Below are 57,671 nucleotides of genomic sequence, written 5' to 3' on the forward strand. Positions count from 1 at the left end.
ACCCGCACCACCGGGTACGTGAAGATCGTCTTCTTGTCCGGCACGTCGTCGAGGACAGCGGCTTGGTGAGTTTGTGCTTCCCCGCGCCGCTGTCCCCCGCCAGGCTGCACGCGACGCTGTCGATGCCCAGCCGGTAGCCCGAGGCGTCCGGATACTGGACCAGCGTGCCCCGCACGGTGCCGGACGGCTGGCTGCGCGCCTTGCGCTGGAGCGGCTGCTCGCACAGGGCGGCCGCCGCCTTCTTCAGGGCAGCGTCGGTCGTGTAGGAGCCGTTCAGTTCGGAGAGCTTGACGACCTCGGCGTCGTGCGGCGCGTTGCACGACTTCTTCGCCGCCTGCCCCGGCTTGCCGCTGCTGGTGTTGAAGCAGTCGCCGACCTTCAGGAGGTAGTACGGGACCTCGTCCCCGGCAGGCGAGGGCCAGGAGTCGAGGTCGCTCGGGAAACCGGTGGGCAGGGAGGGGATGTCGCTGGGTACTTCCGTGGGCAGTTCGGACGGGATCTGCGACGGGATGCTCAGTGAGGGCGTCGGTGCGGAGGTCTTGCTCCGGCTCGACTCGGTGGGGGTCTTCTTGTCCGAGCTGTCGTCTCCGGTGACCACCAGGACCACCGCCGCGATGGCGCCCACGGCCACGATGACGGCCAGCAGGACGAACAGCCCCTTCCGCCGCCCTGGAGGCCCTCCCTGCGGCGGGGGCGGCCAGCCCCCGCCGCCAGGAGGCGGCCCGAACCCGCCCTCCGAGGGCGGTCCGAAGCCGCCACCACCCGTCGGCGGTGGGCCGCTTGGAGGCGGAGGGGGCTGCGGCGGTACCGGTGGCATGGCCATACCGTCAAGAGTCGCCTCGAACCGGTCATCTAGCGAGCCCTATACCGAAGTTGGTGCCGGATCAGAGTCCGCAATGGCGCCTCGGAGCAGTACGGCATGCACTTCAGAGGGCGGGCTCCGGTCAGCCCCGAGCGCCCAGAAGATGATCCATGGCCAGCTGGTCGAGGCGCTCGAAGGCCATCCCGCGCGCGGCAGTGGTCTCCACGTCGAATGCCTCGTAGGCACCACGGTCGGCAAGCAGCCCGGTAAGACCGTCGTCGGCCGTGGGCACCGCCAGTTCGTCCAGACGCGAGGCCCTCAGCGCCTCGCGCACTTCGGGATCCGCCCGGAAGGCGGCCGAACGTTCGCGCAGGATCAGGTAGTTCCGCATGCAGCCTGCGGCCGATTCCCACACGCCGTCGTAGTCCTCCGTGCGCGGCGGCTTGAAGTCGAAGTGCCGCGGCCCCTCGTAACCGCCCCTCTCCAGGAGGTCCACCAGCCAGAACGCACTGCGCAGATCACCGGCGCCGAACCGCAGGTCCTGGTCGTACTTGATGCCGGTCTGGCCGTTGAGGTCGATGTGGAAGAGCTTGCCCGCCCACAGAGCCTGGGCGATGGAGTGCGGGAAGTTCAGGCCCGCCATCTGCTCATGGCCCACTTCGGGGTTGACGCCGTATATGTCGGGCCGCTCCAGGCACTCGATGAACGCAAGGGCGTGTCCGACGGTGGGCAGCAGGATGTCGCCGCGCGGCTCGTTGGGCTTCGGCTCGATCGCGAACCGCAGATCGTAGCCCTGTTCGTGCACATACTCCCCGAGCAGGTCGAAGGCCTCCTTCATGCGGTCGAGCGCGCACCGCACGTCCTTCGCGGCACCGGATTCCGCCCCCTCCCTGCCACCCCACGCGACATAGGTGTGCGCGCCCAACTCCACCGCGAGGTCGATGTTCCGGATCGTCTTGCGCAGCGCATAGCGGCGTACGTCGCGGTCGTTGGCGGTGAACGCGCCGTCCTTGAAGACGGGGTGGGTGAAGAGGTTCGTGGTGGCCATCGGCACGACGAGGCCCGTCGTCTCCAGTGCCTGCCGGAAGCGGTTGATGTGCGCCTCGCGCTCCATGTCTGACGACCCGAACGGGATCAGGTCGTCGTCATGGAACGTCACTCCGTAGGCACCCAGTTCGGCGAGGTGCCGTACCGAGTCGGCCGGGTCGAGCGGGGCCCTGGTGGCGTCACCGAATGGGTCCCTGCCCTGCCAGCCGACGGTCCACAGGCCGAAGCTGAACTTGTCCTCAGGAGTGGGCTGGTAGTTCATGTGCGACTCCCTCGACTATTTCGTCATGGCGATTTACAAATTAGTATCCGAGGGCTCCGCTGGGAAGGTCGGGGAGGGAAGTCCGGGGCCTCGTCCCCGGGAGAGCCGCAGGAACGGAGACCTCAATGTCATCAGCGCCAGCAGCCCAGGGGCCCCTCGTCGTCGGCGTGGACAGCTCTACGCAGTCCACGAAGGCGCTGGTCGTCGACGCCGCCACGGGGCGCATCGTCGCGAGCGGCCAGGCCCCGCACCGGGTCAGTGCGGGTGAGGCCCGCGAGAGCGACCCCCAGGAGTGGTGGGACGCCCTGTGTGCGGCCCTGCGTCAGTGCGGGCCTGCCGCGCGGGAGGCTTCGGCGGTGTCGGTCGGCGGACAACAGCACGGCCTCGTCACGCTCGACGCCGACGGCACCCCGGTGCGGCCCGCCCTCCTGTGGAACGACGTCCGTTCGGCCGCGCAGGCCCGCAAACTCGTCGAACGCCTCGGTGGCCCCAAGGTGTGGGCCGACCGTGTCGGCAGCGTCCCAGGGCCCTCCTTCACCGTGACGAAGTGGGCCTGGCTCGCCGAGCACGAGCCCGCCGCCGCCCGCGCCACGGCGGCGGTGCGACTGCCCCACGACTACCTCACGGAACGCCTCACAGGATCCGCCACGACCGACCGCGGCGATGCCTCGGGCACGGGGTGGTGGGCCTCGGCCACGGAGACCTACGACGAGGAAATCCTCGGCGCGGTGGGGCTAGACCCCGCATTGCTGCCCCGGGTGGCACGCCCCGGAGAGGTCGTCGGCACCGTACGCGGCAGCGCTGAACTGCCCTTCTCCAAGGGCACACTGGTCGCACCCGGCACTGGTGACAACGCGGCGGCCGCCCTCGGGCTCGGCCTGCTCCCCGGCACTCCCGTGTTGAGCCTCGGCACGTCGGGCACGGTCTACGCGGTGTCCGAGCAGCGCCCCACGGATGCCACGGGCACCGTCGCGGGTTTCGCCGACGCGCGCGGCGCATGGCTGCCACTGGCCTGCACCCTCAACTGCACGCTCGCCGTCGACCGCGTGGCCGCGCTCCTGAGCTTGGACCGTGAAGCGGTGGAGCCGGGAGGCACCGCCACGCTCCTGCCGTACTTGGACGGCGAGCGGACACCGGATCTCCCCCACGCCTCCGGGCTATTGCACGGCCTGCGGCACGACACGACGCCCGGGCAGCTGTTGCAGGCGGCGTACGACGGAGCCGTCCACTCGCTTCTCGGCGCCCTCGACCGGGTCCTCGACGCGGACGCCGACCGGTCGTCCCCGCTGCTGCTCATCGGCGGCGGAGCGCGCGGTGCGGCGTGGCAGCACACCGTCCGCCGCCTCTCCGGCCGCCCCGTACAGGTGCCCGAGGCCAAGGAGTTGGTCGCCCTCGGCGCCGCCGCACAGGCCGCCGGCCTGCTGACCGGGGAAGATCCGGCCGCGATCGCGCGGCGCTGGGGCACGGCCGACGGGCCCGTGCTCGACCCCGTGGAGCGGGACGAGGCAACGTTCGCAAGGATCTCCGAGGTACTCTCCGACGCGGCGCCCCTGCTGGACAGGGCGCCTCATGGGGAGTGAGGACTGACCGGGCATGACCGCACCGTTGCACGAGGATCGTCGGGGCACGTCCGGCGCGCGGCTGCCCGACACTCAGCAGGGAATGCGCCGCCGCAACCTCTCCCGGGTGATGCACGCCGTGGCCGCGCACGGCCCGCTGTCCCGTGCCGCCGTCGCCTCCCGGATCGGCCTGACACGGGCCGCCGTCTCCACGCTGGTGGACGAGTTGATCCGTTCCGGGCTCCTCGACGAGTTGGGGCCCGAGCGCCCCGGCCGGGTGGGCCGCCCCGGATCGGCCCTCGCGGTCAGCGGACGGGGGCCCGTCGGCATCGGTGCCGAGGTCGGCGTCGACCATCTCGCGGTCTGCGTGGTCGACCTGCGCGGAGAGGTCCGGGCGCGCGCGGTGCGCCAGGTCGGCAATCATCGCCGCGCGCCCGAAGCCGTACTCGAAGACCTCTCGGCCATGGTGGGACGGGTGAGTGCCGAGGCCCGGCCGGACGGTCTCTCCCTCGCGGGCCTCGCTGTCGCCGTGCCCGGCCTCGTCACACGGGACACGCGGACGGTGGTCCGCGCCCCCAACCTCGGCTGGCGCGACATCGACCTGGGCCCGCTCCTGCCCTCCGAGCTGCCCGTCACAGTGGACAACGAGGCCAACTTCGGCGCCCTCGCGGAGCTGTGGCTCGGCTCGGGGACGCCGGAGGACTTCCTCCATGTCTCGGCGGAGATAGGGATCGGCGCCGCTCTGGTGGTCGATGGGCGGCTGCTGCGCGGAACGCACGGTTTCGCGGGCGAGCTGGGACATGTGCCAGTGCGGCCCGAGGGCCCGGCCTGTCCCTGCGGCGGGCGCGGCTGTCTCGAGCAATACGCGGGTGAGGAGGCTGTGCTGCGCGCGGCCGGACTCGAACCGGGCGAGGACCGGGTCGGGCTGCTCACCGAACGCGCCGCGGCGGGAGAAGCTGACGTACGGCGCGCGCTGCGCGGAGCCGGTACGGCGCTGGGCATCGCGCTCACAGGCGCCGTGAACCTTCTGGATCCCCGAGCCGTGGTGCTCGGCGGCGCCTTGTCGCGCCTCGCGCCGTGGCTGCTGCCGCCGCTGGAGAAGGAGTTGAGTGGGCGTACCGCGGGTCGGGCCTGCGGCGTCACCGTGTCCGAGCTCGGGCCGGACGGTCCTCTGCTGGGTGCGGCGCACTCGGTGGTGCGAGGCGTGCTGGACGATCCGGGGGCGGTCGCGGGGGTGGGGTAGGCGGGGTGCGGGGTGCTAGGCGCGAGGCGCGAGGCGCGAGGCGCGCGTGGAACGGCCCATTCGAGTGGCCGAGTTTTCCACAACCTCTCTGCTGTACACAGATGCGAGTCATGCCCTTCCGCCCCAACCGGCCAGCGCCGTACCGTAATTCGTGCGAGACGCCGCAGCCCTGGCAAGAACGGCGTCCACACGGATCGGGGGATTCACGTGTCGGGGGAAACCAGTCCAGTTCCAGCACCACCTGCAGCTCCAGCACCACCTGCAGCTCCAGCTCCAGTTGGGATTCATCACCGCGGCCATCGCAAGGTTTTACGGAGCGCGCCCGCGCCGGTACCAGCCAAGCCGGTTCCAACCAACCAGTGTGACGAGTGCGGCCCATCGGGCCAGAGTGGAGCGACGCAGCGATGAGCGACGCCCAATTCCTGGCCGTGCGGACCGAACCGGGCGAGTACGCCTGGACGTTCGGCGGTGCCCCGCCCATCGCCCGCATCGTGCCCGGTACGGTCCTCGACCTCTTCACGGAGGACTGCTTCGCGGGGAACGTGCGCACGGAGAAGGACCTGGTCTCCGAGGTCTGTCAGTTCCCGTACCTCAATCCGCAGACGGGCCCCTTCCACGTGGAGGGGGCGGAGCCTGGTGACACCGTCGCCGTGCATTTCGTGTCGATCGAGCCGGCCCGCGACTGGGCGGCCTCGACGACGGTGCCCCTGTTCGGCGCCCTCACATCCACGCACACCACCGCCTCGCTGCAGCCGCCACTGCCCGAGGCCGTCTGGATCTGGCAGCTCGACCGGGACCGCCGCACGGCGCGATTCACCGCACGGGACAGCGACTTCGAGGCCGAACTGCCGATGGATCCCATGCACGGCACGGTAGGTGTCGCGCCCGCCAATCTGGAGGTTCGCTCGGCGCTCGTGCCCGACGCCCACGGCGGCAACATGGACACGCCCGAGATGCGGGCGGGAGTCACCTGCTATCTGGGGGTGAACGTCGAGGGAGCCCTGCTGAGCCTCGGCGACGGGCACGCGCGGCAGGGCGAGGGCGAGACGTGCGGGGTGGCCGTCGAGTGCGCCATGAACACCGTGGTGATCGTCGAGCTGTTGAAGGGGATCTCCACTCCGTGGCCTCGCCTGGAGTCCGACACGCACATCGTCTCGACCGGGTCCGCCCGGCCGCTGGAGGATGCGTTCCGCATATCCCAGCTGGACCTGGTGCAGTGGCTGGTGCGGGACTACGGGTTCAGCGAGCTTGATGCGTACCAGTTCGCGACGCAGACCGTCGAGTCGCCGCTCGCCAATGTCTGCGACACCAACTACACGTGCGTGGCCAAGCTCCGGAAGGACTGGCTGCCCGCACGTGAGACGCATCGCGGGCTGCACGCGCGGTTGCGCGAGATATCCGCGGCACTGCCGCACGGGGCTTTCCCTCCTTCCTAGAGGCCTGGAGGCTAGAAGCACCTCCGCCTCAGGTCGGCGGCCGGCGAGCGCACAAGCCCTCGACACCCTCATCCCCGAGCACGGTTCTCCTCTCAAGTGCAGCGCCAGCCCAACCCGTTCCCCACCGAGAGGCAGGTCAGCCATGGACAGAGCAAGACGCTTCCCGAGCAGGCGCCGACTGTTGCAGGGCGCGGTCGCTGCCGCCGTCCCCGCGACGCTCCTGTCCGCTACCCGGGCAAGCGCCCAGGACCGTGCCGTCGACTACCCTCCGGCCGAGTGGATACCGGCCAGCAGTTCCAACTACACGGCATCCAACCGCCCGAGCACGTACTCCATCGACTACGTGATCATCCACGTCACCCAGGAGACCTACGCAGACACTCTCGCCATCTTCCAGAACTCGGCGAAGCAAGTTTCGGCCCACTACGTGGTGCGATCCAAGGACGGACACATCGCCCAGTGCGTCCGCGATCGCAATGTCGCGTGGCACGCGGGCAACTGGAGCTACAACACCCACAGCATCGGCATCGAGCACGAGGGCTGGGTCGACAAGCCCGAGTACTTCACCGACGCGATGTACCAGCAGTCCGCCGCGCTGACCTCCGCCATCTGCACGAAGTACGGCATTCCCAAGGACCGTGAGCACATCATCGGGCACGTCGAGGTCCCCGGTACCGACCACACGGACCCGGGCCCGTACTGGGACTGGTCCCGCTACATACGCATGGTCAACTTCGCCTGAGGCGCGTGGGCTCACCGCCCCTCAAGGCCACCGAACCCGGTGGCTCTTGTCGGCTTCCGCTCCCGGGGCGACGATGGCATCACCCGCATCGCCGTCCCAGGAGGCCGAGTTGACCGATCCGTGGGTGGCCCTGAAACCGGGCACCGATCCCGCCGAACAAGCGCGGGAGTTACGCCGGGCGCACGAGGACTTCACCGCTGCAGGGACGGTCACCCGTCCCGTGCGCCCGGTCGTGGCCGACTCGTGGCGGCGGTCGGCCAGGGCACGGGTCAGTCCAGAGGGCACAGGAGCGGCGGTGGAGCTGACCGACGGGGACCTCGGCGTCTATCGCGCGGAGCATCCGTTGGCCCGGGTGATGCCACTGTTCCGTGAGTTGGTGGGCAGCTTCGCGGCGGATGGCGAGCATCTGCTGGCGGTGTGCGACGCGCAGGGCAGGCTGTTGTGGGTCGAGGGTCACGCGGTGACACGGCGGCGTGCGGGGCGGATGAACTTCGTTCCGGGGGCGCGGTGGGCGGAGTCCGCCATGGGCACGAACGCACCGGGGACGGCGGTCGCCGTGGACCGGCCGGTGCAGGTGTTCGCCGCCGAGCACTTCATGCGGCGGGTCCAGCCGTGGACGTGCGCCGCGGCTCCGGTGCACGATCCGCGCACCGGGCGGCTGATCGGCGCGGTCGACATCACTGGCGGGGACGGCCTCGCGCACCCGCACAGCCTCGCCTTCGTGCAGGCCGTGGCACGGGCCGCGGAATCCCAACTCGCCTTGCTGACCCCGCCGGTGTGCACTGGGGACACGGTGGAGCTGGCCGCCTTGGGGCGTGACGAGGCGCTGCTTCTGACGGGCGGCAGGAAGGTGCGGCTCAGCCGGAGGCACAGCGAGATCGTGGTGCTGCTCGCTCGCCATCCGGAGGGGCTGACCGGTGACGAGTTGCTGTATGCGCTGTACGAGGACGAGTCGGTGCCGCAGGTGACGTTGCGGGCGGAGATGGCGCGGCTGCGGCGGGTCCTGGGGGCGGAGCTCTTGCGGTCTCGACCGTATCGGCTTGCCGCGCCCGTCGAGTGTGACGTCGATACGGTCGAGCGTCGGCTGGGCGCCGGTGCGGTGACGGCGGCGGCCGCCGCGTATGCCGGTCCGTTGCTGCCGCAGTCGCAGGCACCGGCGTTGGTCCGGCTCCGGCGCAGGCTCGCCGATCAGTTGCGCACGGCGTTGGTCGACCGCAACGACCCCGATCTGCTGGCCGATTGGGCGCATGCGCCATGGGGTGAGGACGACCTGGTGGTGTGGCGGGCACTGGCCTCGCTGCGCCCGACGGCACCTGTTCTGGCCCGGCTGCGCGAACTCGACGCGGAGCTGGCGGCGGCCGAGCCAGTCGGACGGGCGGGACAAGGCCGCCTGTAGCCCGCGACAGGCGCACGGGCGAACGCACGGGCACACCCGGATATGCCTGGACCGGCCCGGGGTGAGCCGCACGGCCTGGACGAGCCACACGGCCCGGGCAAGTCACACGGCCCAGGTGAGCCACCTGGCTCGGATGGGCCGCATGACTCCCATGAGGCGCATGGCACGCATAAGGCGCATGACTCGCATGAGGCGCATGGCACAGATGAGCCCGCCCCAGTCACGGCCCCGACCCAACCCAGCTGCGAGGTGAGCGCCGCAACGTACATGCAACGTCCGCGCTTCTAGCCTCCGGGCGAGAGCTGCCCAACGGCGGGCAGCCTTCCCCGGGAGGCCAGCCAAGATGACCCGTTACGCAGCGCCCGGCACCGAGGGCGCGATCGTCTCCTACCAGTCGCGCTACGACCACTTCATCGGCGGCGAATACGCGGCGCCCGCCCGTGGCCAGTACTTCGAGAATCCGAGCCCGGTCAATGGGCAGGCGTTCACCGAGATCGCCCGGGGCACCGCCGAGGACGTCGAGCGGGCGCTCGACGCGGCGCACGCGGCCGCGCCCGCGTGGGGACGTACGTCCGTCACCGAGCGCGCGGACGTCCTGCGTAAGATCGCCGACCGGATGGAGGCCAATCTCGAACAGCTCGCGGTCGCCGAGAGCTGGGAGAACGGCAAGCCGGTGCGTGAGACGCTGGCGGCCGACATTCCTCTCGCCATCGATCACTTCCGCTACTTCGCGGGTGTGATCCGCGCGCAGGAGGGGTCGCTGAGCGAGGTCGACGAGGACACCATCGCGTACCACTTCCATGAGCCGCTGGGTGTCGTCGCGCAGATCATTCCGTGGAACTTCCCGATCCTCATGGCGACTTGGAAGCTGGCACCGGCGCTCGCGGCCGGGAACGCCGTGGTCCTCAAGCCCGCCGAGCAGACGCCTGCCTCGATCCACTACTGGTTGAGTCTGGTGGCCGATCTGCTGCCGCCTGGCGTGGTCAACATCGTCAACGGTTTCGGCGTCGAGGCGGGCAAGCCCCTGGCGTCGAGCCCGCGCGTCGCCAAGGTCGCCTTCACCGGGGAGACCACGACGGGGCGGTTGATCATGCAGTACGCCTCCGAGAACATCAAGCCGGTCACGTTGGAGCTGGGGGGCAAGTCGCCGAACATCTTCTTCGACGATGTGTGGGCCGCGAACGACGACTTCCGGGACAAGGCGCTCGAGGGCTTCACGATGTTCGCCCTCAACCAGGGCGAGGTCTGCACCTGCCCGTCGAGGGCGCTCGTGCAGCGCGGGCACTACAGCGAGTTCCTCGAGGCGGCGGTCGCCCGCACGGAGCAGATCAAGGCCGGGCACCCGCTCGACACCGACACCATGATCGGCGCGCAGGCCTCCAACGACCAGCTGGAGAAGATCCTCTCCTACCTCGACATCGGCCAGCAGGAGGGGGCGAAGGTTCTGACGGGCGGTCAGCGCATCGAGTACGACGGCGAGTTGGCCGGGGGTTACTACGTCCAGCCGACCATCTTCGAGGGCGACAACCGGATGCGGATCTTCCAGGAGGAGATCTTCGGTCCGGTCGTCTCGGTCTCGTCCTTCAATGACTTCGACGACGCCATCAAGATCTCCAATGACACGCTCTACGGTCTGGGCGCGGGCGTGTGGACGCGGGACATCAACACCGCGTACCGGGCCGGGCGGGCGATCCAGGCGGGCCGCGTCTGGACCAACTGCTACCACGCGTATCCGGCGCACGCGGCGTTCGGCGGGTACAAGCAGTCGGGCATCGGCCGTGAGACCCACAAGATGATGCTGGAGCACTACCAGCAGACGAAGAACCTATTGGTCTCGTACTCACCGAAGAAGCTCGGCTTCTTCTAGAGGCACGAAAAAAGGCGCCTGACCTGGGCTTTTACCCGTCAGGCGCCTTCCATTCGGCCCGCTCAGCGCAGGGCCCGGTTTACGTTGTAACTCCCAGATTCTCCCGCCGCTATCCCTCTTCTGACCAGCTGTTCCGGACCAGTGGCGGACCAAACCCCGACTCACCGCTCAGGCTCCGCGCCCCGGCTGACGCGGTCCCACTCCTTCATCGACTGCTCGATGAGACGGTTGGCCTGCTCCCGGACGCCGTCCAGGAACTTGGCGTAGTGGCGGAAGAGGACCTCGATGCTCTGGCCCGCGCGGCGAGCATATTCGGCCGGGTCCACACCGGAGTACAGCCAGAACGAGATCCCGGCATGCCGGAGATCGTACGGCCGCTTGGCCAGCCCGGAGGCAAGTTCCGTGCGCGTCAGGACGTACTTCCGCGCCCGCGCCCAGGTTGTGCCGTACGCGGCTGCGTCCACGTAGTTGCCGGCCTGGTTCCGGAACAGCCGCCCGTCCGGCGCCACGTCGAATCGTTCGATGTGCGCACGGAGGATACGCACGAACTGCGGCGGGATCGGCACAGGTCGGGTCGCGGTAGCCGCACGGCGCTTGAGCGAGTGCACCTCGTGCACCGCGCCGTCGTCCGTCCAGTCCTTTCCTGCAGTGACGACGCCGCCCGAAAGGTTGAGCATCCCCCATCCGGTCTTGGGGAGGTGACACTGTTCGAGCCGGAGGTGGATGACCTCTGCGGGCCGCATGGCCGCGTGGTACATGCAACCGAAAAACGCCTCAAGGTGAGGACCGCGTCCGCGCTGCTGGGCAACCGCTGCGAAGAGCCGGGAGACCTGGGCACTGTGCCGACGGCGAACGTTGGCACTCCATACGGTCTAGCCTCCGCGCCCGCCACCCCAGTGACCTGCGAATTCATCTTGCACACAGCCCAGTCGGGGCCACTGGCCTACGCACCAGCCGCTGGAGAATGTATGAGGGTCCGCCGACTCCGTCGGCGGACCCTCATACTCGATCGAGGTTAGCGATCTCCGAACAGCTTCTGCTGGCGCCTTCTTTCCAGGAGGCAGGTGCCACCCAAGACCGCGCCTAGGAGGAGCCCTCCTAGGAGAGAGACCGGAACGCTGTAGGCGGCTCCATTCCCCGCGCCCAGGGACACAGCAAGCAAGATCGCAAACATGACCACGCCTACGAGTGTCCCGATGAGCACGGGGTGCTTTGCGGAGAATTTCTGGCTTCTGGTGGGCGGACGGCCGCCAAAGCGTTTCTCAAAGCGCCAGTAGGTGTCAGTCATGCGAGCCATCAGACCCCTTGGGTTCGAAGATCCCATCAGATCGTTCCCTCCTCAGTTGGGGAGGTTCCGGTCCGCCCTCCACCGGTTGACCGCAGGGCCGAGCTTTCCCGCGAAGCTACCAGCAATCCCCCACGCCATGGGCTGCCAGGTCGCTGACCAGTATCCGCCGAGGGTCTGATTCTCCCCCGAGGCAGCGTGGGCGCCCGCGCCGGCCACACCCGCTCCAACGATGACGCAGGCGGCAGTCGCGGTCCCGCCGGAGACGAAGCTGCACCCGGCGGCGACCCCGATTCCGAGGATGGCGCCGCTGTGCTTCTTCCAGACCTTCTTCACCTTCCCCCACCCGGGTATGCCCCAGAGTCCGTTGGGGTCGATGATGTTGGTGGGGTCGCCGGAGGCGTAGAGGTAGGGGTTGGCTTCCAGGCCCGAGGGGTCGGGCTGGGTGAAGCGGCCGGTGCGCGGGTCCATGTACCGGGCCTCGTTGTGGTAGAGGCCGGTCGGGTCCTGATAGCCGCCCGCGAAGCGGTACGGCTGAGGAACCTTCTCACTGATGTTGCGGGTGACGCCGCGGGGGCTGTAGTCGTACGTGTTGACCTTCGCGCCCTGGTCGTCGACGACGGCCCGGGTGGAGCCGAGGGCGTCGGTGAGGTAGTAGTACGTGCTCTGCGTCCTCAACGGGGCTTCGGTACGGAAGGAGTTGAGGTTGCCGCTCGGCTCACGGATGAAGTTCATGTCCACCCCGGCCGTGGTCTTGGAGGACAGGCCGACCGGGCCGTGGTGGAAGGTGGTGTCGCCGAACTGGGTGCGTTCGGACTGGTCGGTGGAGGCGTACCGCCCCTTGGACTCCTTGCCGCCCTGGGTGAGGGAGGTGAGCTGGGAGAAGTCGTTCCACTGGCCGCCGGTGCGGGCGCTCTCCGGGGTCGGGGCCGCCGCGGTCTCGTTGCCCGCCTTGTCGTACGACCAGCCGGTGGTGTCACCGTTCTTGCCGGTGATCTGGGAGGCGTCGTTGTAGCTGTAGGTGGTGCCGCCGGGGCAGCCCGCCTTGATGCCCTGGGAGGTGAGGTTGCCCGCCTTGTCGTAGCAGTACAGCCAACTGTCGTTGACCGTCGCCCCCTTGGTCTCGTTGGTGAAGGTGAGACGGCCTGCCGAGTCGTAGGTGTAGGCGCGCTTGAGCCCGGCGACGGCGTCCGTCTCGGTGCGGATCTGTGTGCCGTCCACCTTGGTGCCGCCGCTGGTGTACGAGTAGTCGTAGGCGAGATCGACCAGCGTGCCCGCCGGGGAGGTCGCCTTGATGCGCTCCGCACGGTTGGCCTTGTCCGGAGTGATGGTCTCGACGGTGCCGCCGGGGAAGCTGGTCTTGGTGCGGAAGTCGTTCGCGTTGTACTCGTAGCCGGTCTTCTTGCCCTGCGCGTCGGTGAGGGATTCGAGCTTGTTGACCTTGTTGTAGGTGTACTTCACCGTGCCGGAGGGATCGGTGTAGGATTCGACGTTGCCCTCGGCGTAGTAGGTCAGCACGGTCTGTGAGCCGTCCTGCAGCGTACGGATCGTCTCGCGGCTCAGCGGGTCGAAGTCGTACTTGGTGATCCCGGTGGCGTCCGAGCGCTGCTTGAGGTTGCCGTCACCGTCGTATGCGTAGGTGACGGTCATGTTCGTGCTGGAGACCTTCGTGATCCGGTCCCGGTTGTCGTACACGTAGACGGTCTTGATGCCGCGCCCGTCGGTGCTGGTCTCCGCACGGCCCAGGCTGTCGTGGGTGTAGGTGGTCGCGCCCAGCGGGTTCGGCGGGGTGACCTTGGAGAGGTTGCCCTTGGCGTCGTAAGTGACCTTGGTGGTCTTGCCGTTGGCGTCACTCACCTCGCACCGCTGGCCCTTGAAGCCGCCGCAGGTGGGGGTGGCCGGGTTGTAGGTGAAGGTGCGGGTGCCGCCCTCGGCTCCGGCGATGGTCTCCTTGGTGGTGTTGCCCGCGTCGTCGTAGTCGTAGGTGACGGCCACGCCGTCGGCGGACGTGATCTTCCCGGGGACGTCCGCGCCCGCGATGGTCTTGTACCCGGTCAGCGTGGAGGTGGCGCCGGTGGGCAGCTTGGCGGAGGTGGGGTTGGAGCGGGTGTCCCAGCCGTAGGCGGTGACGTTGCCCGGGGTGCCGCCCACGCCCATCGCGTCCACGGCCGTCTCGAGGTTGAGGTTGGCGTCGTAGGTGCGCTCGCGGTTGCGGCCCAGCGCGTCGGTGACCTTGGTGATCTCGCCGTCGGCGGCGTGCGCGTAGGTGGTGGTGTTCCCGGCCGGGTCGGTGACCTTGGTCGTCCCGGCTCTCCCCTCCCCGGCGGTGTAGGTGTAGAGGTACGTCGGTCCGGTCTCGCCCGTGCCGTCGAAGTGGGTGGCGCGCTTCATCGAGGTGACGCGGTTGTCGGCGTCGTAGGTGAAGACCGTCACCCGGCCCTCGGGGGTGGTGATCTTCGTCAGGCGGCGGCTGGTGTCGTAGCCGAACAGAGTGGCCTTGCCCTCGGTGTCGGTGACCTTGGCCAGGTCACCGGCCGGGTTGAGGTCGTAGACGACGGTGCGGCCCGCGGTGTCCTTGGCCTGCCACTGCGAGGCGTTGGTCTTGACCAGGTCGACGAAGCGGCCCGAGCGGGACTCGGTGAGCTTGAAGCCCTTGTGCTCGGTGCCCGCATCGTGCTGCTCGACCAGGATGTGCCCGCCGTTGCGGTCGGAGACCTTCACCAGGGTGCCCGCAGCGCTGTAGGTGTCCTTGCTGCCGGAGCCGCGCTCGGTGACCGTGAACTCGCCGTTCGAGGACTTCTTCAGGTCCAGGCGGTAGCCCTTGGGCGTGGTGTAGGTGCCGTCCGTCTTCTTGGTGAAGGTGACGGCCGCGCCGGTGGCGTCGTACAGGACCACCTGGGCGTCCTCGATCTGCAGGTAGCGCTCGTAGTTCTGCCACCAGCGCTGCGACACCTTCCCCCACGGCGCGTCCAGGGAGTTGTACGTGCGGGTCAGCTGCAGGGACGTGCCGACCCCGGCGACCTGGAAGTCGGTGGCGGCGAGCATCAGGTTGCCGGTGGAGTAATTGACGCGCGCCACCAGCGAGTCGGTGACCCGGACGTCGGAGATCTGATGCCAGGGCACATCCCCCTGCCCCTTGGGCACCACCGCCGCCACCGCCTTGGCGGCGCGCTCCCGCTTCCCGGTCGCGGTACCGGCCCGCTCCTTCTGCGCCGCCCGCCACGCCGCCACCTCCGGCGACGGCTCACGCTCACGGACCGAACCCGGGGCCTTGGTCTCGCCGACCTTCACCGGGGGCATCCCGGCCTTGGCGCCGCCCTTGCCCCAGGCCGAGGACGGGCCGTCCGGTTCGGCCTGGGCGAAGGCCGCCGGGACGACCCCGGCCAGCAGCGTCACGGCGGCCGAGGCCGCCACGAGGGCGCGTCTCGCGCGAACTCTCCTGCGTCTGTGCGGTGTTCCTGTGGTGCGTGAAGACATGCTTCTCCCTCAGGAAGGCACCCCGGTGACCCCCACGGCCACTGGGTGCTCGCACGCTATGCAGCACCCAGAGGAATCGCACAAGCTTTCGCATTGGTTGCGTGGCATTTCGGCCCCGATCTTTACCGCGAAAGCGACAAGTGGCCTGCCGCCAAACGCGCGTAGATGCATGGTCGCTCTCCGACCAGCAGTGGTTGCCCGCAGGGAACTTCGGCTCGAAGGGCACCCTGTTCGACCCGTCATCTCAAGCTAAGGCGACGGAACGGACGTTGGCGCGTCAAGTCATCTGACGTCGCCTCGACCGCATTGTGATGGACGCCTGCCGCCCCACCACTCCGCTGTGGCGGCGCCATCGGCTCACCGGCCTGGTCGGCCCCACAGCCCTCGTCAGCTCTCACCGCGCAGCGCAGCTTCAACGCCGCCGCCTGCATACCCCACAGCCTCCGCAACCAGCCCTTCGAGCTGGCACTCCGACTCCCGTCCGACCTGGACACCCCGAGGGCGCCACGTCTCGCCCCCCTTGATCCGCCGTCGCAGTAGCCCCGGGTGCGCAGGCTGAAGCACGGGCGGGTCCGCACGATCCGGTAGAGGGCGGCATTGAACTGACGGTCCCCCTGCGGTGCAGCCGACGGCACTCCCTGACAGATCGTCAGCCTGTCGGTGTGTCAGAGCGTGTCATGCCCGGCCGCGCGGACGACCTGATCACCTTGGGTGCCGCGGATGTTCTGTGGGGCGATTCCGGCACCCGCTTTGATCGGCTAAGGACGCACAGTCCCCCTGATATCGTTCTCACGCACGCATGGCCGGTGGAAACCCCAGGTCAGACGGGCATCGGGACGTGGCGCAGCTTGGTAGCGCACTTGACTGGGGGTCAAGGGGTCGCAGGTTCAAATCCTGTCGTCCCGACCAGCACTTCACGCTGGTCGAAGGCCGTTTCTGCAGAAGCGAGAACACGGCCCTCGGCGTTTCCAGGTCGGAGGCACGACTCAATCACCCTCCGTCCGCCAAAGGCACCCATGCGGACGTCGTTCCGCGCCACCATCGCGAAGACCCGGGCATCGCAGCAACCCTCCAGGCGTGAAGCAGAGCCACAGCAAGTGCCGCAGATATCTACGGCACTTGCAGCGGGTCAGGCTCTGTGCCGATGCGCAGGCCGAGACTCTGGGACTCTCCCCACGCGCGCGGGAATGGACCCGGGCGCGTGTGAACGCGTCGATGTACTTTGAGTCCCTGAAATGCCGCGGCATTGTCAGTGCCACTCAGTAAAGTCCCGCCGTGACCACCGACTTACCGAAGCATGCCGTCCAGGCCCTGCTCAGCGACGATGAGCGAGGCACTGTCCTTGCCGACGCCGTAGCAGCAGCAAGCGAGACCGAGCTTCACTCAGCCTTCTTCCATGCGTGCGCGTGGGACATCGCCGCGGACATTTTCCACCGGCTGACGGCACACCTGGACGACATCTCCATCGAGAAGCACGACGCCGAGCAGCGCGGTCGCGCGCAATCCGGTTCGGCCCTTCATCCCGCTTCGCGGCATATCCGCGAGGGCTCCGCCGGAGCGGCCCGCACGCTCGCCTACGCTCTGCAAGGGGAGGTAGCGGAGGCCACCGTCGCCGTGGAGGAAGCGAGCCGCGTACGGTCCCGGATCGCCCGCGGCCACGAGGACACACTGGCCCCGCCCCTATCGCTCCTTGGTATTCATCCCCCGTCCCCTCTCGAGGCGCTCATCGCGTTTCATCACCAACTCGGCGCTGCCCGCATGCGGGTCAACACCCTGCGCGCCGAGGACAGACGGATCCTGCACGAGCTGGCCGTGGAGGAGGAACTTCGCAGAAGAGCCGCCGACGCACGCGACGGAGTCGCGTTGAAGGCCATCGACCTCTATCTCAAGGACGACTTCTGGGAGCTGATCGCCGATCTCTCCGAGGGCGTGCCGCATCCCGTGCCCGGTTACGACGGCCGGGACCAGCCCGTCACCGCCTCCCTGTCCGATGGTCGGCCCGTGGTCTTCTTCCCCCAGTACCTTCCCGTCGCCGGTCACGCCGACTACAGGCCACCACCCTTGCCGGCCCTTGGACTTCCCGAGGTGCACCACCTGTCCGGTCTTGCGCACCACCATTTCCCCGAGACTGCCGTCGTCGTGGTCACCAACGGCCGTTTCTCTCCCACCGCGCAGCGCTACGCGCAGAGCCACGATGTCCAACTCCTCGGCCGTGAGGGCCTGGAACGCTGGGCAACGTGGTCCTCTCCCCTCCATACGGTCCTGGGGTCCTGCGAGGCACATACGGATACGGAGGCGGTCCGGTGACTCGCGTCGATGCCCTCCGCGCCGCAGCGCCCGTCTACCAGGACGAGCTTCTCAACGAGATGATGGAGCACCGGATCGCTGCCGCCGATGATGAAAGCCTGCACGCCACCCTCCGCTGGGACGCCGAGGACCGCCTGCTCGAAAGTACCCTCCTCGTGCTCCGGGCACACTGCGACGGCATCGAACGCGAGCACGACCACGCTCACCGTCGCGCGGAACACGAACCGTCTATGGATGATCCCGAGTGCACCCGCACAACCGGATGCTGTGTTCTGGCCGCCATGCGCCTGCGGCGGCTCCTGACCCAGGAATTGGGCTGGGCCCGGGAGGATGTCGCGGCGGCCGAGCACCTCCAGCAGAAGCTGCGGTCGGTGCACCGTGCGAAGCGGGTGGACCGGTACCGGCAGCATCCTCGCAGTACGCCGGAGTTGGACGCTGCCGCCCAGTTGCTCCGTCACCATGCCGAGTCCGTCGACCGAGTCGGAGCGATCCTCGCGGACGATCGTGAGCGGCTTCATGCCCTGGCCTTCGAGGAACAGCAGGCACAGGACTTCCTGGCTTCGCCGACGAGCACGAGCCTGCGGCAGATCTACGAGATGTCCCACCGCCAGTTCGAGCGACTGGTCGCCGACCTGGCAGCCCGCGACGGACTCAAGGTCGAGCGACGACACGGCGGACCTCACGACGGGGGTGTCGATGTCCTCGCCACGACGCCCGGCGGCCACAGGCTGATCTTCCAGTGCAAGCACACCACACGGGCGAAACCCGTAGGAGTGGCGGCCGTCCGCGAGCTCAACGGCATCGCCGGCCCCGTCCACGACACTGACATCGCGATCGTGATCACCAACAGCACCTTCAGCAAGCCCGCCGAGCACTTCGCGCGGCAACAGGACATCATCCTGCTCAGCCGGTGGGTACTCGTGCGCTGGGCCACCTGGGGCGAACCCCTGCTCGACATCCTCGAACTCGAAGAAACCGGTGGGCCGGCGCCATGACCACGCCGCGCGGCGCTCTGCGGTCTCTATACCTGAGGTCGTGCGGGTACGGGCCGGACAACGACGTGGAAGATCTCCCGGGCAACATAGCGTTTCAGGCAGCGAATGACCTCGCGCCGGGTCCTCCCTTCCGCCACACGCCGCTCGTAGTACGCCTGGGTACGCGGATCCCAGCGCAGCCGGGTCAGCACGATCCGGTACAGCGCGGCATTGGCCCTGCGATCGCCACCCCGGTTGAGCCGATAGCGACGCTGACCGCCGGTGGAGTACTCGACGGGGCTGGCCCCGCACAGGGACGCGAACGATGCTTCGCTGCGCAGGCGTTCCAGATTGTCTCCCATAGTGATCAGCAAGGTGGCGGCACTGTCGGGGCCGATGCCCACCGGGACGAGCAGCTGCGGGTAATGACGCTTCACCAGCGCGGCCAGCCGCCGCTCCAGATCCCGAATCTGCCCCGTCAGCTGCCCGATCCGCTGAGCCAACAGACACAGAGTGACGCGCGTGGCCTGCTCCAGGGCCCCCAACTCGCCGTCACCGCCCTCACGTTCATCGAACTGCGCGCATGCCCGGACCAGAGCCGGGGTCCTCAGAGCGGTCAGCTGCTCGCGCAGGCCGGGATCCGCGGTGACCAGAACGGCCTTGAGCTGATTGACGGCCTGCGTACGGGCCTTGGTAGCGGAGTCCTTGGCCAGTTTGAACAGACGGGCGCACTGCACTGGCCCATCACCGGCCTTGGCTCGGGAGCGGGCGCGGCCGCTCAGTACCGCCCGCGCCGCCTCCTGCGCATCCACCGCGTCCGACTTGCCCCGCCGCCGGCGAACCGAGCGATCGGGACGGTTCACCTCGAACACCTCAACCCGGCGAGCCAGCAAATAGCGGGAGAGAGCGGCTCCGTAACTGCCGGACCCTTCCACCCCGGCCCTCCGCACCGAACCCAGTCGGTCGGCCCACTCCCAGAGTTCGAGATAGCCCACCGCTGTAGCGGGAAAGGACCTGGTCTCCATGACCACCCCCAGCATGGAGAGCACGGCCGCCATATGAACGTCCCGGTGCGTATCGACACCAAGGACGACCTCGCCCTCACCAAGCGGCCACACAGGGGGACTTGGGATCGTCAGGGGGCACCTCCCGCTCCGAACAGCCTGCCAGTGCGCGGCACCGGACCGGCATGGCAGTCAGCGGTGACACGGTGCCCAGATCGCGGCACGCATACCCTCAAGACACGCCCAAGCAGCCCGGTGGCAGTGCTCCCACACTGGAGGTCGGCGAAGGTAGGACAAGACACCCGGTCTCAAAAGTCACGAGCCAGAACCCAGCACGGGAGCACAACAACCGGTATACCCAGGTCCCGACGGCCTGCAATCGCCCGCAGCGAACTGCGGGCGTCAGGAGGCGTTGCGTGACGTGATCAGCCGGTTGGTCAGCTCCACGGTGCTCAGGTACCACCAGAAGATCCAGTCGAGGAACGCCTCGTCGTACTCGCCACGCTGGTCGGCTCGGCGGTGGCGCAGGTCGAATCGGTTGGCGATCTCGAAGAGGGCGCCTTCGTCCTTGCCGAGCTGGTCCTTGATCAGGGTGCGGCGCTCTTCGAGGATGCGGCCAAGGTTGAAGATGGCCGACCGCTTGCTCTCGGGTGAGGCATCACGGCTGCGGTAGAGAGCGATGGCGTGGCGGACGCCGGCGGTGATGTCGGGTGGGCTGTCGTTGAGGGCGTGGTGCATCAACTGGCCGCGGGCGTCGTCGGTGACGGCAACCAGGCGGCCGAGGTCCTCGCCTTCCGCGGCCAGCTCGTACTCGGTGCCGACAGCGCGAAGCAGTTCGTCGACCTTCGCTCGGTACAGGATGCGGGCCGGCCCGTTGTGGAACTCCGAGTGGTGCCAGCCGCAGTTGCAGAAGTCGTGGTATCGCCGCATCCGGGGACGGCTGACGAGGTCATGGAAGACCTCGATGAGGCCGTAGAAGGTGTCTTCGTCCCAGGTCTCCGGGGCCAGGGGCCACAGGCCGGGAATCCCCAAGCGTCGTTCGATCAGCGCAGAAGCGTCGGGCAGTACGTCCGGGGCATCGACGCACTCCTCACCGAAGTGCTCGGCCAGGTAGCCGTTGTCCACGAAGTCTCCGACGACCCTGGCGAAGTCACGGCGGGCGTCTTGCGCGGTGCTTCCGTCAATGGACGAGTCCCGGCCCTGCCGCTGCGGCCAGTAGGGCCTGGGCGCGGCCGCGGACCGGATCTCAGAAGTCCGGCTGATGAGCTCGGAGAACCATTCGTGCTTCGTCACCACCACGGACCGACCCCACCCAGAGGCCGTGCTGGCCCAGGGATCGACGTCGTGATGGTTCACCCTCTCCCTGAAGTCCGCTACGGCCGTCGTCCCGGACAGGGCCTCGGTCATGAGCCACTCGGCGCGGTCTGCCCAGGAGGGTCCTGCCGACTTCAGGATGCGCTCGCCCTCGGACACGAACAGGAACGCGGGCCACGTCAGCTCGTAGTTACTCAGGTCCAGACTCACGGCGTCATCATCACCCATTCACACGCAGGCCGGACCGCAACCGAACAAGCTGACCGCACAAAGATGCACCCCAAAGCATCTGCCGGAGAGCGTCCGGGTAGCGGGTGATCAGTCACACCGGCAGGACTGAACGTGTGGTCTTGGCCCTGCGATCAGACATCGGCTTCTGGCAGCGAGCGACCTCATTGCGGCCGTACGCCGACTCCAGCAGCGTCGAAGAGTCCGAGCCCTCTGGCCTGATTCTCCCGGGCAGGTCCCAGTCATAGCGGATCGCGTTGGCGTGTGATGCCCGGGGCCATGCGTGGGGTGAAAGGTGCACCGCGGGGCGCGTGGGGAGGGGATGCGGAGCTTCCGGGGTGCGTGTGTGACAGGGGCCGTCAGCTGAGACGGGCCCGGGCGAGTAGCACGGGCGGCAGGGAACATCATTCGTACGCCCGGTCCCCTTCCGTAGAAATCCGCCCAGGGGCAGCCTGGTTCGACGTGGCCGCAGCCAGATCAGCAATTTTGCGTTCAATTACGTATCAGTCGGATGAGCGGCGGTGCAGCTGCCCGTATCCGGTATGTCCCGAGTGAAGGAGCAAGCGATGAGTGAGCTCGAAGGCGCCTCGACCGCAGCACGTGGGGCGTCCATCTTCACGGTGGCGGGCGACGGCACCGATGATTCCTACGGCGACGACGGGCCGGCCGCCAAGGCCGCGCTTTACCGTCCCCTTGGCACCGCGCTGGACTCGGACGGCAACCTGTACATCGCCGACACCGAGAACGACCGGGTTCGGCGGGTGGACGCGCAGACCCAGACGATCGCCACGGTCGCGGGCAACGGCAACCGGGGCTTCGGCGGCGACGACGGCTTGGCCATCGAGGCCGCCCTCAACGCACCCACCCGTATCGCGCTGGACTCGGACGGCAACCTGTACATCGCCGACTCCGGCAACAACCGGGTGCGGCGGGTGGACGCGGCGACCCAGACGATCACCACGGTCGCAGGCGACGGCTCGAGCGGGTTCGCCGGTGACGACGGACCGGCCGTCAAGGCCCGCCTCGACCGTCCCACCGGCGTCGCGGTGGACCCCGAGGGCAACCTCTACATCGCCGACACGGAAAACCACCGGGTGCGGCGGGTCGACGCGGTGACCCAGACGATCACCACGGTCGCGGGCAACGGCACCGAGGCCTTCGCCGGTGACGACGGACCGGCCGTCGAGGCCGCCCTCGACACTCCCGGTGATGTCGTAGTGGGGTCCGGCGGCAGCCTCTACATCGCCGACAGCTACAACAACCGGATCCGGAAGGTGGAGGGCGTTCCCGCTCCCGCCCGGTTCTCGGTGTCGCCGGGTGGGCCGGCGACGCTCGTACGCGCGGGCGCCTCCGGCTACGCCGGTGTGGTGCTGCAGAACGTCGGAGACGGCGACGTCCCTTCGCAGAAGGTCCGCGTGACCCTCCCCCAGGGACTGCGGTTCACCTCCGACCGCCTGGTCGTGGGGGTCATGCAGGGCACCCAGTGGAAGGAAATGGGCTCCTACCAGGGGACCTTGACGCCGGACGGGCGGACTCTCGCCTTCCAGCGGGTTGACCTGGTGCTGCCGAGCAAGGGGGCGAAGTCCGGTGCCCTGGTCGAGGTGAACGCCTCCGCCGACGCCCCTCTGGGAGACAGCACCCTGGGCTTCCGCATAGGGGGCCAGACCTCGCGCTCGTCGACCATCCACGTCGTGGCTCAGTAGCACGGCACCTCTCACGGAAAGAAGGGCCCCAGCATGACCGCTCCCGTGACACCCCGGAGGAACGACGCCACAGACCCGGAATGGACGGGCATCCGCACCCTCGGCCACGCGAACCGCTTCGCCACCTGGGACAGCGAGTTCCGCTACGACGGCCGCATCCGCGTCCCGGTGGGCGTGAAGATCAAGGAGATCAAGTACTCCTACACCGGCAATGACCGGGCGGAGACGGGCGCCACGTACAACAAGCGCGGCTCCGGCGGCACCGGTGAGCAGTACGAGATCATCGACCTCACCTTCCTCGCGGATTCCGACGTCATCACCTTCACCCTCCGCGGCGACCTGAACGTCGACACCGACCCGCGCCCGGCCTTCAGCACCAAGTACCAGATCCGCGTCGACGTCACTCTCGACAACGGGGAGGTCCGTACGGCGAGGCCGGAGATCGAGGTGCTCGCCGGTGCCTGGACCAAGAGCGACCCGGAGATGGTGGGGCGGCCGTTCGTCCGGCTGCCGTACGACAGCAACTGGGGTGGCTCGCCCAACGGCTACAGCCAGGCCGGCTTCGGCTACGTGTCGGACAACGGCCGCATCCCCGGCGACAAGTTCATCGTCGACCTGGTCAACCTGCGTCAAGGCGAGCCCGACGTGCCGGGCAACAACAGCGACCACGTGTACTACCAGCTCGTCCACGAGGACGGCACGCCCTCCCACGACACCCTGACCCCGCAGCTGCTCAAGGCCGAGGGCCACCGGGACAGTGGTACGGGCCGCAAGGTGACGCTGCCCGCGCTCGACCTGCGGCAGCTGGGCGACAAGCCGGGCTACTACCGGTTCCTGGTGTGGCCGCAGGCCACCAACCCCGACGGCTCGGCCAGCGGCCTGAGTTGGGACCAGGCCAAGCCCGAGGACGCGTTCCAGCTCGGCAGCGTCTACTACCGGTACACGGCTCCCCTCGCCCCGGGCCGGCTGTCGGTCTCGCCGGGAGGGCCGGTGACGCTGGTCCGCGGGGGCGAGGCCAAGTACGCCGGTGTGGAAGTGCAGAACGTCGGGGGCGGCACCGTCCCCGTACAGCGGGTCAGCGTGAGCCTTCCGCCGGGGAAGGGGCTGCAGTTCACCTCCGCCCAGCTGATCGTGGGGGCCGTGCGGGACGGCCAGTGGCAGCAACTGGGCTCCTACGAGGGGACCTTGTCGGAGCACGGGCACACGCTCACCGTCGAGCGTGTTGACCTGGCGCTGCTGGGACAGGGGTCGAAGTCCGGCGCCCTGGTCCAGGTGGCCGCCTCCGCCGGCACTCCCCTGGAGGACACGAGCCTGAGCTTCCAGGTGGGCGACCAGACGTCGGCTTCCTCCCTGATCCGCGTCACGGCTCAGTAGACCGGGTGACCGACCCGGCAGTCCGGGTGACCGGCCCGAAGTCCGGGTGACCGCCCCGGCAAGTCCGGGTGACCGTAGAGGCCCTCCCCACCGGAGGGCCTCCGCAGCACGGCTCACCACCCCATCCGGAGGGAGTACCTACACGTGGACACAGTGGCATCCCGCCCGCACAGGCTGGCCACGCCGCCCAGGTCACGGAGCATGTCCATCGCCGCCCGGGTGTACGGATATCCACCCGACCACAACGCGGGATCCGAGTGGATGCTCCACTCGATGCTCCGCCCCCTGGCGGAGCGCGGCCACCAGGTGACCGTGTGGCTGTCCCATCCCGGAGCCACGGAGAAGAGCTACGTCATCGACGGGGTGCGCGTCGTCCCGTTCCAGCAGGGCGCCCACTTCGCCGCCGCCGCCCAGAAGGCGGACGTGCTCCTGTCCCACTTCGAGAACGTCCCCCTCGTCTCGGGCCTCGCCAAGCCCCGCCAGATCCCCGTGGTGGTGATCTGTCACGACAACTTCGCCGCGAGCTACCACCACGCGGCGGGAGCCGATCTCGTGGTCTACAACAGCGAGTGGATCCGGCGGGACGGCGAGATCTTCTATGCGCGCTACCCGGCGGAGTTCAAACCCCGGCACTCGATCGTCGTGCGCCCTCCGGTGATCGCGGAGGAGTACCGCACCGAACCGGGCGAGTGCGCGACCCTGGTGAACCTGAACCCCGACAAGGGCAGCGAGATCTTCTGGCAGGTCGCCGCCTGGTCCCCGGAGTGGAAGTTCCTGGGGGTGCGGGGCGCGTACGGCGACCAGATCGGGCCGCCGCCACGCCTGCCCAACTGCGAAGTACTGGACGGCGTTTCGGGAAAGGACATGCGCGAGCACGTCTACTCCCGGTCGCGGGTGATGCTCATGCCGAGCCTGTACGAGTCCTGGGGGCGGGTGGCGGTGGAGGCGTTCGCCTCCGGCATCCCGGTGATCGCCCACCCCACCCCAGGCCTGATCGAGTCCTTGGGCGAGGCGGGGATCTTTGCCTACCGCGACGACCTCAACGCCTGGATCCACGCCCTGAGTTCCCTGAGCGAGCCGAACAACTGGGCGCGGGCCTCCCGCCGCGCCAAGGCACGCTCCGCCGAGCTGAGCGCGTCCTCCGACCTCGACCTGTGGTGCGACTCCGTCGAGTCACTGGGGGAAGCGAGCCGACAGAAGTCCTTCCACGTACGCCCACTCGGCGCGCTCGTCGACGCCAGCGAGATGAGTCGCGGATCCAGGGACGACGCCTTGGGCCTCGGGGTGGAACGCCACGCGTGACCCCGAGCCTGACACGTCGACGAGCGCGTGCGGATCAGCCTTGGGCCTTGTGAACCCTCCAGTCCGCAACGTTGGAGCTGCGGTTGAAGTAGGCGTTGGTGCACAGGTCGTACAGGCCGCCAGAGGCCGTGCTCTGGTTGTTCGTCTCCAGGAAGCCGCCGTTGTCGCCGTAGAGGTTCCACAGGTGGACCACGTCGCCCACCCTGACGTTCTGGTCGGCGGGCGAGGAGGTCTCGGCGAAGATGCGCCAGCGCCCGGTGCCCGCCGCGCGGTCCCTGGCCTCCGAGGTCGAGACGTCGAACTTGGCGCCCGCGGTCTTCTGTACGTCGGAAGCGTGGCCGTTGGAGTCGAGGTAACCGCCGTCGCCACCATAGAGGTTGCGCAGGTACACCACGTCGCCGCTCACCACGTTCTGCCCGACAGCCTTGCCGGAGGCGGACAGGATCTCCCAGGTGCCGGTGCCTTTGCCGCGTGCGGGACTGTCGGCGGTCGAGACCTGGTACTTGCCGCCCGCAGCGCCGCTGTGACCGTTGGTGTCCAGGTAACCGCCCTGCCAGCCGTTGTAGCCGTTCTGCAGGTGGATCTGATCGCCGTACTTGAGCTCGTTCGCCATCGACTCGCTCCTCAGTGGGTGACGGGTGTACCGACGGCCGGGCCGCGCCCAGCGGAAACACCAGACATCCTGCCGATATCCCACACATACGGAACCCGCTGAGCAAACCTGGCCCATACTCGTGCGGGACGCTTCCGGCCAGGAGGCGGACGCGCGTTTCGCTGAGCGCGCCTCCTCTTTCTCAGCTCAGTTGCTCGGCCAGTCCGACGATGATGCCGTCCGGGCCGCGGAGGTAGCAGAGCAGATTGGTGTCCTCGAACCGGGCGATCTGGCCGACGAGTTCGGCGCCGTGCGGGCGCAGGCGGGCGACGGTGTTCTCGATGTCGTCGACGGCGAACATGACGCGGTGCGTGCCCAGAACGTTGTGCGGGCGGTTGCGCGGTCCGGCGCTGATCACTTCGGGGCTGCGGTACTTGGCCAGCTCCAGTCGGCTGTGACCGTCCGGGGTCCGGAGCATCGCGATGTCGCAGCGGACACCGTCGAGTCCGGTGCACTGGTCGGCGAAGGGGCCCTGGACCTCCGCCCTGCCCTCCAGCTCCATGCCGAGTTCCACGAAGAACGCGATGGCGGCATCCAAGTCCTCGACGACGATGCCGACGTTGTCCATCCGCTGAATCGCCATGCTGGTTTCTCCTTCTTCTACCGCGCGGACAACGAGATCTTCTACTTGCACCCCAGGGAGTAATCGGCGGCCTGCTCCGGCGCGGCCGACGGCGTGGCCGGGGACCGCATGCCGAGCCACTGCTCGGCGCCCCAGGCCTCGAACCGCTCCACTTCGGTGAACCCCAGCTTCGCCGCGAGACGCATCGAGCCGACGTTCGCGGTCTGAGTGGTGAGCACCACCGGCTCGCCGGGCAGCGCACCGGCGAGCCAGCCGAGCGCCGCCGCGCACGCCTCGGCGGCGTACCCGGATCCCCACGCCCGCGGCAGGAACAGGTAGCCGAGATCGACCTTTCCCGCGGCAGCCGGGCGACGGTGCTCCGTCGCTCTCCTGAGCAGGATCTGGCCGATCATCGTCCCGTCGAGGTCAGCAACGAAGCTCCCGGGCCACTGCTCGGGCACCCCGGGCGTCTCGCGCTCCAGTTCGTCACGCTGCCGGGGGCCGCCGAGGTAGGTGTGCACCTCTGGCGAGGCAAGCAGGTCGATGAACGTCGCACGGTCCCGGGCCTCGGGCGCACGGAGTACGAGCCTCGCGGTCCTGATCGGGGCGGGTGGCCAGGCGACGGGTCCGAGGTCAGTCATACCGGCCAGCCAATCAGCAGGCTCGGCGGCGATCAAGATGTGCGTGCGTCCCGTTGCCGTGACTCTTGCTCCCGCCTCCGCAGCACGACGTACCGAGCGAGCCAGTCCGTAACACCCTTCTGGCGGCCGAAGTCGGCGATGCGAAGGTCGAGCACGGTGAACCATGTGGTCACTGCGTTGAGGAAGGTCTTCTCCGTGGTCCAGGACGGTCCGCTGGACTGGTCCAGGGCGTCTTCTTCGGTGAGTGCGGCGGCACCGACATGGACCCACAGTCCGCCGGGTCGGCACAGGCGGGCCATCGCCGCGGCGAATGTCCGGCGCTCGCGATCGGTGGGGCGGGTGTGCAGCACGCCGCGGTCGAGGAGCACCGGGAACGGGTCCAGGGGTACGTGGCCGGTGATGTCGAGGACCTCGTACCGCACCGCAGGACCCGTCGCCGGAGTGCGGCGGCGGGCCTCTGTGATCGCCTGGGCGGAGAAGTCGCAGGCTGTCACGGTGTACGAGCGGTCGGCGAGCCACCGTGCGGTGGTGCCGAGTCCGCAGCCGACGTCCAGCACGTGGGCCGGGGGCGGAGCGTGCTCGGCGAGGAGTTCGCCTAGTACGGGTGGCGGCTCCTCGTCCCAGCCGGGGATCGCGGAGTCGTAAGTGCGGTCCCATTCGGCGGCGTTGAGGGAGCGCAGCGGCATGCCTCGCGCCGTCATCCCACGACCGGCCAGCGGGTGATGCGGGAGGGCAGCCACCACAAGAAGGAGCCGACCCGGTGGACGAGGCCTGCCTTCGTGAACGCTTCGGTTTCCTTGTACCGGAAATCCGCGACGGGGGCGCCGTCCAGCAGTGACGCCAGCTTCGCCTTGTTCACTTTGCGCATGATGACGCGCCGTTGTGTTCCGTGGCGCAGGTCGGTGACTTCGACGAAGCCCTGGCCGCGCCGGTAGCCGCACTTGTTCATGTGGAACGTGGTGCGCCACTGGTCGAGGACGGCGTCGCCGTCGGGTCCTGCCACCGAACGCGGCGGGTACAGATGGCTGAACAGCCGCCATTGTCCGATCTCGGTGCCGAGGTCCAGCTCCCAGTCGACGGAGAGACCGTGGCCCGTCAACTCCCGTATGTGGGTGAGTCCGCGGACCGCCTGCCGGTCACTTGCCGGATCGCCGCAGCCGAGGATCACGGGCCTCGGGAGGGCAACATGCCGGGCGCCCCGCGCGACCAGGTCCGACACCGTTCGTACGGCGGCGTCTTCGTACCGCCCCTCCCCCATGTATATGCCCTCCCTCTCGCGCGCCTCTTCGTCGCGTTCCCGCCAGCACCGGAGCGCCGTCGTCGCACTCGCTTCCGGAATGCGTCCCGCTGAGCCGTGGCGGCCCGCCGAGCCGTGGAGCAGTGCGGGCACCAGCGCCGGGCTGCCGTCGCGGGTCACCCAGCGCATGAGGTCCTGGTTCGCGGCATGCGGGACGACGTGCACGGTCTGGCCATCGTCTTCGAAGAGCAGTCCCAGCGTGCGCCAGCGGGCAAGCAGAGCCGACATGTCCTCGGCGGTGATGTCGTGGTTTCCCGCCCGGAGCTTCTTCATCAGTACATCGCCTGTGCACGGCTGTTCCAGTAGCCGGAAAGCCGCCATCTCCCAGGGCTCGTCGATGCTCAGAGTCCTCCAGGCGAAGCCGGGCCGGGTATTGGTGAGGACGAGGGAGTCGGTCAGGTCGCACTGGGTCAGCCGCCCTTGGGGGAACTCGTGACGCCAGGTCTCGACGGCCTTCTCCAGCCGCTCCGCCTCCGTGGCGGAGATGCCTTGGTGCGCCGCGTCGAATACGTAGGCCATGTCGCGGAGTTCGGACTCCGGCAGGTCGTAGATCACCTCGTAGTGAGCGGCAGGCCGCAGGTCGCCGAATCCTAGTTCCGGGCGGTTGAAGTAGGGGCTGAAGCGTTCGATGGCTATGCGGGTGACTCCGTTGGGCGGAGCGAGGTGATGGATGGCGGGGAACTGGTCGATCACCGCGTCGTAATCCTCTTCGGCCTCGCCCGGAAAGCCGAAGAGATAGTTCCATACGACGCCGAGGCTCACCGACTCCGCGTCCCGCAGCATGCGGATGTTCTGGCAGCCGGTCACGCCTTTGTCCATCAGCTTCAGAACATGGGCGCTGAGGCTTTCGATGCCGGGCTGCACATAGTGGATGCCTGCGGCGACGAGGGAGGCCAGTTGTTCGCGGCGCATGTTGGACTTGATCTCATAACTGATGCGCAGGTCGCAGTCGGCCTCCGCGAGCCTCGGGACGACCGAGCGCAGATACGTCATGTCCAGGATGTTGTCGGCCACGGCGACGTTGAGCACCTGATGGCGTTCCGTCATCGCGAGCAGTTCGTCGACGAACCGGTCCGGGCTCTTGCTGCGGAATTCCATGAACGAACCATTGAGCCCGCAGAAGGTGCAGTGATGCTTCTGACCCCACCAGCAGCCGCGTGAACTCTCCAGCACGATGTGGGGCTCGGCCATGGCCCTGGCGCGGGAGGCCGCGTGCTGCTCGAAGTAGTCCGTGTAGTCCGGCGTGACCAGTGCCGATGCCGGCAGCGGGGCCGCGCTCATGGGATTGGCATGCGACGTGCCGGCTACGTCTCGCCAGCACAGTCCGGCAATGTCCGCCGGGTTCGACTTGTCGCGCAGACAGGCGAGGAGGCGCGTGAACGACACCTCGCCCTCACCGCGATTGACGTAGTCGACGAACGGGAAGCCGCGGTGGAGTGCGGCGCCCTGTGGGCCGTCGCAATTCCCGCCGCCCAGCACCACACACACTTCGGGTGCGGTCTCCTTGATGAGCCTGGCCGCGGCGAGTACGGCGCTGTTCTGCGCGAAGGTCGTCGAAAAGCCGACGACGTCAGGCCGGTCGGCGAGAATTCGGCCGACGAGGGATGCGATGTACTCCGGGGCGAGCGCGTGCAGTTGTCGACCCTTGTTCAGCATGTCCCCCGGCACCGCTCCCGCCACGAGGTCCGCGAACTCGGCGTTGCGCCAGTGCGGATCGTCGTACAGAGCCGAGGAGAAGATCCACTCGCTGTAGCCGGTGAAGTACGAGTCCCAGCAGAAGTTGTACTCCTCACGGGTCAGACCTGCGCGCTCGGTGATCCAGTCGAGATAGTCCAGATTGGCGTTCACGACGTCGACGCGGCTGCCCGGGAACTCGTCCGCGACGCGACGCTTGAGAATCCCCAGGGCCAGGGAAGGGAAGTCGATCGAGGCCCAGGGCATATTGACCAGCGTGATGTGCACCGTGTGGCTCCTTCAGCGGGACGGACGAATGGCCGGTACGGGTTCGTCGCACAGGACACCGACATCCGCGGCGGCGAGTCTGCCGAGCAGGGACCGGCCCTGGGCACTGGTCGCGATCAAGGGCCCACCAGATGCGGCGCTTTGGGTCACGTGGTTCTTCGGCAGTGAGTACACCTGTTCCCGCACCGGGTCGGCCAGCAGGGAGGAACCACCGCCCGCCGTCGGACTGTGCAGGTCGAACCGTGCCGGAGCGCACCGGATCCATGGGTGCGGGAGCAACGCCATGTGCTGCGCCGCGGCTTCGGTGGGTGCGGGTGGTCCGGCTTCGACGGGGGCGGCGCGCGCGGGCGCGGGCGCGGGCGCGGCAGGTGCGGCCCCCGCGGCGATCCGCCGCATCCCGTACTTCAGCCGCTTCAGCATGTCGGGGCGCTCGGGGCCGCCCACCACCGTGTGGCGCCTGCCCACCCGGCCGCCCAAATAGTTGAGTTCGCGGTTGTCGGCGAACGTGTCGGAGCTGTCGATGCGTACGTCGAAGCAGTGCGGGTCGGCCACGAGACGCGTCCCCGGCTCGGCCACCATGAGTTCGAATGCGTCGACGGCGAACTTCTCGCGGTTGCGTTCGAGGAAGCGCAGTGACTCCTCGGCCTCCTCTTCGGTCTCGTCCAAGAGGCCGCCCATGACCGAGAGGTTGACCTGGATGTCGGCGGCCGCGAGGTTGTCGAGGATGGCCTGGAAGTCCGCGGCACGTACACCCTTGTCCAGTTTGTCGAGCAGTCGCTGGGTGACGCCCTCGTAGCCGACGGCCATTCCCTCGCAGCCGAGTTCGGCGAGTTCCTGGCAGAAGGCCGGATCGAGCAGGATCGGTTCCAGTCGGTTGCGGGTGTTGAAGCGGACGTGAAGTCCGCTCTCGCGCACCAGGCGCATGGCTCGGGCGAGCAGTCGCAGGTTCGTGTTCTCGTCGACGACGGTGACGAAGTCGATTCCGGTGCTCTCCACGATCCGCCGTACCGTGTCCGCGAGTTGCCGCGGGGAGGCCTGCTGGTAGGCGCCGCGTTCGAGCGACCGGTTGCCGTAGGAACAGAAGATGCAGCGTCCCCAGAAGCAGCCCACGCAGGACACCATGGAGAGGACGACGGTGTCATTGAGATAGGAGCGCACCTTCAACCCGTCGTAGTCGGGCGCGCCGATGTCCTTGAAACGAAGAGCGGGCGGTCGGCTGGGGGCTGTCACGCCTCCGGGGCTCAGCCACCTCATGCCCGGCACATCGGAGCGTGGAAGGTGTCCGGCGAGATGGGCCAGCCAGCGCTCCAGGGGCTCCTCGCCCGCCGTGACGCAGAGTGCGTCCACCGCCGTACGCACTGAGGCCATCGCGGCCAACTCGTCGTGGCGCAGCATGACTTGCTGTCCGCCGAGACAGATGGGCATGCCCGGGTGACGCTGCCGGATCCACCGGGCCAGCAGCAGAGCAGGCGCCAACTGGCTGAAGAAGGCGACGGATATGCCGACCACCCGCGGCGCGGACTCCTCTAGAGCCTCCGTCAGCAGACCGTGCAGAGTCCGGGTCGCGAAGTCGAGAGAACCGACCCGCGATGCGGACAACTGAAGCACCGCCTGGTCAAGCGATGCGAAGTCGTCCCACACCTGCGACAACTCCGAGCCGCGCAGCATCAGTTGGGTGGCCCGGCGGGCCAGTCGCACCGCGCGCACCGGACCGAGGCGGGGCGCCGGGTTCTTCGTCAGGACGAAGTCACGCATCTCGTCGAGATGCTGCAGGGCCGCGTCGGCCACCACCGCTCGGTACCAGGCGGGAAGGTCCCGCGCCTCGTCCAGGCCGAGGGCCTCCCGCGCGAGCGCCGGGCCGTCCAGCAGCCGGTGGACCAACTCGATGCTCAGATCGACCTGATGCGCGCTGTGGCCGAACCGGCGCACGTGACCGGCGAGATAGGGCAGGCTCAGATACGGAAAGAGGGTCGCCTCCGTCAGCGGCGGAAAGAGCAGCAAGAGGTCCATGCCATCCGTCCTGATCCGGACGGTGGAACCGACCGGGTGCGCGAGGTGCTGGAAGTCGGTATCGGTCGGCGGCAGAGGGAACCGAAGGAGCTCACAAGCGGACGGCGCTCCGGCGATGTGCGGGACGCCCGAGAACGCAGAAGATCTTGCGAGCTCCCCCAGGAAGCGATTCGGTCCTGCCCGTCAGACCGATCAAACCGGTCAGACCGATCAGGCGGATCAGGCGGATCAGGCCGGTCAGCCCGCCGAGACGTCCGAGGAACGGTCCGCGTTCTTGGCGATGTAGTTGTAGGCCGTGGACGAACCGCTGACTTGCAGTTCATCCATCTCAAGTACCTCAAGTTCGCCGAGGTCGCTGTCGACCTCGGTGTTCATCTCGATGTCCATGGAACCTCCATGCGCGAGTGGAACACGAAACTGGAGTATGTTTCTGGGACTTCAGTCCCCGAACAGGCTCTCTGTGACGATTCGTCACGGTCAAGGGCGCCATCAAGCCACGGTCGTTCAACCGGCAACTGCGGGCGGCGACGAGGGCTCGCCGCTCCGACGACACGGCTGCGGATCCGAGGACGGAGCCGAGCACATCGAGGCCCCAACTCACCCTTCAGCCACATCAGTTGACATCACCCTCCCCCCTGGATCTGATTCAGCCAGATCTCCGTCTGCCCCAGTGACGTGATCACGCCTCATCGCCAAGTCCCAGCCACTCCAGTAAGTGCCTGCTCGGCGGCCCTCTGGGGGGTCACCCACCCAGACTCGATGCATGTATGACACATGCATGACCAGCAGGAAGCGGAGACCCGCGCCCCTGCCGCGGTGGGGCCGCCGCGGCACTGATCGCCCCGCGTCCAGAGCCCCACGCGCTGGCTCATGTTGCACACCTTGCTTGACCGAGAATTTGCCATCCGCCACCCTCGGACGCATATGCAGGGTTGCCGCGGGAACGTATGAATCCGTACGGTTGAAAACGTCAAGCTAATACATCACCAAGAGCCGAGAGTCCATGCACCACGGAAACCCCGGAAACCCCATCGGGGTCTTCCGTGGGCATTTGTTGGCACGTTTGCGGTAGTCGAAGGCGCATCACGCGTCGAGCTTGATAACGCGGTTGTTTCCCTCGCTTGCGACGTTTGTGATCCCGGTCAGGAATGGGATCGGCCACAGCATGAGAAGTGGTCGACGATTATCCATACCGCGAGGGGAAAGGATGTACGACACTCCCATGACACGGCATTTACGTGATGGCGCGACCACGTTGACCCGCACCGACTTCGAACCGGGTGGTGAGATAGTCGAGCTGCACCGCGGGCTTTCCAACTTGAGCGCGCGTGAGGTCGAGGTTCTCCATCTGGTCGCCACCGGCAAGACCAATTGCAGCATCGGCATGGAGCTGGGAATCTCCGAAAGGACGGCGCGAGAACACGTTGCGCGGATCATGCTCAAGCTTGGCGTGGGCTCCCGGGTCGAAATCGCCGTCATCGCCACCAAATGGAGGTTCGAGGGCGCCTCGTCCGGTGGCGCGGGTTGGCAGGACGGGGAGATAGACCAGCTGTCGCAGCGGTTGGTTCCGGATGAGTTATGGGTGCTTGTGGAACCATTAATTCCACGCATTCGGGCGCGTCCGCAGATAGCGGGGACGACTCCCGCCGAGGCGCGGGCGGTGTTCACCGCGATGGTGTATGTGGTGACCAGCGGATGCGCCTGGCAGGACTTGCCGCCGTCGTTCGGTGTGGCGTTCCAGGCCGCGCAACGCCGGTTTTGGCAGTGGACCGAGGCGGGCATGTGGCCCCGGCTGCATTGCGCGATTCTCGACGAACTCGGGACACAGGGTCAGATCGACTGGTCTCAAGCCGTCGTCGATGCCGCGATCATGCGGGCGGAGCGGGAGGACGACGCCCAGACCCGTTCCGGTTGATCGAGGAAGCCCCGTTGGACGGGTCGGCCGGCCACCGCCGTCTGGCCCTCCGCCACGCACACCGCGCCGACCTCTTCACCGCATTCAGGAGGAATACTTTGTCCAATCTGTCCGATAAATTGGCCAACTTGTCCCCTGAAATGCGAAAGCTCCTCGCGGCACAACTCCGCGGCGACGCGACCGAAGTACCACCGGTGGCCGCCGCACCGCCTGGCCAGCTGCGATGGTCCGCCCAGCAAGAACAGATGCTGTTCTTGGAACAGACAGGTGGCGATCCATCCGAGCACAACCTCATGTACCGGTTCACCCTGCACGGCCGAGTCGACGACGACAGGCTCGTGACGGCGCTGCGGGAAACGGTCAGGAGGCAGTCCGCCCTCTCTGCACCGACAGGCTGGAACGAAACCGATACGCGCACTGACTTACCGGTGCGCGTTGTTGCAGCCACCGACTCGACACCGGACGACGTACTCGGCGAGCTGCTCCGAGCCGAAGCAGCGGACCCCCTGTCGCTGGAGAATCGAGTCCTCGCACGCGCAACCCTCGTGCATTTCTCTCAGGACGAGCATCTCCTCCTGTGGACAGTTCACCAAGCTGCCTGGGACACCCCGTCCGTCGCCATTTTTATGCGCGAGACAGAAGCCGCCTATGAGGCAGCGACGGGGGTGGCGGGGGTGGTGGAAGACCTTAAGCTCACCTACTCCGACTTCAGCCACTGGCAGTACGAGATGCTCAGTCGCCGCGGTGACGATCTCCGGCAGTGGTGGTCGGCGACCGACTATCGCGGTGTGTCGCTGCCGCTGGATCACCCTCGACGAGACAACGACGGCCGACTCCGCAATGTCACCCCTGTCCAGATGAGCGCTGACGTCGCCAGCAGCGGCGTCACGTCTGCGCTCGCTGAAATCGGGCGTGCCGTGGGTGCGGAATTGCCGACCGTCGTCTTCGGGCTGCTCACTCTCTTGGTCTCCCGCTGGAACTACCAGGACGAAGTCACCATGGGCTGGACCGGTGATACTCGACCGAAGGAACAGTTCGATGACGTGATCGGCTCCTTCTCGAATGTGCTTCCCGTCACGGTCGGCATCGATCCTGCGGCAGATCTGCCGACGTTGCTCTCGACCGTAAGTACCGGAATTTCTCAAGCCGTTGAACACGGCGACCTTCCGCTCGCGCAGATCGCGAGCGCCATGAACCCCGGTGAGCCAGGGCGCAACACCGTCATCAATCTCAAGTACGGATTCGAGAACAGCGAGGCGGCCGTTCCCTCTATCGACCTCGGGGGATGCCGGATGGCCCTGGCGGAGGCGTATCCCGGTGCCATGGACGTAGATGTGTCCTTCGTTGTGCGGGAACGCGAGGGCGGCTTGGAGCTCACGACTTCCTACCGTGATGATCTGTTCGATCGAGCGAGCCTGGAGAATTTCGTCGAGTCACTCGGTGAACTGCTCCGCTCCGCCACTCAGGACGACGGAACACCTCTCGGCCGACTCGGCATCGTGACCGACCGTCAGCGCGCTGCGCTGGCCGACCTGGGAAACGGTGGGATCTCGACCCCCGCCGCTTGCGACACCGTCCTTGAGGCGGTCTACAAGCACGCCGCGAGCAGGCCGGACAGCGAGGCAGTCCACTACGACGGTCGCAGTCACACCTACGCAGAGATCCTCACCGACGCGCGAGCGATCGCTGACGCCCTCGGTGCGCACGGCGTCGGCCCGGGTGCACGTGTGCTGCTCCTGAGCAGGCAGAGTCCGGTCGCCGTCAGCACGGTGCTCGCGACGTCCATGCTGGGCGCCGCGTACGTTCCGCTCGATGTCGAAGCGCCCGCGGCGCGCCTCTCCTCGATCGTCGGGAGCACCGGCGCCGCGGCCCTGGTGATCGGTGCGGACGCGCACCGCGAGCAGGCCCGCGAGCTGGTCGGTGACACCATCCCGATCATTGATCCGCAGGCAGAGCAGGCAGAGCAAGCAGAGATCGGCGTCATTGATCCCCGAGCAGAGATACGTGCTCCACGCGCGGGCATGGCCTCGGCGACCCAGACTCTGCCCACGCCGGATGACACCGCCTACGTCATCTTCACCTCCGGCAGCACAGGGGCGCCGAAGGGGGTGGTGGTCAGCCAGCGCTCGCTCCTGCACTTCTGCAACGAGTTCGTCGCCGCCTTCGCCATGCAGTCCGACGACCGGGTCCTGGCCTTCGCCCGACCGAGCTTCGACGTCTCCGTGCTCGAGGTTCTCGCGACCCTCTACGCCGGCGGCACGATCTGTATCGCCGCCGTCGAACAGCGCCGCGACCCTCAACTCCTCGCGGACTTCATGCGGCACGAACGCGTCTCGGTCGCGGAGCTGCCCCCTGCCCTCATGCCGCGGCTCGAAGGTGACTATCCCGACCTGCGCATCGTCTCGGTCGGCGGCGAAGCGTTCCCCGGCTCGCTCGTCGAGGAGTGGGCGCGGGACGGTCAGGAGTTCTGGAACGGCTACGGTCCGACCGAGACGACCGTCGGAGTCACCCTGATGCGCTGCGAAGGGCAGTGGCTCACCTCGCCGCCCATCGGACGGCCCCTGCCCGGACTGCGCGCCTACGTCCTGGACGCGCACGGGCAGTTGCTGCCGCCGACAGCGATCGGCGAACTCTGCATCGCGGGCCCCAGCCTCGCCGACGGCTATCTCGGCGAACCGGAACTCACTGCCCGCAGCTTCTGCTTCGTGCCCGACATCGACGAACGCATCTACAAGACCGGTGACCTTGTGCGGTGGCGGCCGGACCGCAACCTCGACTTCTACGGTCGCAACGACCGCCAGGTCCAGGTCAACGGATTCCGTGTCGAGCTGTCCGAGATCGAGCAGATCCTGGGCACCATCGACGGCATCGACCAGGTACGCGTGGAGTTCCTCGACCATCACGCCCTCGGCCAGTGCCTGATCGCCTTCATCGTCCCTGTCGCGGAAGAGGCGGTGCCTGATGCGACGGCGTTACGGCAGGACGCCGTGAAGCGGCTTCCCGACTATGCGGTCCCGCGTAGGTTCGTCCCTCTCCCCGCGGTGCCTCTCACGCCGAACGGCAAGGTCGACCGATCGGCGCTCGAGGAAGTCCTCGCCAGTCAGGACGCCGATGTCGTCGGTGCGGCCGAGCCTGTCCTGTCGTCCACCGAGCGCCGTCTGGCCGAGAAGTTGATCGGGCCCGCTCTCGGCATACGTACGCCCGACCCTGACGCTCGGTTCTTCGAGCTCGGCGGCAACTCCCTTCAGGTCACTCAAATCGTCGGGGGAATCCTTGAGGAGTTCGGCGTACGGCTGCCCCTCGTCGACTTCTTCAAGAACTCGTCGATTCGCGCCCTCGCCGTACAGGTCGACCGTGCCGCCGATTCGACGATCGCGTCGCCCGACGTCGACTCCTCGTCCTGACCAGGAGAAGAAGCCTGACTGGGTGAATGAGCCTGACTAGGAGAAGAAGCGTGACCGGACCGCAGGATGCGCGCGACATCGATCGCGATTCCGATGCAGAGATCGAGAGCATTCTCAACGAACTCTCCCTGCAAGAAGGACAGCAGCTACTGGAAGCCTTGACACGGGGTGACGGGTCCGACCAGGACGCGTGGCTCCCGACCATCGCGTTTCAGGAAGAAGTTCTCGAGGTCGCGGACGCCCACCCGCACAGCCGTTGCGCGGGAATCCACCAGCTCTTCGTGCTCAAGGGCCCCGTGGACGCGGCACGGTTGCGATCCGCGTGGCGCAAGCTGCAGGTCAGGCATGACGCGCTGCGCACGACCTTTGGCGAGGCGGGCGATCAGTGGCGCCAGAAAGTCACCGAGCGCACGAGTGAGCTCGTCATTCGCGGTGCCACGATCGATGAGCATGCGATGACCGAGACGGTCGGTCGGCATCGGGCCGAAGGCTTCGACCTCGTGAATGGCCCCCTGGCCCGCGCCGAGCTCGTGCTCGGCCGCGAGAACACGCACATCCTCGTCCTGTCATGGCATCACTCCGTCGTCGACGGCTACTCACTCGGCGTGCTGTGGGACGACCTGTGTCAGGCGTACAACGACCCTGGACGCGCTCCCGAACCGATACAGCAGGGGGAATTCGCCCGGCGTCAGTCGACGTACCGCATCGCGCGGGCGAAGGAGGCCGCGCTCACCATTCGTGCGCGGTACCCGAAAGCCCTCGACGCTCCTGCCGTCGCACGTGAACGTCCGCACGACGTGGACCTCGGCGGGATCACCCTTCGCTGGGGAAGCGACGAGAGAACGGCGCTTGCGGCGAGTGCGGATGAGCAAGGGCTGACCTTGTACATGGTGTTTCTCGCGGCCTACCGTTCCGCTCTTGAGGCGAAGGGTCTCCTGTCGCGGGACGCCCCTGTCTGGACTCCGATGTCCGGCCGGACATCGGGTTCTCTCGGCCGGAGTGTCGGCCTGTTCATGAACCTGGTCCCGGTCTTCGGTTCGCTCGCATGCCCGGCCGAAGGCGAGACGTCGATCGAGGCGTTGCGGCAGGGGTGCATCGAGGCGTTCGACCGCCAGGACGTGCCGCGCAGCGATCTGCTGGACATTCTTCCCGAACTGCCCATGGCGAGTGCGCTGTTCGCGCTGCAGAACACCTCCATGGGCGCCGGTGAACTCGCCGGAGTCCAGCGGTCGATGCCCAGGCCGTCAGGGTTTCCCGCCACTGATCCGATTCTGGAATTCGACAGCCCCGTGTGCGGTCTGTTCCCGGCGGCGTTGTCCGTCGGGTTCATGGCGGACAAGAGCCTCGCCGGGGTGTTCGAGTACGACCGCACGCGCATGGACGTCGCGACCGCCACCGAGGTGACGCGTCACTTCTCCGGCCTGATCGACAAGGCGATCGCCGGGACATTCCCCTGGTGAGGGCGGGAGGACGTCGCAGGCGCGGCGGGGCAAACAGCCGGGGCCCGGCTCGAAACACCTTCATGAGCAACTCGAAACACCTTCATGGGTAAGGGGACGAAGTGATCAGAAGTGGCTTCTCGGCGAAACGGCTGACCCGCGTGCGAGACGTGCTCGAGCGTCGCGTCGACGCCGGCCACAGCCCGGGGGTGGTCGCCGTCGTCGCCCGCCACGGCGAGGTCCACGTCGAGGCCCTGGGCAACCTCGCCTTCGAGGGCCCGGGCGCGCGGACGCCGATGGCAGCGGACACGATCTGCCGCGTCGCATCGATGACCAAGTCGATCGTCGCCGCCTGCGCGATGACGCTCGTCGAGGACTGCACGCTCCGCCTCAACGACCCGGTCGACGCACTCCTGCCGGAGCTGTCGGGCATGACCGTGCTCGCCGATCCGAACGGGCCGCTGGACGACACCGTCCCGATGAAACGCCCGATCACACTGCGCGATCTGCTCACCTGCCGCCTCGGCACCGGCGCGATCATCACCGAGCCGGGAACGATCCCGATCGCCGACGCGCTGAACGCGATCACGGAAGGGGGTCACCCGGACGATCCCGAGCCGTCGACGGACGAGTGGGTCCGCCGGCTCGGCAAGCTCCCGCTCGTCCATCAGCCGGGTGAGCGCTGGATGTACAACACCGGCCCCACCCTGACGGGCCTGCTCATCACCCGCGCCACCGGCCTCTCCCTCGACGACGCGCTGCGCGAGCGGATCTGCGAGCCGCTCGGGATGAAGGACACCACCCTCCGCCTGAGCGGGGAGGGAGTCGACCGGCTTGCGACCGCGTACGTGCACAACGAAGCCACCGGCGAACTCACCGCCGAAAGCCCCGACGGGCCCTGGAGCCGACCGCCGACGTACAAGGAGGCGGCCAGCGGGCTCGTCTCGACCGCCGCCGACTGGCTCGCCTTCACCTCGGCCCTGCTCGGCGGCGGTACCCACCGCGGCCGACGGGTGCTGTCCCGGCCGTCGGTGACGATGATGACGAGCGACCACCTGACGCGGACGCAGAAGGCGGTCTCCCGGTGGTTCTGGCCGATGGACCACTTCGCGGACTTCGGCTGGGGCTTCGGGATGGAGGTCCGCACCCGGCGCATCAACCTCGGCCCCTCGGTCGGGAGTTACGGGTGGTACGGCAAGTACGGCACCGCCTGGTGCAACGACCCGTCCGAGGACATGACGTTGATCCTCATGATCCAGCGGTCGGAGGGGCTCGAACTGCCCGCCCTCCTCGACTTCTGGACGGCCGCCTACCAGGCGATCGACGACTGAGACCGGCGCGCCCCTGCGCCACCCGCACGCCTCAGCACACCTGCCCGGCCGGTGACTTGGCTGTCGTCACCGGCCGGGCAGATACGTGTTCCTCGCCTAACCCTCCTGGCCGCGGGTCGGGACGTTGGCATACAGCGCCCTGACCAGGTGGCGGCGGGCGTTCGGCCGGTCCTTGTAGGGGTGTCGGCCGTGCGAGAGACGGTCGTTGCGGAAGATCAGGGCTTCGCCGGGAGCCAGGCGTACGGCCAGTCGGTAGCGCGGGTTGTCGGACGCCGCGCGGAGGAAGGCCAGTGCGCGGTGCAGGCCGCCGGGCGGGCCGACCGAGAAGTTCCACGTACAGGTGTCGTTGTCCGTGTAGCGGGTGGCGAGGTTGCCCGCTTCGTCCACCGCGAACACGGGGCCTGTGTTGCTCACGTCGATGTCGGGCAGAGTGGAGCGGCGGCTCAGCGCCTTGGGGTCGAGGAGTGCTTCCGCCGCGGCCGGGTCCGTCTCGCGGAGTTCGGCGAAGGCGGCCAGCGAGTTGAAGAGCAGGGTGTCACCGCCCCGGTGGGCGGCGCGGACGCAGTAGAGGATGGTGGTCCTGATGTCGCCGATGTCGTCGAGGAGACCGTCCACGTGCCATGCCTGGCCCGTTGTGGTGCTGAAGCCCGGGTGCCGGTCCTTCGTGTCGCTGCGGATGTCGCTGTAGGCCGCGGAGTAGTCCTTCGTCTCCGCGTAGCGGTACAGGGCGGGTATGTAGGGATTGCCGAGTCGCAGTGCCGCGGCCAGTGAGGTGACCTTGGCGTCGGGCGGCCCCGGCTCGGCCACCCTGACCACGGCGAAACCGCGTTCTTCGAGGATGTGCACGAGTTGGTCCGGGGCGTCGTGCTCCGCGAAGTCCACGGGCTCCGCGCACCGTGGATCCCTGAAGTCGGCTTGCAACTGTTGCACGCTGTCACCGCCCGTCAGTCGGCCGTCGAGTTGGTGTACAGCACGCCCTCCGACCAGATGTGGCGCGTGCCTCCCCATCGGGCGGCCGATGCCACGTCGGGGAAGAAGCCTCGTCCCTCGAAGTTCGCGCTGGTGTTGCAGAGCACGGGGATGCCGCTGACCTCCTCGTACGCGGCGAGAATGCGTGCGGTGGCCGACCGGCTGTGCGCGTCGATGGTCTGCAGCCTTGCGGTGCCGTCCAGGTGGACGACGGCAGGGACGCGCTCGGCCCAGCCGGGCCTCATGCGGTGCTCGAACAGCATGTAGGGGTCCGGGGTGCCGGGGGTGAACACCTCGGGTGCGCGGGCTTCCAGGCAGATCGGAGCGACCGGCCGGTAGTCGGCCCGGTTCTTGATCGCGTTGAGCCGTGCCTTCATCCCGGGATCGTTGGCGGGGGCCAGGATGCTCCGGTTTCCCAGGGCGCGCGGGCCCAGCTCGGCATGGCCCGACAGGACGACCACCGGTTCGCCCTCGGTGTGCATCAGCCGTGCCAGCTGCGCCTCGTCGCAGGGCCGCGCCCGCCACCCGTCGGGGACCGGTCCTGCCACCACCGAAGGGCCGCTGTAGACGTTCCAGTCCAGCGCGAGGTTCCCGCGGTGGAACGACTCGCACACCGCCGTGCCGATGGCCGCTCCGGCGTCGTTGGGGAACGGCGGTGCGAACACGGACCGGAAGAGCCCGCTCGAACGAATCAACGTATTCCACTTGATGTTGAGCGCGCAGCCGCCGCCGAGCACCAGGTTGGGTCGCTGACCGGGGAACCTGCGGGTCACGACCTCGGTGAGCCGCTCTAGGAGACGCCTGCCCAGGTAGTCCTGGAACGTGGCGATGATGTCCGCGTCGGACATGCCGGGCAGCAGTTCGTCCCGGTTCGACGCGACCTTCGCCCCCATGATCCGGGCGTTCTCCATCTGGGCGCTGGGGAATTCGGCGATGAGGCCGTCGAAGAGGGGGAAGGCGTCCGGCTCCGTCTTTCCCAGCGCGGAGTACGCCATCGCCTTGCCCGCGACGGACAGCCGATGGCGGAGCACCTCGTCCCGCGTCATGCCGCTGAGGTCGGCCGCGTACGGGCTGAACTCCCCGCTGAAGTTCGCGAAGCTGTTTCCGGTGACGGGCAGCAGGACGGAGATCAGCGTCGCCTCGCGGGTGTCGGCCCGCACCTGGTAGAGCCGCGGCTCGATACCGCCGTCCCACACCAGGGCGAGCGCGTCCTCGCCGCGTGCGGCGTACGGGCTCGGGCAGTAGGCGCCGAGAAGGTGCTGGGCCACGTGGTGGTAGCTGGCATAGCCGGAGCCGCCGACGAAACTGGCGCCGTCGAAGCCGTACCGCCGCAGCGGCCCTTCGCCGTCGGGGCCTTCCATGTAGGGCGCGACGGCGAGTTCCACCGGCAGGCCGTCGTTGTCGAGCGTGATGGCGGGGGTGCCGCTCGCGCCGGTCGTGTACCAGCCGTCGATCACGAACTGGTCGACATCGGCGGGCGACAGTCCCTCGTGGGCCAGGATGTCGAGCACGCGTTGCAGGCTGCCCAGCGCGCTGTAGCGGGCACCGTTCTCTATCTTCTCCGCCTCGATGCTGAATCGCAGGCGACCGTCCTCGATGACCGCGACCGCACCGTCGTGCGTTAATTTGACACCACATATGATCATGAATGTCCTTCCCTTCACGTTGACGGCAGACCGAACTTCTGGCGCGTGGGGGAGAAACTCGGCTATGAGGCCGCTGCTGCTCGCGTGAGACGAGCGAGCACCCGGGCATCGCTGAGCAGAGGGACAGCGAGGTCCTGCGAACCCTTCTGCGCCGCCACGAGGACCTCGGACAGGAAGAGCCGCATGCTGTCGGCGGGCGCCACGCTGTGCACGTACGTCCGGTCGCCGTCCTGGACCCGCAGGTCGACCGTCATCCCCGGCAGGGCCGAGAAGGGCCGCTCGACCTCGATCGTGAACCCCTTCCCCATCAGCCGGACCATGTTCTGGTAGGCGGTCGTGAAGCCGAACTGGCCGATGACGGTCCGGCCACCGGGATAGCCCGCGAGCATGCTGTACGACGTGTCGAGCCCGTCGGCGGTGCGATCGCCCACGACGGCCTCGACCCGCTCGGGTTCGACGCCCCACAGCACCCGGCCGAGGGACACCGCGTAGGGGCCGGTGTCCCGCAGTGCCCCGCCGCCCTTGGCCCGGTCGAACCGCCAGTCGTCGGACGGGACCGGCGGAGTGAACACCGCGAGCGCCTTGGTGACCTGCGCGTCGAGGTCCGCGAGGACCGACTCGATCGCCGCGAACAGCGGGTGGAACGCGTAGCAGGTGGCCTCCGCGATGACGAGCGATGCCGACCGGGCCCGCGCCACCAGCTCCTCGGCGGTGTGCGGGTCCGGCAGGCCCGGTTTGTCGGCCACCACGTGGTGGCCGTGGTCGAGTGCGCAACGCACCACCTGGGCGTGGTCGTTGTTGACCAGCGAGACGTACACCAGGCCGGGGCGGGTGACGGTCAGTGCCTCCTTCCAGTCGGTGTGGACCGTGCCGAGCTTCGGCACCCGCCCGAGCGCCTCGGCGTCGGCGTGCGCACTGACGACGTGAATCGTCTCGATCTCGGGGATGGACGCGGCGGCCGGCAGCACGCGGCGCTCGGCGAACCGTGACATGCCGATCAGCAGGAGTTCCATGGCCTCGAAGGGGTTGGAGGGAGTCAGCGGCGCGGGGTGAAGGAGACGATGTCGCCCGCACGTTCGCCGCCCGTGAGCTGGCCGTTCCGGTCGGTGCGGACGTACGCGCGGTGCAGCCAGCGGTCCTTGCCGTCCCAGCGCGCGGTGAACGGGGCCCGCCCGTGGGCGACCCGGAAGTTGTCGATGATCAGCAGGTCGCCCCGGGTCAGCAGCACCGCCTCGGTGGCCGCCGTCAGGGCCGCCGAGAGCGCGTCGAGGGCCGCGATGTCCTCCGGGGTCTCGGCGGTGAGGAACGACCGGTTGAAGCTGACGTACGGGTCGTCCTTGTCGCCGTACAACGGCTTGACGCGGGCGATGGCTTCGGGGTCCGCGGCGTCGAAGCCCCGCGTGAACACACGGTCGAACAGGTGCTTGCGCACGTCGTCGCTGAGCAGCGGGAGCGCCTTGCGGATCGAGCCGACGAGGGTCGCGGCCTTGCCCTCGTGGTCGCCGCGCGAGCAGGACAGGATGATGTAGTTCGGCTGCCGGGCGTGGTGCGAGAGGTCCGTGTGGAACTCCAACTGGGTCTTGGAGGTTCCCCCGGACAGACGGTGCGCTTCGCGTGCCGGGTACAGCTCGTGGAGGACCGTGATGGAGCGGCGGTTCCCGTAGCCCTGGTCGTAGGCGGTGAGGAGGCCCAGCCTGCCGCCGACGATGCTGAGCATGGCCTCCATGTTCAGCAGTCGCCGGTCCTCCGGCGGCGGGCTGGACTCAGGGGTGCGCGGCAGCTCGTCGTCCGGCTCGACGGGCAGCCCTCGCAGCAGCAGATAGCCGTCCGCGTTGCCGTGGGCGTTGAACTCGTCGAGACCCTCGCGCAGTTCCCGCGGCAGACGCTCCGCCAGCCGCTTCGAGTCCTCGAAGAACGCGTACAGGTCGGCCCGTGGCACTTTCGGCAGGGTCGAGGCGAGGTCGAGCAGTTCTTCCTGGTACGGGGCGCAGTCGATGGTCGAGGAAGACACGGTGCGGATCTCCTTTCGGCGTGGTGCGATTCAGAGCAGGCAGGCGAGGAGGCTGCGCGCCTCGACGTTGACGTAATAGCCGGACTGGATCAGGCGGTTGAGCAGGCCCAGGGTCATCCACCGGTAGTTCTCCGGGGCGTCGACCGTGTGCCCTTCCGGGACCTCGACGACGACGTGCGTCGTGTCGGCGCGGGAGAAGCGCCCGCCGTCCTCCGACTGCACGGTCTGGTGGCGGATCCAGGATTCGGGCGCGTCGAGGTACTCCGCGAGCGGCGGGACCTCCTCGGGGCCCCGGTAGCTGCCCGGCGTCAGCTGCACCGTCGCGGCGAGCTCCAGGCGGTCCGTGAGGCCGGGCTGGACCATGGCCTGGACGAGGAAGTGCAGGACTCCGGCACGGCGTTGGCAGATCAGGGCCACGACGTTGCCGGGGGTCGGCTCGAGCATGGGCTGCCACCACGTGTCGACCTCCCGGCTCGTCGCCGCGACCGAGAGGCCGATGATCTGGAAGTAGCGGCCGTCGCGGTGGCGGATGCTGTCCTCGTCGCACACCCACTCGCCCATGTCGCGCAGGCTGATCCGCCTGACGTCCAGGCTGAACTTCGCCTTCTGGTCGATGAGCCAGGTCATCGCGGCCATCACGTCGGCGTCCGAGCGGCCCGCGTCGTGGGACTCGACCGTCTGGCGTTGGAACGGGTCCCGGATGTCGGCGGAGAAGTCCGGGGCGTCCTCTCCGGCGTACGAGATGCCGGAGAGGACCGTGCGCGCGTTCATGTTCACGCGGTTGCCCTGTGCGAGCTGGTTCCGCAGCTGGCCGAGCGTCAGCCAAGCGAACTCGTCGGCCACCGCGACGTCTTCGTCCTCGGGGATCTCGACGATCATGTTGCGGTTGCGTTTGTGCAGGTACCAGGACGCGTGCTCCGAGAGGAGCTGGTCGAAGAGGATGCGTCGTCCGGCGTGCTCCTGGAAGTACTCCAGGTACGGGGTGGGCCGGCCGCCGTGCACGCGTTGGTAGTTGCTGGGGGTCGCCTGCACGGTCGCGGCGTACTGCACCAGGCTGCTGTTCCCCGGCTCCATCTTCGCCTGCATCAGGAAGTGGTGGACTCCGTTGATGCGCTTGACGAGGATCCCGAGGATGCCGATCTCCGGCTGGACGATGATCGGCTGGCTCCACCGGGGGTTCGGCCCGAAGTCCGTACGGACCGACAGTCCTTCCACCGCGAAGAACCGGCCGGACGCGTGCTGGAGACGGTCGTCGATATGCCAGTCGGGCAGCGTGGTCAGCGGAACGTGCTCGACCCGGTAGCTGGAGCACGCCGACCGCTTCTCCAGGAAGGCGTCGGCGTCCGGGGTCTCCGCGGTGCTCAAGACCATGGACGAGGCCAGGAATCCGCCGGAACGACTCACCTTGCTTGACATGAGGCAGCTCTCCTCCACGCTACGTCGATGCGGTGCGCCGCGATGTCACAGGGTTTGGAGGGCACCGGCGGCCGCGACTTCCCGGGCCATGAGCTCGATGCCGGCATCGAGGCCGAGGGGTTCGAAGTCGATGACGCTCCGGAGCACCGACAGATCGACGGCCAGCTTTCCGGTGTCGGTGTGCGCGTCGGGGCCGGGAGTCGTCACGATCGGGGACCCCGTGGCGGCACTGACCGCGGCGAGGACGTCGGCGATGGATTTGCCTGTGCCGGTACCGACGTTGACCGTTCCGGGGAGGTCGCGGCCGGACGCGAGCAGGTCGAGCGTCGCCGTCACAAAATCGTCGACGTGGAGGAAGTCCCTGGCCTGTCGCCCATCGCCGTGGAGCGTGAAGGGATTCCCGGTCAGGGCGCTCCAGAATGCCGAGGACACCACACCCTGCCCGCGCGACTGCGGCAGCAGACGGCCGTAGACATTCACGCAGCGCAGAGAGTGGGTGGACAGGCCATGGACCCTTCTGTAGTAGTCCATGTACTCCTCGCCCATGCGGCGCGACATTCCGTACGGCGATGTGGGTTCCCCGGGATCCGATTCGCGCTTCAGTTCGTCGCCGGGCGCGTACACGGCACCGGCGGACGACAGGAAGACGATCCTCGTGCGGGGGCTGAGCGAGCGGACGGCCTCACAGAGCGGGATCACCAGCGAGAGCGTCCCGATGGCGTCGGCCGCCGGCGCCGCCGCCGACGGCACGGGAAACCGGCCGCCCGCGGCGACGACGATCGCGTCCGTGCCCTGGTCCAGCGTCTGGGGCAGACAGTCGGCGCCCTCGCCGGAGATCAGCCGGATCTCCCCCGGCCCGGGATCCGCGTCCCGGGTGGCGAAGGGGTCGGAACGACTGATCACGGTGGTGCTCCAGCCGCGGTGCGCCGCGCCCAGGGCGAGTGCGCTTCCCAGGAAGCCCGCGCCGATCAGCGTGATCCGTTTCATCGCGCGGCCTCCGTGCCGGTCCGTGCGTCACCGCGGTCCGCAAGGAGTTCCGCCAGCCGACGCACCACCGCTTCCTCTCCGTCGGCGCTGAGCGCGCGCGGATCGACCTCCAGTTGGCCCAGGTGCAGCTTGAAGTCCCGGAGATGGATGGACGGAACGCCCGCCGTCATCTCCTCGGCGAGGGTGGCGGCGCTGCGCCCTGCCGATGCGGGGTCGATCGTCAGCAGGACGCGGTAGATCGCGCGCCCGGAGTCGTCCTGGGCGACCTGGGTGGAGAGGCCGGGGAGCTTCTCAAGGCGGGCCGCGAGCTTGGTCATCCGCTCGCGCTGCTCCGCGGCACGCTCTTCGTCGGTGACGGCGGTGTACTCGCGGACGGCCTGGAGCAGGCCCAGCAGGTTCTCCTTGCCGACCTTCATGGGCCGGGCGATGCCGGAGTACTGCGCCCGGCATGCCGCGACCAGGTCCCTGCCCCCGCAGATGAAACCGGAGGTGGGCGCGCCCAGCATCTTGGGACCGCTGTAGATCACCAGGTCGGCCCCGCTCGCCACCCAGCGCCGCAGATCCCCTTCGCCCGCGGCGTCCACGATCACGGGGACACCGCGCTCACGGCCGATGGCGACCAGTTCGTCGAGCGGGACTCCCTTGCGGTGGACCGCGTGGGTGCGGGAGGTGACGTACACCAGTGCCGCGGTCCGCTCGGTGACGGCGCTGACGACGTGGCTGCGCAGCGTCTCGTTCACGGCGCCCACCTCGACGGTGCGGCCGCCGCCCATCGCGATCATCTGTGCGATGGGCGCGCCCCCGTAGCTGATGGAGTGGCCCTTCTGCAGGACGATCTCGTGGGGTCGGTCGCCGGGGTCGGGCAGGCGTTGTACGCGCAGTGCGTCCGTCCCGGCGACGCAGGCGGCCACCGCGATCGCCATGCCTGCGGCCGCGCCGGTGACCGGACAGGCGTCCTCGCTGCCGGTGACATCGGCGAGGAAGCCGCCCGCGGCCCGCCAGAACTGGTCGACGTCGACGTGGGACCGTGCGGCGTTCCCCATGGCCGCGATGACGCCGTCGCTGAGCGTGCAGCCGCCCAGCGGGGTCGAGTTGGCCTGTGCGCTGACGATGGGCGCGACATTGAGGTCCTGATATTCCATCATGTGCTCCCTGTTCGCCTGTCGACATGTGGGTGGAATTCCAACTCATTCACCGCGCAATTCCTTGTCCAGCCAGGTCAGGAATGCGGCCGTGCTGTTCTCGTAGAGCCGCTCCATGCGCCGCATGGGTCTGCCGACCTCGCCGGACTTCACCTGCTGCAGCGCGTCGGCGAGGCTCTTGGCACTGGGCTCGTGCAGGACGACTCCCAGGTTTTCGCGGGCGACCAGATCGCCGGAGATCCCGTGCGGGTCGATGATCGTGGGGATGCCGTGCAGCCAGGTGTCGCGCAGCCGCAGCCGGGTGCCGGTCTCGTTCTCGGCGCCCGGTCGCGCGATGCAGACATAGGCCTCGGCGGCCTTCACGTACTTGACGCGCTCGGACAGGGCGAGGGGCTCCGTGTTCAGGTGGACGCGATCGCCGAGCCCGAGGTCGTCGATCGCCCTGCCGACATCGGCGATGGTGGACCGGGTGTCCTCGGTCGGCGTCGCGTGCAGGAAGGCGGCGCTGGCGTCCACGCCGCGGTCGCGGAGGATCGCCATGGCCTCCACCAGCATGAGCGGCTCGAAGAAGGCCCAGATGCCGCCGGTCCAGAGGAAGTCGGCCAGGTGGACCGGGTCGGTGGCGTCGGCCTCCTCGAGCCCGGCCCTGCTGAACCCGACCGGCACGGTGGTGATCAGGTGGTCGAGGGTCCAGGACCGCGCGATGTCGTCGGGCGTGGTCCTGCCGAACGCGCACAGCGTCGACAGGAGCGCCGCACGCTCGACCTGGGAGCGGCAGAGGAAGTGGTGCGTGACCTGCAGCAGGCGCCGGTAGGTGCCGAGGAAGCGCTGGTGCTCGCCGGTCGGGTCGGCGCAGCCGAGCACCGACGGGTAGCTCATGTGCTCGATGGGCGCCCGGCATTCGCTGATGATCAACTTGCGGTGGGCGACGGCGAGTTCGATGCGGCGCCGGTCCGGGGTGTCGAAGAACATGACGGCATCGGCCGCCGCGATGGCCCGCGCCGCGTCCTCGCCCGGCGCCACCACCCGCGCCGCACCGAGGTCGACGATGTCGGTGGCGGGTCGGGTGATCACGTGCACCGTGTACCGGCGGCTGAGGACTTGGGCGATCTCCGCCAGGCGCTGGGCCGCGCCGGCGATGGAGGTCTCGGACAGGGAGTAGGCACCTGCGTCGACGACGACGATTGGTTGGTCGGTCATTGCGCTGCGAGCACCGTCCAGTCAGGAGATGTCGGCGAAGTAGAAGGGTGGGCCGCACTGTTCGCGGACGCGCCGGCTTCCCGCGCCGTCCCGGCGGACACCGGCCCGCGCGTTGCCGAACTCCTCGGCCAGCGCGTGCACGGCGGCCTCGCGTCCCCCGATGAAGGTGAGTTCGTTGACCCCCAGGCGGAGCACCGGGCCCGGCAGGCCGGGCAGGTCCACCTGGACGTTGACCCGGATCCCGTGGTCGTACAGGGACTCCGAGAAGCGGTCGGTCCGCTCCGCGTCCCCGATCTTCACCCAGACCTGGTGGGTGCTCGTCGCGTGGCCGTTCTCGTCCGCGGCGACGTCGAACCCGTCCGCCGCGAGGAGCTTGCTGAACAGGCGCGCGTTGCCGATCACCTGTTCCGCGTAGGCCTGGCCGAAGTGGCGGAACTCCGCGGCGGCGAGCCCCAGCGCGAGCGTCTCGGCGAAGTGATGGCTGCTGAGCATCGTGAACTGCGCGTCCTTCAGCCGCTGGTGCAGTTCGGGGTTGCGGGTGAACAGGACTCCCTTGTGCGGCCCGGGGAAGCTCTTGTGCGTGGAGCCACCCATCGTGTCGGCACCGGCGTCGAGCGGGTTGCCCAGGGCGGACCCGAGGATCAGTCCCATCGTGTGGCTGCAGTCGACGTGCAGGAGCGTGCGCGGGGAGTACGTCTTGATGAGGTCCGCGACACGCGACACCTCCAGCTCGTGGCGGCTGTTCTGCAGGTCCAGATAGACCAGTTCGGGTGCGCGCTCGCGCAGGACCTGTCCGAGCCGTTCCTCGTCGACCCGGCCGCGGGCGACGGGAACGGTGGCCGACGCGAAGCCGAGCCGGCGCGCCAGGTCGGCGGTGGCGTAGTGCCCGCCGGACGCGGCGTCGATGGAGACGACCGTCCCGCCCGGTTCTCCGCCGAGCCCCGCCATCGCCATCATCATGGCCGAAAGCCCGGATATGGGCCGTTCGTTGACGTGCGGGGCGCGGGCGAGCTCGCGCAGCTGGCCGCGGGCGAGATCCGTCTCGATCTCGGCCACTTCCTGGCCGCCGCGGAACTGCCAGAAGCCAGGGTCGAGCGCGTCGTTGAAGAAGTACCGGTTGTAGTAGTCGGTGCTGAGCGGCAGTTGGGCCAGCGGCGACAGCTTGTTCTCGCTCGGCACGAGATTGACGGCGGCGTCCGCCTTCCTCTCCTGGGAACGGAATCGATCTACGACCTTGCGGAGCTCTCTGATGTCAGTCATCCCCTGGATCCCGAAAGTCTGCCTGTGTGGGTTTTCGAAGTTCCGTGGGTCTCATGGCCGGCTGCCTGGACACCGACCTTTCCTGGGCCACTCGCAAACGTCTGACTCTGCGCGTCGCATTCATTGGTGGAATCCCAGGAGTGCGGAGCAATAACGTACGTCTGTGTTTCGTGGAATCTTTAGTGTGCGGGGGCCCGCGACCATGCGTCTACCGACTCTTCGTCATTGGCGGATCGGCCCGGCACGCCCGGTCGACGGGGTCTGGCCACCGCTCCCACGCCCGCGGGACCGGGCCTGGCCGATGTCCCGTGGCCGAAGGGCCAATAGGCACGGCGAAGGATCGAAGGGACTATTGCTTCGCATTCCGATGAGCAGAGCGCGCCCGTCCTCTGGGAGAAATACATGGACATAGGTTCCCTGCAGCGAATCGCCTGGGACAACAAGGTGCTGAAGGGCTACAACACCACCGACCTGCCGCTGGAGTTCTGCATGCTCCAGGAAAAGGCGGCCGCCTCCTTCACCGCCTGGCGGAGGGGAAAGGAGATTCTTGGGGAAGAGCTGGCCGACATCGTGCTCTACGTGTCGAGCATCGCCGAGATGACCGGCCTCGATCTGCAGCACGAGGTCAAGGAGAAGGTCGACAAGAACGCGGCACGTCCCGACTGAGAGCCGCGGGCGCCGAGAAGGGTGGTGGGCATGGCCGGTGGCGCGAGCGTCTTCGGTACCCGGGTGAACCGGGTGGAGGACCGGCGGCTGCTCACCTCGGGCGGCGTCTACGTCGACGACCTGCGGGTCCCCGAGCTCGTGGGGGCGGCGTACGTGACCTTTGTGCGTTCCCCTGTCGCGCATGCGGTCATCACCGGCATCGACACGTCCCGGGCGGCGGCCCACCCCGGCGTGGTGGCCGTCTACACGGCGGCGGACCTGACCGACATCCCTCCACCGCAGCCCTTCCAGCAGCCGGAGAACGGCGGCGGATTCTTCGCCGAGCCCCTGCTCGCCGGGGAGAAGGTCAGGTTCGTGGGCGAGCCGGTCGCGGTCGTGCTCACCGACGGGCTGTACGAAGGACAGGACGCCGCGGACCTCGTCGACGTGGCGTACGAGCAGCTCCCCGCGGTCGTGGGTCCCGCCCAGGCGATGCTCGACGACACCCTCCTGTTCGAGGAGGCCGGGACCAACGTCGCCGACCACCGGAACCGCGACACCTACGACGACGCCGTGTTCGCCGACGCGGACGTCGTCGTCGAGCGAGAGATCGTGAACCAGCGCGTGGCCTGCGTCCCGATGGAGTGCCGTGCCACCGCGGCGGCCTTCGACGGCACACGGCTCACGGTCTGGCACAGCAGCCAGAACGCCCAGCGCTGCCGCGGCACCCTCGCCGCGTCCCTGGGCATCTCCCCCGATGCGATCCGCGTGGTCGTCCCCGATGTCGGCGGCGGGTTCGGCGCGAAGATCGGCATCGACCGGGACTCGATCGTCGTCGCCTGGGCCGCCTGGAAGTCCAGATCCGCGGTGCGCTGGGCGGAGAGCCGTGCCGAGAACCTCGTCGCCATGACGCAGGGCCGTGCCCAGCTCAACCGCGTCAAGCTCGGCGGTCGCCGTGACGGCACGATCACGGCGTACCGCCTCGATGTCGTCCAGGACGCGGGCGCCTATCCGCGCACCGGCACCCTCGCCCCCGTGACCTGCACGATGGCCCCGGGCGTATACGACATCCCGCACGTGCAGACCGGTTTCCGCGTCGTCCTCACGAACGCGACCCCCGTCAACAAGTACCGCGGCGCGGGCCGCCCGGAGGCCACGGCCGCCATCGAGCGGGCGGTGGACCTGTTCGCCGCCGAGATCGGCATGGACCCGGCCGAGGTCCGCCGCCGCAACGTCATCGCCGCGGACGCGTTCCCCTTCCGCACCCGAACGGGGGTCCGCTACGACTCCGGTGCGTACGAGGCGGCCCTCGACAAGGTCCTCAAGGCCGCCGACTACCCCCGGCTCAGGGCCGAGCAGGCCGCCCGCAGGGCCAACGGGTGCGTGCGTCTGCTCGGCATCGGCATCTGCGTCTACGTGGAGATGACCGGTGGCGGGGGTGAGACCGCCAAGGTGATCGTGGACGGCAAGGGACAGGCGACTGTCCTGACGGGCAGCTCGGCGCAGGGGCAGGGCCATCACACCGCCTGGTCCGTGCTGGTCGAGGCCGAACTCGGCATCCCGATGGACCTGATCACCGTCGTGCACGGGGACACCGACCTCATCCCGAAGGGCGTCGGCACCTATTCGAGCCGGTCCCTGCAGCTCGGCGGTTCCGCGGTCCTCAAGGCCGCCGCCGACGTCAGGAACCAGGCCCGGCGGCACGCCGCCGACCTCCTCGGCGTCCGTGAGCCCGACGTCGTCCTCAACCCCGGCTCCGGCACCTGGCACCCGGCGGACAGCCCCGACCGGTCCCTGACCTGGGCCCAACTCGTCAAGCACGCCGAGACGGACCTCAGCGCCGACGTCGAATTCGCCTCGGATCAGCCGACGTTCCCGTTCGGTGCGCACCTCTCGGTCGTCGAGGTCGACACCGGGACGGGGCTGACCACACCGCTCCGCCACATCACCCTCGACGACGCGGGCCCGATCCTCACCCCGGTCCTCGCGGAGGGCCAGCGCCACGGCGGCATCGCGCAAGGCATCGCCCAGGCGTTGTACGAGGAGGTGCGCCTCGCCGAGGACGGCAGCCCGCTCAACGCGACCCTCGCGCAGTACGGGACCGTCGCCGCCGCCGATCTGCCGGACTTCGAGCTGGAGTCCGGCGAGACCCCCACGGACGTGAATCCCCTCGGCGTCAAGGGAGTCGGCGAATCGGGGACGATCGGTGCCACTCCCGCGGTGCAGAACGCGGTCGTCGACGCGCTCGCCCACCTCGGGGTCCGGCACATCGACCTGCCGTTGACGCCGGGCCGCGTCTGGGCGGCGATCAGGGACGCGGGCGCCGCACGCCGGTCCCGGCGTTGAACGTACCGACCCACCCATCCGCATGCCGAGAGCGAGGCTGTCGTGATTCGTCCAGCACCACACGGTGTCCGGGATCTCCCGCCGCACACCGAGAACTTGATGACCTCTCAGGAAAGGCGACGCATTCTTCTGCAGGACATCGATGTGGTGATCGACGGCGGCGCGAACGGCGGTCAGTACGCGAAGTGGATGCGCCAGTGCGGTTTTCAGGGGCAGATCATCTCGTTCGAGCCCGCGTCCGAGACGTTCGGTGTGCTGTCCGATGCCGCCCTGCAGGATGACGACTGGCACTGCCACAACGTGGCGCTCGGGCCGGAGGACGGCGAGGTCCGGCTGCACCTGACGCGTACGTCGCTCGGCTCGTCGATCTTCCGGCGGACCGATCTGCACTCCCGCGTATGGCCCAACGACGTAGCGGCCGGTACGGAGTTGGTCCCGATGCGCTCGCTCCGCTCACTCTGGCATGAGCTGGGCTGCGACGGGCGCCGGGTGTATCTGAAGCTGGACGTGGAGGGCGCCGAACTGTCCGTCCTGGAGGGTGCGGGTCCGATCCTCGACCGCATCACGCTGCTCGAACTCGAACTGTCGTTGGTCGACATGCACCACGAGGCACCGCCGTTCGGTGACGTGCTCAGCTTCCTGGACGCTCGGGGATTCTCCGTGGTCGCCCTGGAACAGAACCACAGCGGCGACGACACGACCGGTCAGATGCTGATGATCGACGGCATCTTCAGGGCCCCGAGCGCCGGCTCCGAGCATTGACGGGCAGTTGTTCCGCTTCAGCCGGGCGCACGTCGCCCGCCGGGCGCATCGAGGGAGATCACATGAACCGCATCTCGGTGCGCGTGGACGGCACGACGTACGAGGACGAGGTGGAACCCCGACTCCTCCTCGTCCACTATCTGCGGGAGAGACTGGGCCTGACCGCCACCACGATCGGCTGTGACACCGGGAACTGCGGGGCGTGCACCGTCGATCTGGACGGGGTGAGCGTCAAGAGCTGCTCGGTCCTCGCGGTCCAGGCGGACGACGGCGAGGTGACCACCGTCGAAGGGCTCGCGCAGGACGGCGAGTGGCATCCGCTGCAGCGGTCGTTCCACGAGGATCACGCCCTGCAGTGCGGCTTCTGCACCCCTGGAATGATCATGGCGGCCCGCGATCTGCTGCGCCGGAATCCCGACCCCGGTCCGGCGGAGATCCGGCGCGCGCTGAAGGGCAACCTCTGCCGTTGCACCGGCTACCAGAACATCGTCAAGGCCGTGCTCGCCGCGGCGGCCCGGCAGGACGCGGGGGCGGAACCGGCCGCGAGCGGTGGGGCGGCGTGATCCCCGCGGCATTCGACTACGCGCGCCCGGATACCGTTGGGGAGGCCATCCGCATCCTGACCGAGAGGGGCGAGGAGGCGAAGGTGCTGGCCGGTGGCCAGAGCCTGCTGCCGATGCTGCGACTGCGGCGCGCCTCCCCGAAGTTGGTGGTCGACGTCAACCGGGTGCCGCGGCTCCGCGGCGTCCAGGAGGAGAAAGGCTCGCTCGTCATCGGCGCTATGACCACCCAACACGACGTCATCCACGATGAATTGATCCACCGTCATGCCCCGCTGCTGGCCGCCGCGACGAAGACGGTCGGCGACCCGGCCGTACGTCACCGCGGCACCCTCGGCGGCTCCCTCGCCCACGCCGACCCGGCCGGGGACCTGCCGCCGGCGGTCCTCGCGCTGAACGGCGAGCTGGTGGCGCAGGGCCCGCGCGGGCGGCGCGTCATCCCGGCCGCCGAATTCTTCGTCGACCGCCTGACCAACGCGCTCGGACCCGACGAACTGCTCGTCGAGATCCGGGTGCCCAAGTCGGCGCGGGGCTGGGGCTTCCACTACGAGAAGTTCCACCTCTCCGCGCAGTCCCCCACGCTGGTCGGCGTCGCCGTGGCGGTGCGCCGCGAGGGCGGCCGTATCGCCGAGGCGCGTGTCGCGCTGGCCAACATGGGGGAAACCCCGCTGCGGGCAGCCACGGCCGAGGCGGCCCTGGCCGGTGCGGACGCCACCCCCGAGGCCGTCGCGCGGACCGTCGAAGCCGTGACCGAGGACATCTCGCCGACGGCGTCGGACGGGGGCCCGCCGCCCGAGTACCGGGCCCATCTGGCACGGGTGTTGACGTGCCGCGCCGTCCTCGCCGCGGCCGGGACGGAGCGCCCCTCATGACCGGTACGGCCGAGGCCGCGGCGCCTCCCGAGAGTTCCTCGTCCCAACGATCCGCCGTACGGACCCTGTTACGCCTGTGGCCGTTCGTCCGGCCGGTGCGTGCGCGGCTGTTGACCACGGTGCTCGTCGCCGTGCTCGCCGCCTGCACCGGCCTTGTCATTCCCCTGGTGCTCAAGTGGATGGTGGACGGCCCCGTCGCCGAGGGGGATTCGGCCGGCATCTGGCTGGGCGGCGCCTATCTGCTGCTGCTCGGGGTCGCCGAGGCCGGACTGTCGGGGCTGCGGCGCTGGCTGGTGGCGCGCCCGCTGGCCGCGGTCGAGGCGTCGATGCGCGACGCACTGTACCGGCGCGTACAGCGGCTTCCGATGTCCTTCCACGACTCCTGGTCCTCGGGCCAGCTGCTCTCCCGGGGCACGACGGACCTCAATCTGATCCGGATGTTCCTGACGTTCCCGCTGACGTTCCTGGTGGTCAACGGCCTGACCATCCTCATCGGCTATGTGATCCTGCTCGGGCAGAGCTGGACCCTGGGCCTTGTCCTGCTGACTCCGGTGCCGCCGCTGCTCGTGCTGTGCTCGGTCTTCGAGGCGCGCTATCGGGTCGCCTCGCGCCAGGCCCAGGACCAACTGGGCGATCTGACCACGCTGGTGGAGGAGTCGGTCCTCGGCATCCGGATCATCAAGGGCTTCGGCCGCCACCGCAGCCAGGCCCGCTCCTTCACCGCGCTGGCCCGGCGGGTGCGGTCGAGCGAGCTGCGCAAGACGCGGCTGATGGCCGCGATCTGGGTGGTCAGCTCCGTGCTCCCGGAACTCGCCGTCGGAGTGGCGCTGGTGCTCGGCACGATGCAGGTGGCCGACGGCGCGCTCTCGGCGGGCACGATGGTCGCGTTCCTGTCCACGGTGCTCGCGCTGCGCTGGCCGACGGAGTCGATCGGTTCCCTGCTGGCGATGAGCAACGAAGCGGCCGCGGCCACCGAGCGCTACTTCGAGGTGATGGACCGGCGTACGGAACGGGAAGAGGCGGAAGCGGGAGCGGCAACGCAAGGAGTGGCGCGCGACGCGGCGGACGTGGTGAAGACGTTCGGCGCGCGCGGCGGAACCGGGTCCGGTGAACTGGTCTTCGACGGCCTGGAGTTCCGCTACCCGGACGCGCCACAGGACGCCCCGGCCACCCTGCGCGGCATCGATCTGCGGATCAGGCCCGGTGAAACCATGGCCCTGGTCGGCGCCACGGGCAGCGGCAAGACGACCCTCACCGCGCTGGTCCCCCGCCTGTACGAGCCCACCGGCGGCCGGATCCTGCTCGACGGCCAGGACACCG

The 57,671-nt window shown here is 68.5% G+C and carries 43 protein-coding genes, 1 tRNA gene and 1 pseudogene (1 of these 45 running past the window's edge); 22 read left to right on the plus strand and 23 right to left on the minus strand.

Features of this window, described 5'->3' with window-relative positions:
- Positions 1–625: pseudogene (locus ACFWZ2_RS33085) on the minus strand (hypothetical protein); the annotation flags it as partial.
- A gap of 319 nt (positions 626–944) precedes the next feature.
- Positions 945–2,111 carry a xylose isomerase gene (gene xylA, locus ACFWZ2_RS33090; RefSeq protein ID WP_384551998.1) on the minus strand — a complete coding sequence of 389 codons (1,167 nt, stop codon included), beginning with the start codon at positions 2,109–2,111 and terminating at the stop codon, positions 945–947.
- A 125-nt stretch (positions 2,112–2,236) separates the two neighbouring features.
- On the opposite strand from xylA, the gene xylB reads away from it, so the two are divergent.
- The 6 genes from xylB to ACFWZ2_RS33120 all read left to right on the plus strand — a co-directional run bounded on the left by xylB (position 2,237) and on the right by ACFWZ2_RS33120 (position 10,354).
- On the plus strand, positions 2,237–3,691 hold the full coding sequence (gene xylB / locus ACFWZ2_RS33095) for a xylulokinase (protein WP_384552000.1): 1,455 nt from the start codon (positions 2,237–2,239) through the stop codon (positions 3,689–3,691).
- Positions 3,692–3,704: 13 nt separating this feature from the next.
- Entirely contained in the window at positions 3,705–4,913 is a 1,209-nt protein-coding gene (locus tag ACFWZ2_RS33100) for an ROK family protein (protein WP_384552002.1), read from the plus strand.
- 404 nt (positions 4,914–5,317) lie between these two features.
- Complete coding sequence (locus tag ACFWZ2_RS33105) at positions 5,318–6,349, plus strand: acetamidase/formamidase family protein (protein WP_384552004.1); 1,032 nt, start codon at positions 5,318–5,320, stop codon at positions 6,347–6,349.
- Positions 6,350–6,491: 142 nt separating this feature from the next.
- Positions 6,492–7,091, plus strand: a complete 600-nt coding sequence (locus ACFWZ2_RS33110; RefSeq protein ID WP_384552006.1) for an N-acetylmuramoyl-L-alanine amidase — start codon at positions 6,492–6,494, stop codon at positions 7,089–7,091.
- Between the two features lie 73 nt (positions 7,092–7,164).
- The gene (locus ACFWZ2_RS33115; RefSeq protein WP_384552008.1) at positions 7,165–8,487 is read left to right on the plus strand and encodes a GAF domain-containing protein; all 1,323 of its coding nucleotides are present in this window, start codon (positions 7,165–7,167) and stop codon (positions 8,485–8,487) included.
- 343 nt (positions 8,488–8,830) lie between these two features.
- A complete protein-coding gene (locus tag ACFWZ2_RS33120; RefSeq protein WP_384552010.1) occupies positions 8,831–10,354 on the plus strand; it encodes an aldehyde dehydrogenase family protein in 1,524 nt (507 codons plus the stop codon).
- Positions 10,355–10,515: 161 nt separating this feature from the next.
- On the opposite strand, the gene ACFWZ2_RS33125 is transcribed toward ACFWZ2_RS33120, so the two are convergent.
- From ACFWZ2_RS33125 to ACFWZ2_RS33135, 3 genes are all read right to left on the minus strand, one after another.
- On the minus strand, positions 10,516–11,097 hold the full coding sequence (locus tag ACFWZ2_RS33125) for a hypothetical protein (RefSeq protein WP_384552012.1): 582 nt from the start codon (positions 11,095–11,097) through the stop codon (positions 10,516–10,518).
- Positions 11,098–11,369: 272 nt separating this feature from the next.
- Entirely contained in the window at positions 11,370–11,642 is a 273-nt protein-coding gene (locus ACFWZ2_RS33130; protein WP_384552014.1) for a hypothetical protein, read from the minus strand.
- A 51-nt stretch (positions 11,643–11,693) separates the two neighbouring features.
- Complete coding sequence (locus ACFWZ2_RS33135; RefSeq protein ID WP_384552095.1) at positions 11,694–14,939, minus strand: RHS repeat-associated core domain-containing protein; 3,246 nt, start codon at positions 14,937–14,939, stop codon at positions 11,694–11,696.
- Between the two features lie 1,009 nt (positions 14,940–15,948).
- Here ACFWZ2_RS33135 and ACFWZ2_RS33140 point away from each other — a divergent pair.
- From ACFWZ2_RS33140 to ACFWZ2_RS33150, 3 genes are all read left to right on the plus strand, one after another.
- A tRNA-Pro gene (locus ACFWZ2_RS33140) sits at positions 15,949–16,025 on the plus strand.
- Positions 16,026–16,391: 366 nt separating this feature from the next.
- Positions 16,392–17,423, plus strand: coding sequence for a restriction endonuclease (locus ACFWZ2_RS33145; RefSeq protein ID WP_384552016.1), 1,032 nt, complete (start codon positions 16,392–16,394; stop codon positions 17,421–17,423).
- The gene (locus ACFWZ2_RS33150) at positions 17,420–18,418 is read left to right on the plus strand and encodes a restriction endonuclease (RefSeq protein WP_384552018.1); all 999 of its coding nucleotides are present in this window, start codon (positions 17,420–17,422) and stop codon (positions 18,416–18,418) included. The genes ACFWZ2_RS33145 and ACFWZ2_RS33150 overlap by 4 nt, the downstream gene beginning before the upstream one ends.
- Positions 18,419–18,444: 26 nt before the next feature.
- On the opposite strand, the gene ACFWZ2_RS33155 is transcribed toward ACFWZ2_RS33150, so the two are convergent.
- Positions 18,445–19,515, minus strand: coding sequence for an IS110 family transposase (locus ACFWZ2_RS33155; protein ID WP_384552020.1), 1,071 nt, complete (start codon positions 19,513–19,515; stop codon positions 18,445–18,447).
- 288 nt (positions 19,516–19,803) lie between these two features.
- Positions 19,804–20,925, minus strand: coding sequence for a hypothetical protein (locus ACFWZ2_RS33160; RefSeq protein ID WP_384552022.1), 1,122 nt, complete (start codon positions 20,923–20,925; stop codon positions 19,804–19,806).
- Between the two features lie 584 nt (positions 20,926–21,509).
- Here ACFWZ2_RS33160 and ACFWZ2_RS33165 point away from each other — a divergent pair.
- From ACFWZ2_RS33165 to ACFWZ2_RS33175, 3 genes are all read left to right on the plus strand, one after another.
- Complete coding sequence (locus ACFWZ2_RS33165) at positions 21,510–22,646, plus strand: hypothetical protein (protein ID WP_384552024.1); 1,137 nt, start codon at positions 21,510–21,512, stop codon at positions 22,644–22,646.
- A 33-nt stretch (positions 22,647–22,679) separates the two neighbouring features.
- On the plus strand, positions 22,680–24,020 hold the full coding sequence (locus tag ACFWZ2_RS33170; RefSeq protein WP_384552026.1) for a hypothetical protein: 1,341 nt from the start codon (positions 22,680–22,682) through the stop codon (positions 24,018–24,020).
- 201 nt (positions 24,021–24,221) lie between these two features.
- On the plus strand, positions 24,222–25,322 hold the full coding sequence (locus ACFWZ2_RS33175; RefSeq protein ID WP_384552028.1) for a glycosyltransferase family 4 protein: 1,101 nt from the start codon (positions 24,222–24,224) through the stop codon (positions 25,320–25,322).
- Between the two features lie 34 nt (positions 25,323–25,356).
- Here the strand turns inward: ACFWZ2_RS33175 and ACFWZ2_RS33180 are convergent, their stop codons facing one another.
- From ACFWZ2_RS33180 to ACFWZ2_RS33210, 7 genes are all read right to left on the minus strand, one after another.
- Complete coding sequence (locus ACFWZ2_RS33180) at positions 25,357–25,935, minus strand: hypothetical protein (RefSeq protein WP_384552030.1); 579 nt, start codon at positions 25,933–25,935, stop codon at positions 25,357–25,359.
- A 181-nt stretch (positions 25,936–26,116) separates the two neighbouring features.
- A complete protein-coding gene (locus ACFWZ2_RS33185; RefSeq protein ID WP_384552032.1) occupies positions 26,117–26,557 on the minus strand; it encodes a VOC family protein in 441 nt (146 codons plus the stop codon).
- A 41-nt stretch (positions 26,558–26,598) separates the two neighbouring features.
- Positions 26,599–27,177: a GNAT family N-acetyltransferase gene (locus tag ACFWZ2_RS33190; protein ID WP_384552034.1), complete on the minus strand. Its 579-nt coding sequence runs from the start codon at positions 27,175–27,177 to the stop codon at positions 26,599–26,601.
- 32 nt (positions 27,178–27,209) lie between these two features.
- Entirely contained in the window at positions 27,210–27,878 is a 669-nt protein-coding gene (locus ACFWZ2_RS33195) for a class I SAM-dependent methyltransferase (RefSeq protein WP_384552035.1), read from the minus strand.
- Positions 27,875–30,436, minus strand: a complete 2,562-nt coding sequence (locus tag ACFWZ2_RS33200) for a RiPP maturation radical SAM C-methyltransferase (RefSeq protein WP_384552037.1) — start codon at positions 30,434–30,436, stop codon at positions 27,875–27,877. The genes ACFWZ2_RS33195 and ACFWZ2_RS33200 overlap by 4 nt, the downstream gene beginning before the upstream one ends.
- Positions 30,437–30,448: 12 nt before the next feature.
- Positions 30,449–32,446 carry a B12-binding domain-containing radical SAM protein gene (locus tag ACFWZ2_RS33205; RefSeq protein ID WP_384552039.1) on the minus strand — a complete coding sequence of 666 codons (1,998 nt, stop codon included), beginning with the start codon at positions 32,444–32,446 and terminating at the stop codon, positions 30,449–30,451.
- A gap of 237 nt (positions 32,447–32,683) precedes the next feature.
- Positions 32,684–32,833: a hypothetical protein gene (locus tag ACFWZ2_RS33210; RefSeq protein WP_384552041.1), complete on the minus strand. Its 150-nt coding sequence runs from the start codon at positions 32,831–32,833 to the stop codon at positions 32,684–32,686.
- Positions 32,834–33,653: 820 nt separating this feature from the next.
- On the opposite strand from ACFWZ2_RS33210, the gene ACFWZ2_RS33215 reads away from it, so the two are divergent.
- The 4 genes from ACFWZ2_RS33215 to ACFWZ2_RS33230 all read left to right on the plus strand — a co-directional run bounded on the left by ACFWZ2_RS33215 (position 33,654) and on the right by ACFWZ2_RS33230 (position 40,535).
- Positions 33,654–34,361, plus strand: coding sequence for a transposase (locus tag ACFWZ2_RS33215; RefSeq protein WP_384552042.1), 708 nt, complete (start codon positions 33,654–33,656; stop codon positions 34,359–34,361).
- Between the two features lie 98 nt (positions 34,362–34,459).
- Positions 34,460–37,765, plus strand: a complete 3,306-nt coding sequence (locus ACFWZ2_RS33220; protein ID WP_384552044.1) for an amino acid adenylation domain-containing protein — start codon at positions 34,460–34,462, stop codon at positions 37,763–37,765.
- 50 nt (positions 37,766–37,815) lie between these two features.
- Complete coding sequence (locus ACFWZ2_RS33225) at positions 37,816–39,225, plus strand: condensation domain-containing protein (protein ID WP_384552046.1); 1,410 nt, start codon at positions 37,816–37,818, stop codon at positions 39,223–39,225.
- 149 nt (positions 39,226–39,374) lie between these two features.
- Positions 39,375–40,535, plus strand: coding sequence for a serine hydrolase domain-containing protein (locus tag ACFWZ2_RS33230; protein WP_384552048.1), 1,161 nt, complete (start codon positions 39,375–39,377; stop codon positions 40,533–40,535).
- 96 nt (positions 40,536–40,631) lie between these two features.
- On the opposite strand, the gene ACFWZ2_RS33235 is transcribed toward ACFWZ2_RS33230, so the two are convergent.
- From ACFWZ2_RS33235 to ACFWZ2_RS33275, 9 genes are all read right to left on the minus strand, one after another.
- The gene (locus ACFWZ2_RS33235) at positions 40,632–41,465 is read right to left on the minus strand and encodes a TauD/TfdA family dioxygenase (protein ID WP_384552050.1); all 834 of its coding nucleotides are present in this window, start codon (positions 41,463–41,465) and stop codon (positions 40,632–40,634) included.
- Between the two features lie 14 nt (positions 41,466–41,479).
- The gene (locus ACFWZ2_RS33240; RefSeq protein ID WP_384552052.1) at positions 41,480–43,150 is read right to left on the minus strand and encodes a carbamoyltransferase N-terminal domain-containing protein; all 1,671 of its coding nucleotides are present in this window, start codon (positions 43,148–43,150) and stop codon (positions 41,480–41,482) included.
- Positions 43,151–43,212: 62 nt separating this feature from the next.
- Positions 43,213–44,163: a Gfo/Idh/MocA family protein gene (locus tag ACFWZ2_RS33245; protein ID WP_384552054.1), complete on the minus strand. Its 951-nt coding sequence runs from the start codon at positions 44,161–44,163 to the stop codon at positions 43,213–43,215.
- A 23-nt stretch (positions 44,164–44,186) separates the two neighbouring features.
- Positions 44,187–45,161 carry a clavaminate synthase Cs1 gene (gene cs1 / locus ACFWZ2_RS33250; protein ID WP_384552056.1) on the minus strand — a complete coding sequence of 325 codons (975 nt, stop codon included), beginning with the start codon at positions 45,159–45,161 and terminating at the stop codon, positions 44,187–44,189.
- A 30-nt stretch (positions 45,162–45,191) separates the two neighbouring features.
- On the minus strand, positions 45,192–46,577 hold the full coding sequence (locus tag ACFWZ2_RS33255) for an NDP-hexose 2,3-dehydratase family protein (RefSeq protein WP_384552058.1): 1,386 nt from the start codon (positions 46,575–46,577) through the stop codon (positions 45,192–45,194).
- Between the two features lie 45 nt (positions 46,578–46,622).
- Positions 46,623–47,564 (minus strand): NAD-dependent epimerase/dehydratase family protein, encoded by a 942-nt coding sequence (locus ACFWZ2_RS33260; RefSeq protein ID WP_384552060.1) that lies wholly within the window; start codon positions 47,562–47,564, stop codon positions 46,623–46,625.
- Positions 47,561–48,709 carry a hypothetical protein gene (locus tag ACFWZ2_RS33265; protein ID WP_384552062.1) on the minus strand — a complete coding sequence of 383 codons (1,149 nt, stop codon included), beginning with the start codon at positions 48,707–48,709 and terminating at the stop codon, positions 47,561–47,563. Before ACFWZ2_RS33265 ends, ACFWZ2_RS33260 begins: the two co-directional genes overlap by 4 nt.
- 42 nt (positions 48,710–48,751) lie before the next feature.
- Complete coding sequence (locus ACFWZ2_RS33270) at positions 48,752–49,906, minus strand: hypothetical protein (RefSeq protein ID WP_384552064.1); 1,155 nt, start codon at positions 49,904–49,906, stop codon at positions 48,752–48,754.
- A 21-nt stretch (positions 49,907–49,927) separates the two neighbouring features.
- On the minus strand, positions 49,928–51,166 hold the full coding sequence (locus tag ACFWZ2_RS33275; RefSeq protein ID WP_384552066.1) for a hypothetical protein: 1,239 nt from the start codon (positions 51,164–51,166) through the stop codon (positions 49,928–49,930).
- A 402-nt stretch (positions 51,167–51,568) separates the two neighbouring features.
- Here ACFWZ2_RS33275 and ACFWZ2_RS33280 point away from each other — a divergent pair, with 402 nt between their 5' ends.
- The 6 genes from ACFWZ2_RS33280 to ACFWZ2_RS33305 form a co-directional block, all read left to right on the plus strand.
- Entirely contained in the window at positions 51,569–51,832 is a 264-nt protein-coding gene (locus tag ACFWZ2_RS33280; RefSeq protein WP_384552068.1) for a hypothetical protein, read from the plus strand.
- Between the two features lie 30 nt (positions 51,833–51,862).
- Positions 51,863–54,157 carry a xanthine dehydrogenase family protein molybdopterin-binding subunit gene (locus ACFWZ2_RS33285; RefSeq protein ID WP_384552070.1) on the plus strand — a complete coding sequence of 765 codons (2,295 nt, stop codon included), beginning with the start codon at positions 51,863–51,865 and terminating at the stop codon, positions 54,155–54,157.
- 99 nt (positions 54,158–54,256) lie between these two features.
- The gene (locus ACFWZ2_RS33290) at positions 54,257–54,919 is read left to right on the plus strand and encodes an FkbM family methyltransferase (RefSeq protein WP_384552072.1); all 663 of its coding nucleotides are present in this window, start codon (positions 54,257–54,259) and stop codon (positions 54,917–54,919) included.
- Positions 54,920–54,981: 62 nt separating this feature from the next.
- The gene (locus ACFWZ2_RS33295) at positions 54,982–55,482 is read left to right on the plus strand and encodes a (2Fe-2S)-binding protein (protein ID WP_384552074.1); all 501 of its coding nucleotides are present in this window, start codon (positions 54,982–54,984) and stop codon (positions 55,480–55,482) included.
- Entirely contained in the window at positions 55,479–56,351 is an 873-nt protein-coding gene (locus ACFWZ2_RS33300) for an FAD binding domain-containing protein (RefSeq protein ID WP_384552076.1), read from the plus strand. Before ACFWZ2_RS33295 ends, ACFWZ2_RS33300 begins: the two co-directional genes overlap by 4 nt.
- Positions 56,348–57,671, plus strand: partial view of an ABC transporter ATP-binding protein gene (locus tag ACFWZ2_RS33305; RefSeq protein ID WP_384552078.1) — the 5' portion only. 602 nt of this gene lie beyond the right edge of the window; 1,324 of the gene's 1,926 nt are visible here — the first part of the coding sequence; its start codon is at positions 56,348–56,350; its stop codon lies beyond the right edge, outside the window. Before ACFWZ2_RS33300 ends, ACFWZ2_RS33305 begins: the two co-directional genes overlap by 4 nt.

The organism is Streptomyces sp. NPDC059002 (assembly GCF_042740435.1).
Taxonomy (GTDB): Bacteria; Actinomycetota; Actinomycetes; order Streptomycetales; family Streptomycetaceae; genus Streptomyces.

Coding starts and splice junctions, on each gene's coding strand:
- ACFWZ2_RS33185 (WP_384552032.1), bottom strand. CDS start 26,557: ATGGCGATTCAGCGGATGGACAACGTCGGCATCGTCGTCGAGGACTTG.
- ACFWZ2_RS33165 (WP_384552024.1), top strand. CDS start 21,510: ATGAGTGAGCTCGAAGGCGCCTCGACCGCAGCACGTGGGGCGTCCATC.
- ACFWZ2_RS33265 (WP_384552062.1), bottom strand. CDS start 48,709: ATGATGGAATATCAGGACCTCAATGTCGCGCCCATCGTCAGCGCACAG.
- ACFWZ2_RS33110 (WP_384552006.1), top strand. CDS start 6,492: ATGGACAGAGCAAGACGCTTCCCGAGCAGGCGCCGACTGTTGCAGGGC.
- ACFWZ2_RS33100 (WP_384552002.1), top strand. CDS start 3,705: ATGACCGCACCGTTGCACGAGGATCGTCGGGGCACGTCCGGCGCGCGG.
- ACFWZ2_RS33115 (WP_384552008.1), top strand. CDS start 7,165: ATGGCATCACCCGCATCGCCGTCCCAGGAGGCCGAGTTGACCGATCCG.
- ACFWZ2_RS33275 (WP_384552066.1), bottom strand. CDS start 51,166: ATGACTGACATCAGAGAGCTCCGCAAGGTCGTAGATCGATTCCGTTCC.
- ACFWZ2_RS33260 (WP_384552060.1), bottom strand. CDS start 47,564: ATGAAACGGATCACGCTGATCGGCGCGGGCTTCCTGGGAAGCGCACTC.
- ACFWZ2_RS33175 (WP_384552028.1), top strand. CDS start 24,222: ATGTCCATCGCCGCCCGGGTGTACGGATATCCACCCGACCACAACGCG.
- ACFWZ2_RS33240 (WP_384552052.1), bottom strand. CDS start 43,150: ATGATCATATGTGGTGTCAAATTAACGCACGACGGTGCGGTCGCGGTC.
- ACFWZ2_RS33135 (WP_384552095.1), bottom strand. CDS start 14,939: ATGCCCCCGGTGAAGGTCGGCGAGACCAAGGCCCCGGGTTCGGTCCGT.
- ACFWZ2_RS33190 (WP_384552034.1), bottom strand. CDS start 27,177: ATGACTGACCTCGGACCCGTCGCCTGGCCACCCGCCCCGATCAGGACC.
- ACFWZ2_RS33255 (WP_384552058.1), bottom strand. CDS start 46,577: ATGTCAAGCAAGGTGAGTCGTTCCGGCGGATTCCTGGCCTCGTCCATG.
- ACFWZ2_RS33205 (WP_384552039.1), bottom strand. CDS start 32,446: ATGGACCTCTTGCTGCTCTTTCCGCCGCTGACGGAGGCGACCCTCTTT.
- ACFWZ2_RS33295 (WP_384552074.1), top strand. CDS start 54,982: ATGAACCGCATCTCGGTGCGCGTGGACGGCACGACGTACGAGGACGAG.
- ACFWZ2_RS33270 (WP_384552064.1), bottom strand. CDS start 49,906: ATGACCGACCAACCAATCGTCGTCGTCGACGCAGGTGCCTACTCCCTG.
- ACFWZ2_RS33290 (WP_384552072.1), top strand. CDS start 54,257: ATGACCTCTCAGGAAAGGCGACGCATTCTTCTGCAGGACATCGATGTG.
- ACFWZ2_RS33170 (WP_384552026.1), top strand. CDS start 22,680: ATGACCGCTCCCGTGACACCCCGGAGGAACGACGCCACAGACCCGGAA.
- ACFWZ2_RS33105 (WP_384552004.1), top strand. CDS start 5,318: ATGAGCGACGCCCAATTCCTGGCCGTGCGGACCGAACCGGGCGAGTAC.
- ACFWZ2_RS33180 (WP_384552030.1), bottom strand. CDS start 25,935: ATGGCGAACGAGCTCAAGTACGGCGATCAGATCCACCTGCAGAACGGC.
- xylA (WP_384551998.1), bottom strand. CDS start 2,111: ATGAACTACCAGCCCACTCCTGAGGACAAGTTCAGCTTCGGCCTGTGG.
- ACFWZ2_RS33195 (WP_384552035.1), bottom strand. CDS start 27,878: ATGACGGCGCGAGGCATGCCGCTGCGCTCCCTCAACGCCGCCGAATGG.
- ACFWZ2_RS33130 (WP_384552014.1), bottom strand. CDS start 11,642: ATGACTGACACCTACTGGCGCTTTGAGAAACGCTTTGGCGGCCGTCCG.
- ACFWZ2_RS33210 (WP_384552041.1), bottom strand. CDS start 32,833: ATGGACATCGAGATGAACACCGAGGTCGACAGCGACCTCGGCGAACTT.
- xylB (WP_384552000.1), top strand. CDS start 2,237: ATGTCATCAGCGCCAGCAGCCCAGGGGCCCCTCGTCGTCGGCGTGGAC.
- ACFWZ2_RS33125 (WP_384552012.1), bottom strand. CDS start 11,097: ATGCGGCCCGCAGAGGTCATCCACCTCCGGCTCGAACAGTGTCACCTC.
- ACFWZ2_RS33245 (WP_384552054.1), bottom strand. CDS start 44,163: ATGGAACTCCTGCTGATCGGCATGTCACGGTTCGCCGAGCGCCGCGTG.
- ACFWZ2_RS33285 (WP_384552070.1), top strand. CDS start 51,863: ATGGCCGGTGGCGCGAGCGTCTTCGGTACCCGGGTGAACCGGGTGGAG.
- ACFWZ2_RS33120 (WP_384552010.1), top strand. CDS start 8,831: ATGACCCGTTACGCAGCGCCCGGCACCGAGGGCGCGATCGTCTCCTAC.
- ACFWZ2_RS33280 (WP_384552068.1), top strand. CDS start 51,569: ATGGACATAGGTTCCCTGCAGCGAATCGCCTGGGACAACAAGGTGCTG.
- ACFWZ2_RS33215 (WP_384552042.1), top strand. CDS start 33,654: ATGTACGACACTCCCATGACACGGCATTTACGTGATGGCGCGACCACG.